Here is a 57671-nt window from a genome sequence, read left to right as displayed (position 1 = left end):
AGGATCATGATTGCTATAATTGACCACCAAATCCCACTTTCGACTATCTTCATACCCAGATGATAAGCCCGTTCTTGTTCGCGGGTATGTAGCCAGGTTTTCGGGATGCGATCGAGGATAAAATCTTGAGTTTGTTCTTTTTCCAGGCGTTTGGCGAGTTCTGTTAGCCAGTGGCGGAATTGTTCGGAACTGTAGTTTTTTCCGGCATCACTATTATGATGGCGATCGCGTAAGCTAGAAATTTGATGGCGCAGATAGGCTTTTAATAAATACTCTTGTTGATCATCAATGGTGTTTAAATGTTTCCAAGATGAGATTAAGATATTTTCATAAGCTAGGGTCATCATTGTTAAAAATAATGGCTTTTGGGCGATTTTTAATAACTGTGGTTCTTCTTCGATGTCATGCCACAGTTCCCGACTTCTAGCATTCATTAAATAGTTGTGTATCTGTCGATTAGTCAAGGGACGTAATAATATTGCACCATTTAGTTGCAACCTTGCCTGACAGGGATGATAGGATTTGACGGTGCTAGATACTACTAAATGTAGGGGGGAGAGATGACTGTCTAAAAAATCATTAATATATTGAATACAGGATTCCCGATGATGTTCTTCGACCTCATCGAAACCATCCAATAAGGGGAGGATCTGGAGTTGTTCCATCCAGTAGCGTCCTGATTCGGGAGCGATCGCATATTTGAGGTGCATTTGCTCTACCATCCAATCGGAGATAGACTGTTGCTCAACTCGCCAAGATGATAAATTGAGCCAAATCGGCATAGGTTCATGTTCATCAGATAAGGCTCTCTCTACTAAGACCTTAGCCAGTCCTACCAGGGTGGTAGTTTTCCCGGAACCAGTCCCCCCCAAAATCAACAGGCGGCCGTCAATGCGATCGAAAACTTCAATAATTCCGGCATTAGCTGCTAATTTCACACTAGGGCGGCTGCCTATTTTCACTTCCACATCCCAAGCGCGCCTCATGCGTAGGGGGGGTTTTTCCTGGGCTAACTTGGTGAGAACATGGCGATGGGGAGACTGTAGCCGATATTGTCTCACCTCCTGTTTAACTTGGGTGAGTAATTGATGGCGTTTGGGAACTTGTACCCGAGTACCAGTTAATCTAGGCATTGAATAGAGTCAGGATTTGCGATCGGTACAGGAAATAATGGTTATGTTAAAAATACACTGAACTATGACTTTAGAGATAATTATCATGTTAAGTTTTAGGTTAGAGTCCTGAAGGATTGGGGAAGAGGGGGTAAGTTTTGATATATTTGGAATTGGGAACTCTGCAATTTTTGAAGATGATTTTTGTCTACCAGCGAGGTCTGTCCCATGTCCTTCAAACCCAAGCAATTGATAGTTGCCAGTGTAGCCGGACTGGTGACAGCAGTTATAGTAGCAGCGATCGCTATTCAGTGGCGATCTTCACAGGAAACTCCCGCCGCCTCACCTCAAGGAACAGTTACTGAGTCCCCGGTTCCCAGTGCGCCCAGTCAAGCACCTGGGGTTATAGAGTCGCCACCAATTGTGGTGAGACCGCCGACAACTGGCTGCGAGATTACTATGGCAATTGTCCAAGACCCTGACCCTCCTTTAAATGTACGGCGCGCGCCTCAAGTTCAGGAAGGTAACATTGTTGGTCAACTACCCAATAATACTTTTATTTCGGTAGTAAATGAGCAAGACGGTTGGCTAGAAATTAGCGATCCGGTTCCGGGGTGGGTTGCTAAAAACCGAACCCATAGCAGTTGTCCGAATGTCCGCCAACCGATTGAATTTTTACCTGGTGGTAATTCAGCTATTATCCAAGGTGAAATTATTGGCGGTGGTAGCCATAGCTATACCTTGGAAGCTGAAGCAGGTCAAACCCTGACAGTTACGGCGGAAAACTCGATTTTTCCCTATATTATCACTCCAGATGGTCAACTTTTAGGGGATGATGTTAATGCTAATGATGACCTAATGGAATGGACGGGAATGATTCCGGAATCGGGAACCTATACTTTCGAGCTTGACTCGAATTTCCGAGGTTTTACCTATGAGTTTTTGGTGAGACTAGAATGAGGTAAATGCTTTAATTTTTGCACAACACCAACATATCCTGATAACTAGCGGAACGACTCCGACGACACCACATCCCATAATCTTGGCGTTGTACTGATAGACCAGAATCCTTAATCCAATCCATTACTAATGCTTCAGGATGTGCGATCGCATCTTCAGGATTATCAGGATCATCGATAAAACTTTCGCCGACAACATAGGCAAAATTCCGGGAACTGCGACCGGATTTAATCAAGGATTCGGTTTCATCATTTAATAGAAAAAACGTGCATAAACACCTACCACCAGGCTTTAACACTCGCGCTATCTGTTGTAAATAATTCCGACTGGCGGCTGCATATAAATGGGTAAAAACGGAAGTTAACAGCACAAAATTAAATTGGTTATTAGGGTAGGGAAACACAAAATTGTCGGCGGGAGTTTTGCCAGTGGGATTATAGCGATCGCTGTATAAATCCGCACATTCAAAATGAAAATTAGGACGGGTAGCACTAATCACTTGCTGACACCAATCAATCCAATGGGGAACAATATCAAACCCGTGATAAGAGGCTTGAGAGTTGAGATAATAAGCCAAACCATAAGCGATGCGACCGACCCCGCAACCCGCATCAAGAACCGCCTCTGCTGGTTGTAAATTGGCTTTATTAACAAAGTGTCCTAAAAAGTCCGCCGCCACAAACTTAAAACTACCACCGACCCCAACCCGATCGCTTTTTTCGGGAACCGGAAGCGAAGGTTCCAAGAACCCAAATAAAACATCACCTTCTCCCGATGCAAATATAGGAGTTAGCCTTACCAAACTATTGAATAAACCTGTTTGTTGAATCCAACTTAGGGGGATATAAATTAAAAATCTAGCCTGGTCAGCGTGATCTAAACTAGGAAATAACTGTTGGACATCCTGACTAATTAACCCTTTCTCTACCCGAAACTCAGGAACATCTAAGCCACCAATATTAATACGAAAATCCAGGACGAGACCACCTCCCCAGGAAGCAGACCAACCTTTAAGGCGTACCAGATCACCTTCTAAGGTAACTTGACCAAGACAGCCAAGGGTTTCGAGGCTTTTAGTTGCAGTCATAACCAGATGAACACTATAGAATAATGGTCTATCCTACAGCAGAATAGACCAATTATCGCATTTTCTCAGAAATCGAAAGTATAAACTTAATGGGGTGCTAAACTCTGATGGTATCTATAGGATTTATCTGGGGATTTCGATGTCTTCACTTTCATTATCTTCAGTTATTTCGGGGGTTATGGGTAGTTCTGGGAGCCGAGTATTTAAGGTGGTTGATACCAATATATATCCCAAATAAGCGGGGAGAATAATGGCGATTAAAAAGGCGAAACCTGTTAGTAAACCCATCAAGTTAAAACTAGACCCATAGGAAGACCGATAGGGGTCAATCAAGGCTACCTGATCTGACTGGGATGGTTGGTAATTGCTAGGACGACGAAAGCGAATGCGGCGATCGTCTAGTTTTTCCACCATTACCCAACCAGCGATCGCCTCTTCCTGACAAAGTTTTTCAAAGGTTTTAGGGTGCCGAAATAAATCTGTTTGAGCGCGAACAATTTTATATTCCCAGTCTTGGTGATTAGGGGAAGATATCTGAGATTGAGAAGATGCAGATGATGCAATAGTGGTGGTATTAGGGTTATCGGAATCATAATGAGTCAAGATTTCTTCCTCCTCTTCATATTCTTGTTGTTGTTCATCCTGCAATTGACATAGCCAGCTTCCAGCGAGGACAGCTTCCACACCGAGGCTGCTGACCATCAAGCCTAAAATAACCACCTCATTCATCAGGCTTTACTCCCTGTAGCCTGGAATTGAAAAGCCTCTGGTAAATTTCCAGACCAGCCATTAGACAAATAACCCTCAATTAGGTAATCTGAACCGATCGCTCGCAGGCTTACTGCTTCTAGGGATAAGGCTTCAGTCATTTGACTAAAGCCTAAATTACCGACCGGAGAGGGTGCAGCCTGTCCACCAATAATTTTAGGAGCAATAAACGCCAAAATCTTGTGAACGCACCCCTGAGTTATGGCTTCAGAGGCTAGACGACCCCCACATTCCCATAGCACGGACAAAAATTGACGCTCATAGAAATATGACATAACTTTAGCGGGTGTCAATGGTGCAAATTCCACCACCTCTACCCCCTTTTTCCGCAAGTGTTCTTGGAAATCGGGACGGGAACCAACTTCTGTAAAAACTATGGTAGCAGCCTCGGAAGTGTCCCACAGTCGCGCTGATGATGGTAAATCTAAACTACGACTCATGACTACCCGCAACGGGTTGGGTTCCCCTTGACCGTGGGTGGTTAAGTGAGGATTATCTCGCCTGACCGTATTTCCCCCCACAATTACCGCATCACAGGCGACCCGTAGACGGTGGACTTCCTGGCGAGCGATCGCACCTGTTACCCAAGCACTATGACCTGTATCTGTGGCTATTTTCCCATCCAGGGTCATGGCGTATTTCAATATACCAAAGGTTTGTTTATAAATAATCCGATGAACAAATGCTTCGTTTAATTTTAAACAGGCTGATTCTTCTACTCCCACAATTACTTCTATTCCGGCTTGGCGCAGTTTAGCAATTCCCTGTCCACCTACCAGAGGATTCGGATCCACCATTCCCGCCACTACTTTAGCAACTCCTGCTTTAATTAACGCTTCGCTACAGGGGGGAGTTCTTCCGTAATGGTTACACGGTTCTAGGTTCACATATACTGTCGCTCCCCTGGCTAATTCTCCCGCAGACCGCAAGGCGAAAATTTCTGCATGGGGTTGTCCTGGTCCGGGGTGAAATCCCTCCCCGATAATTTGGTCATCACGGACAATCACACAACCTACTAGGGGATTTGGTGCCGTTTTTCCTAGCCCTTCCTTTGCCAGATTTAGACAATTACGCATCATCTGGCGGTCAAATTCTGAGACAGATTGAGCATTTGGTAAATTCATCAGCCGACAATTTTTGTTAAAGGGGTTGACAGGGGCTCAGGATTAATGATAGTATATTTGTATTGGGTTTAATAATGGAGCATTGCATAAAATAAAAATTGTGCAACCATCCCATTATAATAAAAGTGTAGCGCAAGTGCCGCGAAAAAGCAACCCCCCTCCCCCCAAAAATTTTTTTTGCAACAAAACTTAATTTTTTTTTACAAAAGTTAACATTAGGCGAGCCAGAAGGGGGCAAGAAGATTGTATACAAAAAAGCTGCCCCCCAATGTTAAATCAGTTAAATGTTAGCGAAAGTCCCATGTAAACCATAGGGGATATGGTGTTGAAGGTGTAAGGTAGCGATCGCATTTTTTTCAAGGTTTTTCGCATCCAAAATAACGACATCAGAGCGATGTTGTTGTGCATTATAAACGAGAGTCAATAACCAGCCATCATCTTCGGAGGTAGCATGAGGACGGGGAACAAAGACAGGTTCTCCGGTAAAGCCGTGTGGTGCAGCAGTCCAAAGTTGACGCAAACCGGTTTCCAGGTCAAACTTAATAATCGCCTGAAGGGGTGCATTTCCCTGGCTATTATGGGCGGCGGCGGAGTAGAGATATCGGTAAGGGCGACCGACAGAATTAGGGTGAGTAGTAGGAAACTCACAACAGCGAGATTCTATTAATTGACGCTGAACCTGTCCGGTAGTGAGGTCAAGGGTAAACCGCCAGAGTTGACCAGGTTCTAAGGCATTAAAATCAGTATCGCGAAAATTAGCTTGTGGGTCAACCCCTGGTAAAGATTGGTAACATATAGAATCAACGCCAATCTGATTTTCCTGTTCAAAAGCATTAGCATGATGGAAAACAAAGCCAGATTGAGCGTGAAAATGTCGGATATTTTGTCGTTGTGCGGGGTCACGAGGAATAACAATGATGCGGGTAGGTTGATTAGTTTGAAAATGCACACATTGTCCTGCGCCACAGAGTCCAAACAGATAAGGAAGGGGATTAAATTTTACAGGATTTTGGAAGAAAATACAGTAGTTAGGGGTGATGGCAAAATCATGGATAAAGGCAAATCCGGGGACTGTATGGGCGTATTTTTGTAGGAGGCTACCATGGCTGTCGAGTTCATAAATACGGATAGTGGTTGATAGTCCTGGTTTAATGGAAAAATTAACTAAACTTGGGGAACCGCCATTAAACTTAGAACTGGGGTCAATGCGGGGGTGGGCGGCGAAAGATTCTCCGGGTTCGAGGATACCGTTAAGGTTATCTAGCCCAATAGTTTCTAAGGTTTGATGGTTGAGATGATAGGGTAGGTCTGCTTCCCATAAGGCGAGTAATTTACCACCCCAATAAATGACTTGAGTATTGGCAATATTTTTAATCCGCAGGTCAAAGGCGTTGTGGAGAAAACCGCCAGGCTTTTGGGTTCCAAATACACCGCGATAAAGAATAGTTTTGGCTTGTTGTTCGTCTATATAGCCTTGGGTGCGGACATAGCGATTTTGATAGTGTGCTTGTCCGTCCTGAAAACGGATAGCGGAAATCATGCCATCTCCATCAAAGGGGTGATGAATGGGTAAGCCACCGATATCTAATAAACCGGGACCGTTACGGAATAGGGTTCCTTGGAGGTCTGGGGGGATTTCTCCATCAATATTGGTGATGGTATAGTTATATTCATTTGGTTGAGACAAATAGCCTTTTTGCCATTCTTTGGGGTTATATGATAGTTGATTTTGGGAGGGTTCAGATATGGTGTTTTGCATGATTCAATGATTAATTTTAAGGTGATTAACTGAGAAATTATGGTTAATTGATATCAGACATCAGTTAGTAGATATATTTAGTATATATCAAGATGTGTGATAGGTCAAGATAGGTTGAGAATAGCAGGCATAAATTCCGCCGATTAGGTGAGGGGGAGGGAGTCGGAAAGGGGTATTGATTACCGATTATCAATTATTAATTAATCGGTGGTGACTAATTCGGGGACTAATTCTGCGGTTGATTCTAAGGTGGGTGAATGGATGTTATGGGTGTTAGTTTCGGCGGTGGTAGATGGTAGCCAGCGAATTAGGGGTAATGGTAAAAGGGTAGTTAAGTTAGTGATAATGACTAACAACCATAATTGATCGAAGTTAGTCTCGGTGACTCCTAATAAGTGGGTGAGAAGTGCGCCAGACTCGTGGGAGAGGAGTCGGGAGAGGTTAGAGATGGACATTAATAGGGCGAAAAGAGTGGCTTCTACACCGGGGGGACATAGGCGGGCGGCGAGGACTAAAACAGGCATATAGGCGATTTCTCCGGCTACGGTGAGGATGAGACTATCTCCGAGGCTAAACCAGTGGTCGTCTATTCCTAGGGCGCGGTTGGTGTGGGTAACTAGGAGTAACATGGTCATACCGAGGGCGGCGGAGAGAAGGGTTGAGACTAGGAAGATTTTACGGAAGGGGACAGATTTAAAGAAGCGCTGAAATAACCAAATACCGAGGAGGGCGGCGATACTGGTAACTAGGCGGACTCGTCCTAAAAACTCTGGTTGAAATCCTAATTCGTTGGTGGTGAAGTAGAAAAAGGCTGAGTCGGCGGTGGGGGTAGCTTGCCACAAGAAGATAAAGGCGGTGGGTAGCCAGATGGATTTTTGGGTGATGGCCGATCGCAGTTGTTGGACTTGGTGTTTGACGGTTTGCCAATTGGAGATGCTAGTAATTTTATCTTCAGCGATCGCCCATGCGACAACCATCACCAATAGGGGAAAGGTAGCGGTAATGAGGAAAACTGTTTCGGAGGTAAAGATTTCCAGGAGATAGCCGCTGAGGTAGGCGGTAATTAGCCCCCCCAGGGCTGAGGAAGCCCAACATAGGGATTGAAGGGAACCGATATTGCTGATAGACTCGTTTCGCGCCCTTTCTACAACTAAGGAGTCTACAATGACATCGCTGATAGCTACAGATAGGGAATTAAGGGCGATCGCAATTGTCGCGGTAATGGGATGATGAACGAAGGTAGCTAGGTAAACCCAGGAGAAAGTCCCCATTAACCCGGATAGGATTAAATAGGGTCGGCGGCGATATCCAAAAATTGGCAACCCGTCGGACATAAAGCCGAATAGGGGTTTAATCACCCAGGGAATAGAGACTATTCCGAATAGGGCGGCGGTTTCGGCGGGACTCATACCCAAATCATCTTTGAGGAAGAAGCTAACGGCGAGACGGGAGAGGCCCAGAATACCTTGCACAAAGTATACGGTCAGAATAGCGACCAATTCTGGGTTAGGTTCATTGCCAAATAGTATATGCTTCTTGAGCCATGCCTTGGTATTGCCAAAGCCAACTGGGGATAATTGCATTTTGTAAACAAAAGTTAAGAAATTTCAATATTGATATCATAGCGAGTTCAATCAAAAACGACACGATCATGCGATCGCTTAAAGTCTATTGCAGACCAAATCTACAGATTGACGCGATATAAATCACTATGGAAACGGCATTTGACCAATGGTGGCATCTAATCTTAGGGGCGCTGTCCCTGAACCGAGATGCTTTTGTAGAAATTAATATCCTACCCCTAGGTAGAGGACTAGCCCTAACAATAGTGTTGGTGGCGGGAGTCTCCCAGGCGATAGGTCAATCGATTGTTTTATTTATTAACCGAGTCCGACCCTTCCGATTTGTGCTGAGTTTAGGAATGGCCGCGATTTTGTTTGTGTTCACGTTTTGGTTTTGGGCGGCGAGTATTTGGCTAGTCCACAATGCGATATTTAATAGCGGACTGAACCTACAAGCAACGATTACGACGCTAGGATTAAGCTACGCGCCGCAAATTTTACGATTCATAGTGGGTCTTCCCTATTTTGGCATTCCCATTGGTGTATTTCTGTCGATTTGGTCATTACTAGCGGAAGTAACGGCGATTAAAGCAGTAACCAATCTTGACACCTGGGCTACTTTTTCGTCGGTAGGGTTAGGCTGGGTACTATTGCAGATTTTACAACGAACGATCGGCAGTCCGTTAATGATTCTGGGTCAAAAGTTAACTAACCTAGTGGCGGGAACCGAGGTAGTAACCGATCGCCAAAAACTCACACAAATGGTGATATCAGGTAATATCGAAAGCATCGATGATGTGGGTAATGAAGTAATACTGGATGCTGCGACCCGCCACAGTCCAGAAACCATCAAACGCAACCGGGCGATCCAATTGATCGCATTAGGATTAACGGGGTTTTTCGTGTTTGTGTTAATTTCCTCCCAGTCCCCAGGTTGGTTTAGTCGTTGGTACAATGCGTTAGAACAAACTTTGCAATTAGCGATCGACCTGACGACTATTGGCTTGATCGCGCTATTCTTTTCGATATTCCTAACTCCCCTAGAAGCCCTAAGTTGGTGGGCGGGATGGTATGGTGATCGCACCCTGAAATATACAGGAACCCCGGTCAAAGAAATCGAGAACCCCAACAGTATTTCCCGTTATGTAATGTACCTAGACGGTATCAATCAAGGTTCCCATGAATACCTCCCCCAAGTTGAAAATATGTTGGATAAGGTAGCTGAGTCCTTACCTGATGATATTCTCATCGTCAAAGGAATCATGCCTTATAGTGTCACCAATAAACCCCTAACCTCAGACCGTCCCCTATCGTTTATTTGGCAAATCATTGAATCAATATCCCTAAAAAATCCGGCTAACCCGATCGCTTTTATTATCAATTTCCGCAATGTGGTTTCTGTAGCGATCGCCGCCGACCCCCGTTATGGTCCGATTCAAAACCAAGGATTAGCCCAAGTCATTTATAATAGTCTAATTAGCTTTGGCTATCCCCTCGGTAGTGGTAAACCGATTACCCTGATTGGTTACAGTGGGGGTGGTCAGATGTCTATGGGTGCCGTTAGCTTCCTGAAATACAATATTAATGCCCCCATTGAGGTGATTTCTTTAGCGGGGGTAATTAGTGGGAATACCGGGGCTATGGCGATTCAAAGACTCTATCACCTAGTGGGGGAAAAAGATCCTGTGGAAAAACTCGGTCCGATTATGTTTTCAGGACGCTGGCCGATTTCCGTTCTTTCTAATTGGAATTGTGCCAAAAGACGGGGCAGAATTATCTTGATTTCTTTGGGTCCAGTAGGTCATAATGGCGATGATGGACCCATGGGGGATGCGCTGTTACCGGACGGACGGACGCACCTGGAACAGACCGTGCAAATTATTACAGGTATTCTCTGTCAAAATTGGGAACTCACGGGATTAGACCCGCAGAAGTTTATCACCATTAGCGAATATGAACGCTACAAGCAGGGGTTATTTAATCAAGTAGGTTATTATCCGCTTCAACAAAGGTTAAATACCGATTTATATCACCCCAATTATACTTGGATAGGTCGGTTAATTTTACCAAGTAAAGATGAACGGGAAACCCTGAAAGGCGTGCGGCTGGAAATTTATCATGCTGACCCGGAAAATCAACATCGCATCGGACAGGTAGTAATTTTGCGCTGGAGTGATGAACAGTGGGTGCAAAACTACTCGAAATTGTTAAAAATGGATGTGAATTTATCTGAACAAGCGCGCCTTAGTCAACGACAGGGAAAGGTTCATCCTCACCGACTTGATGGTTGGGAAAATGTGGATCCTTTGGAGTCTTTGGCGGGAGCGAGACCTGATGATGATATGATTGTGGCACTTCGTGAACCGGTGGTAATTAAGGATACTGGGGAGGGTGTTCCGGTGGTGTATATTCAACGGGAACCGATGCAAATTTCGGGGCGGTTTTATGGGGTGGTAAGGTTTGTTAAAAACTTGGGCAATGACCTGTTTCAAGTTCGGCATTTTAACCGGTCTACAGGGGATTTTGATGGGGATGAGGAGATAGTTTATATGCCGACGGTAATCCCTAATCGTAATGGGGTTTATTCTTTTAATAATCAGGGGGTGGAAGAGTCTCCGGTTAACAGGGGAGGATGGTATATTTATGGGGCGAGAAATAACCAAGGTCGGTTTACGGTACAGGCGATCGCACCTAGGGAAATGTTCCGCCTCTCCCCTCAACGGGTGATTCACGGTCTGACACCATGCTTGGATTACTTGAGGCGTGATTATTTGAGTAATTTAAAGGCGGAAAAGGGGAAGATTAAAAATGTGTTATTATCTCCGCACAATGAGGGTGAAGATGATCATATGGCGATTTCTCAATGGCGAGAAGGCGATCGCGCTTTGATGATGCACCTGTTTGGCGGTATTGGCGGAAATAAAGCCGAATTAGCATCAATGAAAATCTATTTTGGGCATTTTGCTTTCGGGGTAGCTACGGTGAAACGAGACCCTTTAACGGGGGAGTTACGTTTTGCGATCGAGTACCGACAAATTTATACTAATAATACTGATGGTATTATTTCTGGGGCGAATGCTTGGGAACATTATGGAGGCGATCGTCAATGGGGATGGTTGGGTGTGCGACCATTATGCGAAACTCTAATTAAGTTTAGCCCCCTCACCGAAGATTATGATTTTGATGGCATCAAATTCTCCCCCCTAAATGCCGTTATTCAGGAATTAGATATTATGGCTGCGCGTTATCGTGTCGGAGACGGAACCGGAACTACTTTTGTGAGTCCCGTTAATTCCTGTTGTCAGGACTCTAGCCAAGCCTTATATTCCTCTTTGCGGCAAATTTTAGCCGAGTTAGAATTAAATCCCCTAATCATTAAATGGATGCGAGAACACCCTAATCATGAGCAAACTCTCCGTTTCCAACAGTTAGGCGATTTACTGAATACCCTCGAACATTATTTAACCCCCATGGGAAAGGTACGCCCAGACTGGCGATTTAATGCCCCCAAATTAGGTGATTTGACTGTCGAAAACCCCCGCGACACTCTGATTAAGGCTTTGTCTAGTTGGCGAACTCTTCTACCTCGTTGGGTTCACGACCAAATCGCCATGATTTTTCTGCAATTAGGGGCGGATTTATGGATACTCAGGACTAATCAAGTAGGTGGTTTTGACCCCGACATTGAACCAGTCGCACCTACAGATTTTCGATTAGGAGTCCCTCACATTAAACCAGCCAAAAAGAACTGGTCTTAGCTAGTTGATTCGGTCTCTCTTTCAGGTGATTTTACCGGGAGAGACTGAACCCCTCCCTAAACCATTATATATGTCGGCACGGTTTCCCATTCTTTTATAATAAGTCAAGTTCCGGTATTTGTCAATAGAAAAACCTGGGATTTTTTGAGCCTATTTAAGTAGGTTGGGTGGAGGAACGGAACCCAACACCACCATCTCACCCCATTTGAGTAGGTTGGGTGGAGGAGGGGAACCCAACACCACCATCTCACCGCTGTTGGGTTTCACCCAACCTACTATTCAGAGCGATCGCCTATTTGAGTAGGTTGGGGGTCCGAACGCCACCCCACACCACCATCTCACCCCTGTTGGGTTTCACCCAACCTACTATTCAGAGCGATCGCCTATTTGAGTAGGTTGGGGGGTCCGAACGCCACCCCACACCACCATCTCACCCCTGTTGGGTTTCACCCAACCTACTATTCAGAGCTATAGGCTCAAAAAACCATTATATATGTCGGCACGGTTTCCCATTCTTTTATAATAAGTCAAGTGCCGGGATTTGTCAAGGGAAAAATCGGGATTTTGTTAGTTTTTTTAGGATTGCCTAATCTGCTGATGGGTAGCGGGTTTTAGAGAGTGTGGGGAAATGGTGCGATCGCTTTTTTTCAGCCCTAATGGTAGCCGGTTATATAGCCTATTTAAGTAGGTTGGGTGGAGGAACGGAACCCAACACCACCATCTCACCCCTGATTGGTAGCGGGTTTTAGAGAGTGTGAGGTAATAGTGCGATCGCTTTTTTTAAGAATGATGGTGGCCGGTTATATAGCCTATTTAAGTAGGTTGGGTGGAGGAACGGAACCCAACACCACCATCTCACCGCTGTTGGGTTTCACCCAACCTACCCAGAGCTATAAGCTCAAAAAACCATTATATATGTCGGCACGGTTTCCCATGATTTAATAATAAGTCAAGCTCCCATATTTGTCAAGGGAAAAATCGGGATTTTGTTAGTTTTTTGAGGATTGCCTAATCTGCTGATTGGTAGCGGGTTTTAGAGAGGGAGTAGAGAAGGGGTTGGTTGATAGGGGATTAATTGATGACGTGGGGTGGTTTTTCCACGGTCTCCCCATCCCCATATATGTCGGCTGGTAGAGGCTCAAAATTAAAAGCGATCGCATTTCTTAACTTCAGACCGATAACCCGGGGGATTTACCGGGAATTCTCCTTGACAAATATTCACAATTTTCCAGCCATCCAACCCCCCAGAGTAAGTTATAATCGAAGCCATCAATATCCGTTTCAAGACTTCACATTTTCTGAATATTTAGTTGATAGAGTTACTCAGAGCCTATCCAATTATCTGCAACTAATTTCCAGGTAATACCTATGAACAGTCAACCGCTCAGTTACAGTCAGCGCACAGAACCTGCCACCAGGGAGGCGGTTAAGCCCAAACTACTGGTAATTATCGATAGCGCCCTAGAGGATTACTCTCTGTTAGTAGCAGGAGTGATTCCCAGCGCCCAGGTGCTATTGTTAGATAGCCAGGGGGATGGAGTGCAACAAATTAGCGATATTCTAGCAACAGAAACCGAAATTGAACAACTGCATCTACTCTGCCACGGTTCTCCGGGATGTCTATATTTAGGCAATAGTATCCTCAACCTAGCTACCCTAGGAAAGTATACTCCTGAGTTAAAAAAATGGCGAAACGCCTTGGGTGTTGGTAGCCAAGTGATTCTCTACGGATGCCAAGTAGCCGCCCAAAAAGTAGGGCAAAAATTCGTCAACACCCTGCACCAAGTTCTGGGTAGTAACTTAGCAGCTACCGATAACTTAACCGGAAATAAGCAACGGGGTGGCAGTTGGAATTTAGGTGTCAATATTGGGAGGATATCTGCATCTCCAGTATTGTCTACAGAGGTAATGGCTACCTATGGTGGGGTACTCCATTACAATTTGGCTTGGGCAGCACAAAGTATTGGGGGAAGTGATTGGGGCAGGCATGGTATCGCCGTAGATGATACTGGGAATGTCTATACTACAGGTCGTTTTGATGATGGCAGCATAGATATCAACGGGGACGGCACTGCTGACCTGGTTTCGGCGGGAGGGACGGATGCCTATATTGCCAAATTCAACCGTGATGGTACTTTGGTTTGGGCACAAAGTATTGGGGGAAGAAGTTGGGACTCTGGCAATGGTATCGCCGTAGATGATGCTGGGAATGTCTATGCTACAGGTGATTTTTCTGGCCGCATAGATATCAACGGGGACGGCACTGCTGACCTGGTTTCGGCGGGATGGGAGGATGCCTATATTGCCAAATTCAACCGTGATGGTGCTTTGGTTTGGGCACAAAGTATTGGGGGAAGTGATTATTCGGACTCTGGCAATGGTATCGCCGTAGATGATACTGGGAATGTCTACGCTACAGGTGGTTTCTCTGGCAGCATAGATATCAACGGGGACGGCACTGCTGACCTGGTTTCGGCGGGATATGGGGAGGCCTATATTGCCAAATTCAACCGTGATGGTACTTTGGTTTGGGCACAAAGTATTGGGGGAAGTGATTATTCCAGCTATGGCAATGGTATCGCCGTAGATGATGCTGGGAATGTCTACGCTACAGGTAGTTTTTATGGCAGCATAGATATCAACGGGGACGGCACTGCTGACCTGGTTTCGGCGAGAGGGACGGATGCCTATATTGCCAAATTCAACCGTGATGGTGCTTTGGTTTGGGCACAAAGTATTGAGGGAAGTGATTGGGGCAGGCGTGGTATCACCGTAGATGATGCTGGGAATGTCTATGCTACAGGTGGTTTTTCTGGCAGCATAGATATCAACGGGGACGGCACTGCTGACCTGGTTTCGGCGGAATATGGGGAGGATGCCTATATTGCCAAATTCAACCGTGATGGTACTTTGGTTTGGGCACAAAGTATTGGGGGAAGTGATTTTGACTCTGGCAATGGTATCGCCGTAGATGATGCTGGGAATGTCTACGCTACAGGTGATTTTTATGGCAGCATAGATATCAACGGGGACGGCACTGCTGACCTGGTTTCGGCGGAATATGGGGAGGCTGTATATGAGAGGGCTGCCTATATTGCCAAATTCAACCGTGATGGTACTTTGGTTTGGGCACAAAATATTGTGGGAAGAAGTTGGGGCTATGGCGATGGTATCGCCGTAGATGATGCTGGGAATGTCTATGCTACAGGTTTTTTTTCTGACCGCATAGATATCAACGGGGACGGCACTGCTGACCTGGTTTCGGCGGGAAGTAATTCTTATATCATTAAATTTGAGACCGCTGCGCCTGACTCAGTTGTTCCGATTCGAGGCACTCCTGGCAATGATACTTTAACCGGAACCCGCGATGCCGATTTGCTATTGGGATTAGACGGTAACGACACCATTAAGGGACTAGGTGGAGACGACACCCTGATGGGTGGTTTTGGTCATGATTACTTAGATGGAGGTCCGGGAAATGACAGCCTTCTTGGTGGTCCCGGTCGGGATACTTTAATCGGTGGTGCTGGTAACGACACCCTCAACGGTGGTCCCGGTCAAGATATTCTCACTGGTGGTCCTGGTGCTGATATCTTTGTGTTCCAGTTTGGGGAATCGAGGGTAATGCAGGCAAAGAGGAGGGTTTATCCTGACCATATTACCGACTTTGACATCGGTACTGATAAAATTGACCTGCTGAAACAGGACGGGGAGGAAATGAATCCCCCCAGGAGATTGACCCGTGCTGCTAATAATAAGGGTCGCCGTCTACAGGCTGTGATTAATCAGGTATTTAAAGATGCCAATGGGGAGCAAGAAGGCGACCAACCATTAGGAATTAACAGTGCTGCATTGGTCAGGGCAACTAATCGTCATATTCGCGGCACTTATCTGGTGATTAATGATAATGTTCCTGGTTTTCAGCCCCGGAATGATTTAGTTATCAATATCACTGGATATACGGGGGATTTACCAGGTTTCGGAGAGATTCCGGTTCAGGATTTCTTTGTAGTGTAATCCTGGGGAATTAAGTTCCGATTGATGAGGTGGGGTTGAATGGCTATTTGACCCCACTTCTCTATAGGCTCAAAAAACCATTATATATGTCGGCACGGTTTCCCATTCTTTAATAATAAGTCAAGTTCTGGAATTTGTCAAGAGAAAAATCGGGATTTTGTTAGTTTTTTTAGGATTGCCTAATCTGCTGATGGGTAGCGGGTTTTAGAGAGTGTGGGGAAATGGTGCGATCGCTTTTTTTAAGAATGATGGTGGCCGGTTATATAGCCTATTTAAGTAGGTTGGGTGGAGGAACGGAACCCAACACCACCATCTCACCGCTGTTGGGTTTCACCCAACCTACTCAGAGCTATAGGCTCAAAAAACCATTATATATGTCGGCACAGTTTCCCATTCTTTAATAGTAAGTCAAGTTTCCGCATTTGTCAAGGGAAAAATAGGGATTTTTAGAGTTTTTTTAGGATTGCCTAAGCTGCTGATGAGTGGGGGGTTTTAGAGAGTGTGGGGAAATGGTGCGATCGCTTTTTTTAAGAATGATGGTGGCCGGTTATATAGCCTATTTAAGTAGGTTGGGTGGAGGAACGGAACCCAACGCCACCATCTCACCCCTGTTGGGTTTCACTGCGTTTCACCCAACCTACCCAGAGCCATTTAACCCCACTTCTCTATAGGCTCAAAAAACCATTATATATGTCGGCACGGTTTCCCATGATTTAATAATAAGTCAAGTTTCCGCATTTGTCAAGGGGAAAAATCGGGATTTTGTTAGTTTTTTTAGGATTGCCTAATCTGCTGATTGGTAGCGGGTTTTAGAGAGTGTGGGGAAATGGTGCGATCGCTTTTTTTAAGAATGATGGTGGCCGGTTATATAGCCTATTTAAGTAGGTTGGGTGGAGGAACGGAACCCAACGCCACCATCTCACCCCTGTTGGGTTTCACTGCGTTTCACCCAACCTACCCAGAGCCATTTAACCCCACTTATCTATAGGCTCAAAAAACCATTATATATGTCGGCACGGTTTCCCATGATTTAATAATAAGTCAAGTTTCCGCATTTGTCAAGGGGAAAAATCGGGATTTTGTTAGTTTTTTTAGGATTGCCTAATCTGCTGATTGGTAGCGGGTTTTAGAGAGTGTGGGGAAATGGTGCGATCGCATTTTTTGACAATTCGGGTTTGACATCATATTGGGAACTCAGTATCGTTTTAGTAAGCCATGTCAATACCAATTCAGGTATGAAATTTCCATTGCTCAATTCGAGAGAGATGCCCCAATGAACAATGATGCTAACGAAATCTTCGATATTTTTGAATCATCAGATTCTCTAAATCCCCTACCAGCACTGGGATTCATTGATAATGTATCCGTCGAACCACTGACAGCAGCATTAACTCAAGTTAACCAGCAATTAACAGAGTTTGTCGCCTCCGCTAATTTCGAGGCGGATTTACAAACGGCTTTCGGTGAATATACGGATGTGGAATTAGGTGCAACCATCATTGAGGCTTTGAGTCAAGGTGAAACACCAGAGATGATGGTGCTTGCGACTACATCCATGAATGGTGCAGATGGCGCTTTTGATTCCGTGACGGGTAAGGTGTATTTATCGGATGCGATAATTCACAGTGAGAAACTGGTGGATGTAATAACCGAGGAATTCGGGCATTATCTGGATTCTCAGTTAAACGAAATCGACTCTCCTGGAGATGAGGGAGAGTTATTTATGCGCCTAGTGAATGGGGAAGCCTTGACAGAAGCAGATATCACTGGGTTAAGGAATCAGAATGATTGGGGAATCATCTGGGTAGAGGGAGAACCAGTAGCAGTACAGATGTCAGGGTCGCCAGAGTTCGCCTGGACGCGCCTGTTGGGAACCCGTGAGGATGAGCGGGCTTATGCCCTGACCACGGGTAGTGATGGCTCGATTTATGTGGCGGGCTATACTGAAGGCAACCTAGATGGACAAACCAATAGTGGTGAAGAAGATGCCTTTATCACCAAGTTCCAGCCCAATGGCACTCAAGCCTGGACGCGCCTGCTGGGAACCCGTGGGCTTGACGAGGCTAATGCCCTGACCACGGGTAGTGATGGCTCGATTTATGTGGCGGGCTATACTGAAGGCAACCTAGATGGACAAACCAATAGTGGTGAAGAAGATGCCTTTATCACCAAGTTCCAGCCCAATGGCACTCAAGCCTGGACGCGCCTGCTGGGAACCCGTGGGCTTGACGAGGCTAATGCCCTGACCACGGGTAGTGATGGCTCGATTTATGTAGCGGGCACGACTGAAGGCAACCTAGATGGACAAACCAATAGTGGTGAAGAAGATGCCTTTATCACCAAGTTCCAGCCTGATGGCACTAAAGCCTGGACGCGCCTGTTGGGGACTCGTGAGGATGACGAGGCTTATGCCCTGACCACGGGTAGTGATGGGTCGATTTATGTAGCGGGCTATACTGAAGGCAACCTAGATGGACAAACTAATAGTGGTGGGCGGGATGCCTTTATCACCAAGTTCCAGCCCAATGGCACTCAAGCCTGGACGCGCCTGTTAGGAACCAGTGCTTCGGACGAGGCTTTTGCCCTGACCACCGGTAGTGATGGCTCGATTTATGTGGCGGGCGAGACTTTTGGCAACCTAGATGGACAAACCAATAGTGGCTTTACTGATGCGTTTATCACCAAGTTCCAGCCTGATGGCACTAAAGACTGGACGCGCCTGTTGGGAAGTGGTGAGAGGGACGAGGCTAATGCCCTGACCACCGGTAGTGATGGCTCGATTTATGTGGCGGGCTATACTGGGGGCGGCCTAGATGGACAAACCAGTATTGGTCGCTTAGATGCCTTTATCACCAAGTACCAGCCCAATGGCAGTAAAGACTGGACGCGCCTGTTCGGCTCCACTAGGGATGACATGGCTCGTGCCCTGACCACAGGTAGTGATGGGTCAATTTATATGGCGGGCGAGACTTTTGGCAACGTAGATGGACAAACCAATAGTGGCGACTGGGATGCCTTTATCACCAAGTTGACAATAGATGGTGCTGAAACACCAGAACCCACACCAGAACCAGAACCAATTAGGGGTACTCGTGGCAATGATTTATTACGAGGAACCCCTGGTCATGACACCATCTATGGATTAGCAGGTAATGATACTTTAATCGGTGGTGCTGGTAACGACACCCTCAACGGTGGTCCCGGTCGGGATACTTTAATCGGTGGTGCTGGTAACGACACCCTCAACGGTGGTGCGGCTCGGGATATTCTCACTGGTGGTCGTGGTGCTGATATCTTTGTGTTCCAGTTTGGGGAATCGAGGGTAGCGGCTCCTGACCATATTACCGACTTGGAAATCGGTACTGATAAAATTGACTTGCTGAACCGACGCGGACGGGATATCGGGGCTCCTGAGAATTTGACCCGCGCTCGAAATAGCAATGCTCCTAACCTGCGAAGGCTGGTTAATCAGGTATTTCGTAATGCTGATGGCGGACAAGCCGGACGACAACCATTAGAACCTAATAGTGCTGCATTAGTGAGGGCAACTAATCGTCATATTCGCGGCACTTATCTGGTGATTAATGATAATGTTGGTGGTTTTCAGCCCCGGAATGATTTAGTTATCAATATCACTGGATATACGGGGGATTTACCAGGTTTCGGAGAGATTCCGGTTGAGGATTTCTTTGTAGTGTAATCCTGGGGAATTAAGTTCCGATTGATGAGGTGGGGTTGAATGGCTATTTGACCCCACTTCTCTATAGGCTCAAAAAACCATTATATATGTCGGCACGGTTTCCCATTCTTTAATAATAAGTCAAGTTCTGGAATTTGTCAAGAGAAAATCTGATCAAGTCGAGAACTGTTTTATATCAGGGGATTAGCAGCATATCAGTGGGAAGCGATCGCCTTTTTGACCCGATTCGGAGTTGACATAATATTTGAGGTAGAATAAAATTGGTATTGCGGGGAGAACTAGGCAAATATAGCAATCTTATTGCATTCGTCATATTTAGTCACATTTCACCATTGCCACCGGGGTAATTGATGAATTGCCCCTACCATAAACGATTATGGCCTTATGTACCTAGGGAGTAAGCCACCATGGAAAATACTAGTGAAATATTGGGTCTGACAGTACCAGATCCACCGGACTATCTGAATCCCTTACCCTCACTGGGATTCATAGGTGATGTATCCGTAAAACCACTGACAGCAGCATTAGAAATCGAGGCGGCATTGACTCAGGTTAACCAACAATTAACAGAGTTTGTCGCCTCAGCTAATTTTGAGGCAGATTTACAAACGGCTTTCGGTGAATATACGGATGTGGAATTAGGTGCAACTATCATCGAGGCTTTAGCTAAGAGTAGCCAACTCCCAGATATGATAGTAGTGTCATCAGACCTAATGAATGGTGTTAATGGCGGTTTTGACTCTCTGACGGGTACGGTATATTTATCGGATGCGATAATTCACAGTGATCAACTGGTAAATGTGATCACGGAGGAATTCGGGCATTATATAGACTCCCAATTAAATGAAATTGACTCTCCTGGGGATGAGGGAGAGTTATTCATGCGGTTAGTGAATGGGGAGGTATTGAGTGAAGTTGATCTAACTTATTTGAGGAATAAAGATGACCGAGTAATGATTTTGGGTGGGTTGGTTGAGGTAGAAGCCAATGAAGATATTGTCATTGATAATCCTGCCAACTTTTTCCCGGAAATGTCTATAGCAGATACCGAAATACTGGAAGGCGATCGCGGTCGCAGTTTTGCGGAATTTCCGGTAACTCTCAACAGTCCCAGTGACCAGATGATCGCAGTAAATTTTACTACGGCTGATGTCACGGCTACAGTGGCTGACGGAGATTATCAGCTAACTAACGGACGGTTAATTTTTCCGCGAGGCGAAACGGAAAGGATGATCAGAGTTCCGGTGATTGGGGATACCAAAATCGAACCAGATGAAACCTTTAGGGTAATTCTGAGTGACCCACAAAATGTGACTTTAGCTAATGCAGTGGCTACGGGTACAATTATTAATGACGATATCGCACAAATTTCGATTTCTGACACCGAAATAATGGAAGGCGATCGCGGTCGCAGTTTTGCGGAATTTAAGGTAACTCTCGACAGTCCTAGTAACCAAATTGTGAGAGTTAATTTTACTACGGCTGATGGCACGGCTACCGTCGCTGACGAAGACTATGAGCCGACTAGCGGACAGCTAGTTTTTCCGAGGGGTCAAACGGAAAGGGTGATCAGAGTTCCGGTGATTGGGGATACCAAACTCGAACCGGATGAAACCTTTAAGGTAATTCTCAGTGAACCGGAAAATGCCGAGTTGGGTCGGGATGAAGCAATCGGCACTATTCTTAATGATGATGTGCCAGAAATGTCTATAGCAGATACCGAAATACTGGAAGGCGATCGCGGTCGCAGTTTTGCGGAATTTAAGGTAACTCTCAACAGTCCCAGTGACCAGATGATCGCAGTTAATTTTACTACGGCTGATGGCACGGCTACCGTGGCTGACCGAGACTATCATCCAACTAACGGACGGTTAATTTTTCCGAGGGGTCAAACGGAAAGGGTGATCAGAGTTCCGGTGTTTGGGGATACCAAAATCGAACCAGATGAAACCTTTAGGGTAATTCTGAGTGACCCACAAAATGTGACTTTAGCTAATGCAGTGGCTACGGGTACAATTATTAATGACGATATCGCACAAATTTCGATTTCTGACACCGAAATAATGGAAGGCGATCGCGGTCGCAGTTTTGCGGAATTTAAGGTAACTCTCGACAGTCCTAGTAACCAAATGGTGAGAGTTAATTTTACTACGGCTGATGGCACGGCTACCGTCGCTGACGAAGACTATGAGCCGACTAGCGGACAGCTAGTTTTTCCGAGGGGTCAAACGGAAAGGGTGATCAGAGTTCCGGTGATTGGGGATACCAAAGTCGAACCGGATGAAACCTTTAAGGTAATTCTCAGTGAACCGGAAAATGCGGAGTTGGGTCGGGATGAAGCGATCGGCACTATTCTTGATGATGATGATGATGATATTATAGTGCCAGAAATGTCTATAGCAGATACCCAAATACTGGAAGGCGATCGCGGTCGCAGTTTTGCGGAATTTAAGGTAACTCTCAACCGTCCTAGTGACCAAATCGTGAGAGTTAATTTTACTACCGGTGATGGCACTGCTACGGTGGCTGACAGTGACTATGAGAGAACTAGGGGAGAGCTAGTTTTTCGGAGGGGTCAAACGGAAAGGGTGATCAGAGTTCCGGTGATTGGAGATACTAAAGTCGAACCGGATGAAACCTTTAGGGTAATCCTGAGTAACCCACAAAATGTGACTTTAGCTAATCGACAGGCTACGGGTACTATTATTAATGACGATATCGCACAAATTTCGATTTCTGACACCCAAATACTGGAAGGCGATCGCGGTCGCAGCTTTGCGGAATTTAAGGTAACTCTTGACCGTCCGAGTAACCAAATGGTGAGAGTTAATTTTACTACGGCTGATGACACGGCTACGGTGGCTGACGAAGACTATGAGCCGACTAGCGGACAGCTAGTTTTTCCGAGGGGTCAAACGGAAAGGGTGATCAGAGTTCCGGTGATTGGGGATACCAAAGTCGAACCGGATGAAACCTTTAAGGTAATTCTCAGTGAACCGGAAAATGCGGAGTTGGGTCGGGATGAAGCGATCGGCACTATTCTTAATGATGATGTGCCAGAAATCTCTATAGCAGATACCGAAATACTGGAAGGCGATCGCGGTCGCAGCTTTGCCGAATTTAAGGTAACTCTCAACAGTCCGAGTAACCAAATCGTGAGGGTGGATTATAATACGGCTGATGGCACGGCTACGGTGGCTGACCGTGACTATCAGCGAACTACGGGACGGTTAGTTTTTCCGCGAGGGGAAACGGAAAGGGTGATCAGAGTTCCGGTGTTTGGAGATACCAAAGTCGAACCGGATGAAACCTTTAGGGTAATTCTGAGTGAACCACAAAATGCCGAGTTGGGTCGGGGTCAAGCTACGGGTACTATTCTTAATGATGATGTACCAGAAATATCTATAGCAGATACCCAAATACTGGAAGGCGATCGCGGTCGCAGTTTTGCGGAATTTAAGGTAACTCTCAACAGTCCGAGTAACCAAATCGTGAGAGTTAATTATGCTACGGCTGATGACACGGCTACCGTCGCTGATGGAGACTATGAGCCAACTAGCGGAGAGCTAGTTTTTGCGAGGGGTCAAACGGAAAGGGTGATCAGAGTTCCGGTGATTGGAGATACGGAAGTCGAACCGGATGAAACCTTTAAAGTAATTCTCAGTGAACCGGAAAATGCCGATTTGGGTCGGGATGAAGCTACGGGTACTATTCTTAATGATGATGGACTCGTTAGTGCCAATATCTCCATTGCAGACACCCAAATACTGGAAGGCGATCGCGGTCGCAGTTTTGCGGAATTTAAGGTAACTCTCGACCGTCCGAGTAACCAAATCGTGAGAGTTAATTATACTACCAAGGATGGCACGGCTAAGGTGGCTGACAGTGACTATGAACCAACTAGCGGAGAGCTAATTTTCCCGCGAGGCGAAACGGAAAGGGTGATCAGAGTTCCGGTGATTGGAGATACCAAAATCGAACCGGATCAAACCTTTAAGGTAATTCTCAGTGACCCACAAAATGCCGAGTTGGAACGGGGTGAAGCTACGGGTACTATTCTTGATGACGATGACCCAGAACTGGGTAATAGTTTGGGTAACCCCTTTGTGCTTGGCAACCTTACTGGTGAAATCGTTAGGACGAACCGAATCGGCTTTATTGAATCAGAAAAGCGTGATGTCAATGATTATTACAGCTTCAGACTGAATCGTACCGGTACTGTCACAATCAACCTTGATGACCTAGTGGCAAATGCTAACCTGCAATTGTTGGGTAGCCTGGGTGAGTTGATAGACCAATCTAATAATCCAGATACTCAGGCAGAAACTATTACCCAACGAGACCTTGAACCCGGAATTTACCATGTGCGGGTACATCCCCATGTTAGCGCTCGGACGAAGTACAGATTGAGTATTGAGTTGATTTAGTTAAATAATGTGGGTTGGGGTGATTTTTTAACCCCACCTACTCACCACCACCCCTTCCCAGAAATGGGGGTGGGGGCTTAAACCCCTTATATATATGTCGGCACGGTTTCCCATTCTCTAATCATAAGTCAAGTCATAGAATTTGTCAAGAGAAAAATCCCAGATTTTTAGAGTTTTTTTAGGATTGCCTAAACTGTTGATTGCCGGGGATTAGCAGGAGAGTAGTAGGAAGCGATCGCCTTTGGGAAGGGATGCGGACTTGACGTTCCATTTTGGGGAAAATATAATAGAAATTAGAGGAATATGTAAGCCTCTGATATTGAGTGTGTAATAGCATCTCAATTTTGTTAACCATGCTAACCCAAAAATGATTTGGTATAAAAGGCGAGTTGATAGGCAGGTATAATAATTAAGTAATAGCGCCCACAAATATTACGGCTAGATAGCTTTAGCCAGGAACTAATTGGGTGTTGAGTCCGCCCCAGGTAAGGGATAGGATTGAAGACAGATGCAGCATCAACTGAGTTGAGGCAGTGAACAACCGTCTGGTTTTGAGCAGCAGATAGGTGTTACTGATAGCTTTCGTAATGTGATCGGGTTGGTATACAAGGTTGATGAGGGAATCATTGCTCATCAATCATTTACAACTATCACAAGGAGTGACAATAACATGGCTATTAGATATCCTTCTCCTCAAGACCAATATATGCTGGAATTGATCAACCGTGGTCGGCGATCGCCTCAAGGTGAAGCTAATCTATATCTGGATGGATATCTCAATAAAGGAATTGCTGCGGGAACAATTACCACTGAACCAAAACAACCTTTAGCATTCAACCTAAACCTGAATGCAGCGGCGGAAACCCACAGCCAGTCTATGCTGGATGATAACTATTTCTCTCATGATGGTATTGATGGTACAACATTTCGTGAGCGTATGGAGATCGCTGGTTATCCCTTTTCTGGGCGATCGATGAGTGGTGAAAATATTTCTTGGTCAGGAAGCACTGGAGATATTGACTTTACTGAGAGAGTTCAGGGGAACTATGAAAGACTTTTTCAGTCAACTACAGGTCATCGTCAGAACTTAATGAACGCTGATTTCCGGGAGGTTGGACTGGCTTCCCTACAAGGAGATTTTACCTCGACCGGGCGGACTTATAATTCGGTAATGACTACCCAGAATTTTGCTTATTCCAGTGACAGGGGACCCTTTATTCTGGGTGTGGCTTATAGTGATACTGTGACTGAGGATAACTTCTATACAGTTGGTGAAGGTATTGGTGGACTAACGGTTAGAGCAGTTAATACCAACGATAATAGTCAGGTATTCACCACTACAACCTGGGATTCGGGGGGTTATAGCTTAGAAGTTCATCCAAATACCTCCTATACAGTAACTTTTTCCGGTGATTGGAATGGAGACGGTAAAACAGATACAGCCAATTATCGAGTTGTGGTGGATTCGGAAAACGTCCAACAAGATTGGATAGTTGGGTCTCCCGCAGAACCGGAACCACCCGCAGAACCGGAACCACCCATACCTGTAGTCGAACCACCAGAATCGGAACCGACACCACCGGAAATACCCGTACCACCAACGGAACCACCCGAACCAGAACCAATTAGGGGTACTCGTGGCAATGATTTATTACGAGGAACCCCTGGTCATGACACCATCTATGGATTAGCAGGTAATGATACTTTAATCGGTGGAAAAGGTAACGATTATTTAGATGGAGGTCCGGGAAACGATCGCCTCCTTGGTGGTGCGGGTCACGATACTTTAATCGGTGGAAAAGGTAACGATTATTTAGATGGAGGTCCAGGAAATGACAGCCTCCTTGGTGGTCCCGGTCGGGATACTTTAATCGGTGGTGCTGGTAACGACACCCTCAACGGTGGTCCCGGTCAAGATATTCTCACTGGTGGTCGTGGTGCTGATATCTTTGTGTTCCAGTTTGGGGAATCGAGGGTAGCGGCTCCTGACCATATTACCGACTTGGAAATCGGTACTGATAAAATTGACTTGCTGAACCGACGCGGACGGGATATCGGGGCTCCTGAGAATTTGACCCGCGCTGGAAATAGCAATGCTCCTAACCTGCGAAGGCTGGTTAATCAGGTATTTCGTAATGCTGATGGCGGACAAGCCGGACGACAACGATTACAACCTAATAGTGCTGCATTAGTCAGGGCGACTCATGCCGATATTCGCGGCACTTATCTGGTGATTAATGATAATGTTGGTGGTTTTCAGCCCCGGAATGATTTAGTTATCAATATCACTGGATATACGGGGGATTTACCAGGTTTCGGAGAGATTCCGGTTGAGGATTTCTTTGTAGTGTAATCCTGGGGAATTAAGTTCCGATTGATGAGGTGGGGTTGAATGGCTATTTAACCCCACTTCTCTATAGGCTCAAAAAACCATTATATATGTCGGCACGGTTTCCCATTCTTTAATAATAAGTCAAGTGCCGGGATTTGTCAAGGGGAAAAATCGGGATTTTTAGAGTTTTTTTAGGATTGCCTAATCTGCTGATTGGTAGCGGGTTTTAGAGAGTGTGGGGAAATGGTGCGATCGCTTTTTTTAAGAATGATGGTGGCCGGTTATATAGCCTATTTAAGTAGGTTGGGTGGAGGAACGGAACCCAACGCCACCATCTCACCGCTGTTGGGTTTCACCCAACCTACTCAGAGCTATAGGCTCAAAAAAACATTATATATGTCGGCACGGTTTCCCATTCTTTAATAATAAGTCAAGTCGCGGGATTTGTCAAGGGAAAAATCGGGATTTTTAGAGTTTTTTTAGGATTGCCTAATCTGCTGATTGGTAGCGGGTTTTAGAGAGTGTGGGGAAATGGTGCGATCGCTTTTTTTCCGCCCTGATGGTAGCCGGTTATATAGCCTATTTAAGTAGGTTGGGTGGAGGAACGGAACCCAACGCCACCATCTCACCGCTGTTGGGTTTCACCCAACCTACCCAGAGCTATAGGCTCAAAAAACCATTATATATGTCGGCACGGTTTCCCATTATTGAACAATAAGTCAAGCCCTGGGATTTGTCAAGGGGAAAAATCGGGATTTTTAGAGTTTTTTTAGGATTGCCTAATCTGCTGATTGGTAGCGGGTTTTAGAGAGTGTGGGGAAATGGTGCGATCGCTTTTTTTCCGCCCTGATGGTGGCCGGTTATATAGCCTATTTAAGTAGGTTGGGTGGAGGAACGGAACCCAACGCCACCATCTCACCGCTGTTGGGTTTCACCCAACCTACTCAGAGCTATAGGCTCAAAAAAACATTATATATGTCGGCACGGTTTCCCATTCTTTAATAATAAGTCAAGTCGCGGGATTTGTCAAGGGAAAAATCGGGATTTTTAGAGTTTTTTTAGGATTGCCTAATCTGCTGATTGGTAGCGGGTTTTAGAGAGTGTGGGGAAATGGTGCGATCGCTTTTTTTCCGCCCTGATGGTAGCCGGTTATATAGCCTATTTAAGTAGGTTGGGTGGAGGAACGGAACCCAACACCACCATCTCACCGCTGTTGGGTTTCACCCAACCTACTCAGAGCTATAGGCTCAAAAAAACATTATATATGTCGGCACGGTTTCCCATTATCTAATAATAAGTCAAGTCGCGGGATTTGTCAAGGGGAAAAATCGGGATTTTTAGAGTTTTTTTAGGATTGCCTAATCTGCTAATTGGTAGCGGGTTTTAGAGAGTGTGGGGAAATGGTGCGATCGCTTTTTTTCCGCCCTGATGGTAGCCGGTTATATAGCCTATTTAAGTAGGTTGGGTGGAGGAACGGAACCCAACGCCACCATCTCACCGCTGTTGGGTTTCACCCAACCTACTACCCAGATCTATAGGCTCAAAAAACTATTATATATGTCGGCACGGTTTTCAATTATTTAATAATAAGTCAAGCTCCCATATTTGTCAAGGCAAAAATTGGGATTTTTAGAGTTTTTTTGGTATTGCCTAAGCTGCTGATGAGTGGGGGGTTTTAGAGAGTGTGAGGTAATAGTGCGATCGCTTTTTTTAAGAATGATGGTGGCCGGTTATATAGCCTATTTAAGTAGGTTGGGTGGAGGAACGGAACCCAACGCCACCATCTCACCGCTGTTGGGTTTCACCCAACCTACTCAGAGCTATAGGCTCAAAAAAACATTATATATGTCGGCACGGTTTCCCATTCTTTAATAATAAGTCAAGTCGCGGGATTTGTCAAGGGAAAAATCGGGATTTTGTTAGTTTTTTTAGGATTGCCTAATCTGCTGATTGGTAGCGGGTTTTAGAGAGTGTGGGGAAATGGTGCGATCGCTTTTTTTAAGAATGATGGTGGCCGGTTATATAGCCTATTTAAGTAGGTTGGGTGGAGGAACGGAACCCAACACCACCATCTCACCGCTGTTGGGTTTCACCCAACCTACTCAGAGCTATAGGCTCAAAAAACCATTATATATGTCGGCACGGTTTCCCATTGTTTAATGATAAGTCAAGTTCCGGGATTTGTCAAGGCAAAAATCGGGATTTTTTTAGTTTTTTTAGGATTGCCTAATCTGCTGATTGGTAGCGGGTTTTAGAGAGTGTGGGGAAATGGTGCGATCGCTTTTTTTAAGAATGATGGTGGCCGGTTATATAGCCTATTTAAGTAGGTTGGGTGGAGGAACGGAACCCAACGCCACCATCTCACCGCTGTTGGGTTTCACCCAACCTACTCAGAGCTATAGGCTCAAAAAACCATTATATATGTCGGCACGGTTTCCCATTGTTTAATGATAAGTCAAGTTCCGGGATTTGTCAAGGCAAAAATCGGGATTTTTTTAGTTTTTTTAGGATTGCCTAATCTGCTGATTGGTAGCGGGTTTTAGAGAGTGTGGGGAAATGGTGTGATCGCTTTTTTTAAGAATGATGGTGGCCGGTTATATAGCCTATTTAAGTAGGTTGGGTGGAGGAACGGAACCCAACGCCACCATCTCACCGCTGTTGGGTTTCACCCAACCTACTCAGAGCTATAGGCTCAAAAAAACATTATATATGTCGGCACGGTTTCCCATTCTTTAATAATAAGTCAAGCCCTCGTATTTGTCAAGGCAAAAATCGGGATTTTTTTAGTTTTTTTAGGATTGCCTAATCTGCTGATTGGTAGCTGGTTTTAGAGAGTGTGGGGAAATGGTGCGATCGCTTTTTTTAAGCCCTGATGGTGGCCAGTTATATTTACAGCCAAGTACAATTGTCGTTAGCCATGTAAATACCAATCCAGGTATGAAATCTTTATGGCTCCATTGGAGGGGGATACCCTAATGAACAATACTAGCGAAATATCCGATATTTTTGAATCATCAGATTCTCAGAATTTCATGCCCTCACAGGGATTCAGTGGGGTAGAAGGTGAACCAGTAGCAGTACAGATGTCCGCGCCGCCAGAGTTCGCCTGGACGCGCCTGTTGGGAACCAGTGCTTGGGACCAGGCATTAGCCCTGACCACCGGTAGTGATGGCTCGATTTATGTAGCCGGCTATACTGATGGCGACCTAGACGGACAAACCAATAGTGGTGCCGCTGATGCCTTTATCACCAGGTTCCAGCCTGATGGCACTAAAGCCTGGACGCGCCTGTTGGGAAGCGGTGAGTATGACGTGGCATCAGCCCTGACCACTGGCCTTGATGGCTCGATTTATGTAGCCGGCTATACTGATGGCGACCTAAATGGACAAACCAATAGTGGCGAATGGGATGCCTTTATCAGCAGGTTCCAGCCTGATGGCACTAAAGCCTGGACGCGCCTGTTGGGAACCAGTGCTTGGGACCAGGCATTAGCCCTGACCACCGGTAGTGATGGCTCGATTTATGTAGCCGGCTATACTGATGGCGACCTAGACGGACAAACCAATAGTGGTGAGGGGGATGCCTTTATCAGCAGGTTCCAGCCTGATGGCACTAAAGCCTGGACGCGCCTGTTGGGAACCAGTAATTTTGACGTGGCTAATGCCCTGACCACCGGTAGTGATGGCTCGATTTATGTAGCCGGCTATACTGATGGCGACCTAGACGGACAAATCAATAGTGGTGACGCTGATGCCTTTATCAGTAGGTTCCAGCCTGATGGCACTCAAGACTGGACGCGCCTGTTGGGAACCTGGGGACCTGACTATGCATCAGCCCTGACCACGGGTAGTGATGGCTCGATTTATGTGGCGGGCGAGACTATGGGCAACTTAGATGGGCAAACCCGTAGTGGTTTTTATGCTGAGTTTGATGCCTTTATCAGCAGGTTCCAGCCTGATGGTACTCAAGACTGGACTCGCCTGTTGGGAAGCGGTGAGTATGAGGGGGCATCAGCCCTGACCACCGGTAGTGATGGGTCTATTTATGTGGCGGGCTGGACTGGGGGCAACCTAGACGGACAAATCAATAGTGGTATGGCTGATGGCTTTATCAGTAGGTTCCAGCCTGATGGCACTAAAGACTGGACGCGCCTGTTGGGAAGCGGTGAGGCTGACGTGCCTCGTGCCCTGACCACCGGTAGTGATGGGTCTATTTATGTGGCGGGCGAGACTACGGGCGACCTAGATGGACAAACCAATAGTGGTGGCGGTGATGCCTTTATTAGCAGGTTGATAGTAGATGGTGCTGACACACCGGAGAGACCAGAAATTCATCAAGTCATTAATTGGGATAGTTTCCCGCCTCAAATTACGGGAGTTTTGCCAACCGAGAATCAAGGCTCTATTACTCAACCTTTACCCAATCAATGGTTTGGGACTGACCATCATGATGTAATTATCGGGACGGCTTCTGATGAAACTTTGCTGGGTTTTCAAGGTGATGATTGGCTCCAGGTTTCCCAGGGAAATAATACTCTGTTTGGCGGTCAGGGTAATGATATCTTAGTTGCTGGTGAGGGGGATGATATCCTATTGGGAAATAAGGATGATGATATCCTATTTGGAGGCGACGGGAATGATTCCCTTTATGGTGGTCAGGGGAATGATACGTTGGTAGCAGGTAATGGGAATCAGATTTTGTTTGGAGACCAGGGTAATGATATCCTATTTGGAGGCACTCAAGGTGTTGATACTCTGGTGGGAGGCGAGGGAAATGATACTTTGGTAATGCTTCCGGGAGAAGGTTACAGCATAGTAACTGACTTTCAGGTAAATCAGGATATGGTGGTTTTGCTCGGTAGCCCTGATGACTATGAAATTGGGTCACTACCCAGCGGTTTTCATAGTGGTACAGCTATTTATGTAGCCGGTTCTGACCAACTGGTGGGTGTCCTGGAAGGGGTTACTAATGTCAGTTTAGAAGATGGTAATATCTTCGGTTGGGGGTAGGTGATGGTTGGGCGGCTTTCCGTTTAGCTACTTGTCTATGAGATGGGCTGAAAGTGCGATCGCTTTTTTCGATTTACTGCCTAATTAGAACCTTGACCCGTTTATAGGCATATATATGTCGCCACGGATTTCCATTCTTTAATAATAAGTCAAGTTTCGGGATTTGTCAAGGGGTAAAACTGGGATTTTGGGAGTTTTTTTAAGGATGGCTGAAATGGGTGATTTGGCGGCGGTTGGGTGAGGGGTTAGAGAAGGGGTTGATTGATGGGGTTGGGTTGCACCTAACCTACTTTCATCAGATGACGGTGTTGGGTTGCACCCAACCTACTTTCATCAGATGACGGTGTTGGGTTGCACCTAACCTACTTTCATCAGATGACGGTGTTGGGTTACCCAACCTACTTTCATCAGATGACGGTGTTGGGTTACCCAACCTACTTTCATGAGATGACGGTGTTGGGTTACCCAACCTACTTTCATCAGATGACGGTGTTGGGTTGCACCCAACCTACTTTCATGATTTGATGGTGTTGGGTTGCACCCAACCTACTTTCATGATTTGATGGCGCTAATTGCTGATATTTAAGTGAGTATGAAAATTATCACCCTAGAAACAGTTAGTCTGATTTCTGTTGATGCTATTGTCGGCACAATAACCGATTATTTGTTGTCCATAAATCAACGGTGCGATCGCCTTCTGATTATCTGTGAAGATGTCACCCGTTCCACACCTATTGACCTCTTTTTTCCCCAATTATTAGCCTTTATTAACAGAAGTTTATCCCCAGAAATTACCGTAATCTTTGCCTTGGGAACTCATCGACCGATGACTGAGACCGAAATGCTCAATAAATTGGGAATATCCCCCAGAGAAGCTGAACAGATAAACCTGTTAAATCATAATGCCTTTGATGATAGTCATTTAGTCGAAATTGGCGTGATTGATGGGGTCACTGTCAAGTTAAACAGGGTGATGATGAATCAGGATGTCGTCATGTGTTTGGGGAGTGTATTTCCTCATCGAGTTGTGGGATTTTCTGGGGGGACAAAATATCTGTGTCCGGGAATTGCTAATCAAGCCATAATTGATTACACTCACTGGAAAAGTAACCTCTTCCCTACTGAAGAAATTATGGCAAAAGTGGATAACCCAATTAGGGATATATTAGCTCAAGTGGGAGAGTTAGCTACTCAAGCCTTTCCGGCTACTTTCGTTTCCGTTAACTTTGTTACCCTTCCCACTGGTATTGTCGATGTGTTTGTGGGTGATTTACAATCTTCCTATCGTCAGGCGGCCGCACTTAGTGCTAAATTGTTTTTAAAAACTGTTGAACCCTGCGATAAATTGCTGGCTATTGTGGATGACAAAAGTGCAGATTTTTGGCAGGCTGCTAAAGCCGTTTATAACTGTGCAGATATGGTCAGAGATGGGGGAACTTTGGTGGTGAGAGGGAAGTTGGCTGAGGGGATTTCTGCCACCCACGGGGATATTATTAATCAATTCGGTTATGCTATTCCTGAACAGGTGAAAACCTGGGTTGATTCGGGAGAGTTAAATAATCCCCTAGTGGCTAGTCATTTAATTAGGGTTGGGCAGCATTTACAGAGAATTAAGGTGTTTTTGGCATCGGAATATATTGATGAGAAAATGTGCGATCGCATTAATTTAGGCTATCGCGACCCCGCCAGTTTAGATCCCTCGGAATTTGATGCTATTGTTTACCATGCTACCGATTTAATTTTAAGGCGCAAATAGCCATAACCACATCGGGATTGTCATTAATAAACCCACGGAACCTAAAGCTACAGTAGCTACGGATAAATCCTTGTCAAGACCGTAGGCGATCGCATAAATTACCGTAGCAATAGAAGGCGGCATAGCCATTTGGAGAACAATAGCTAATCTCGGTAAACCTGTCACTCCCAAAAACATCAAACCTGTTCCTACTACTAACGGAACTACAATCATTTTAATAGCCAGACAAATTAACGCTTGGCTTAATTTTTGCAGTTTCCCTAATTGACTAAGTTGAATCCCAATCATAATAATCGCTAACGTGACAATAGACCAAGCCGAAGTTCTTAAACCATTTTCTGCCAGGTCTGGGAGGGGAACATGGCGGAAAAAAAACCCAAACCCAAAACTCCATAAAGCCGGATTTCCGAAAATAATTTGTAGTGGACTTTTCCGACGTTGTGCTAGGGGATTATTCCCATAATTAGCCGAAATCATATAGCCGATGCCGTGGAGTCCGGGACTGGTGGCGAGGGTATTATAAAGGACTGCCCATAAAAAGTATTCAGGACCAATTAAAGACAAGACTACAGGAAAGCCTAAATAAGAGGTATTTCCTACCATCATAGCTAGTAAAAAACTGCCTTGGGTTGGTCGAGTCCAGGCGGTGTCTGGGATGGGTTTATCTGCTTTTAAATGGCGGGGATCAATCAGGCCAGAAGCTATAGCTTTAATGCGTTCATCACTGATTTCTAATTCCATCCAAAAACGCGCAAAAACTGCCCCAATAAACATGGCAAGCCATCCAGCTATAGGCGAAATCCAAATATATCCAGAGATATCAACTCCCCGCATAAAGGCAATGATGCCGAGGGGAACACCAATCCAATAGAGAAACTGGCCTAAATACTTAGATGTACTATCGGGGAGTTTTTTGCCGAGAATAAATCCTAGTAAAGCCCAGCCAATTAAATTGATGTATAATCTAACAATTGGATTTTCTAATAGGGTTAAAATCATGACAGGTTAATGTTAGAATCAGAATGGATTTGACTGGTTGACAAAGGAAATGCGAAAGGTTCTGATTACGGGTGCGGCTGGACAAATTGGCCGATCGCTTCGAGAATTGTTAGCTGGCTGTTACCAATTCCGATGTTTGGATCTTAAACCGATTTCTGGTGCTGATGATGTCATCATAGCCGATATTACTGATTTTGAAGCAGTATCCCAGGCTATGGACGGGGTTGATGGAGTAATTCATTTGGCGAGTAACCCAGACATACAACAGCCTTGGGAGGATGTCTATCGGGGGGGAATTGCGGGAACTTATAATGTCTTTGAGGCGGCGAGACGGGTGGGGATAAAGCAGTTAATTTATGCTAGTAGTAATCATGTTTCCGGGTGGCGAGAAGTTATGGGAGAGTCCCATATCACCCCGGAAATGGTCGTGAGACCTGATTCTTTATATGGGGTTGGTAAGGCTTTTGGGGAGGCGTTGGCGCAGTTGTTTGTAGACCAATATGGGATGTCGATTATTTGCTTGCGGATTGGTTCATTTTTGCCATATCCTAATAGCGATCGCAGTTTGAAAACTTGGTGTAGTCCCAGAGATTTGGCGCAATTGGTGCAAAAATCCCTAGATCATCAAGATTTGGGTTTTCAGATTTTTTATGGGGTTTCTAACAATACTAATCGGATTTGGAACATTGACAACGCCCGTCAATTGATTGATTATCAACCCCAAGATAATGCCGAATTAAATTATATCACGGATAAACCCAATGTTTAAAAAAAAGTTGCAGCGAATTTTAAATCAGTTTCAAGATGAGAATTTTTTGGGGATAATTCACTGGGTGGAGAATTGCGTCTCTAAAATTTTGTCCGTGGCTTTAATTTTGGTAATCATCGTTTCTCTGGTGGATTTAATTAGAGTGTTATTGTCGGATTTATTTACCTCCAAGCCAACCGGGTTTTTTGATGCAACTTTAATTGAGATTTTTGGGCTATTCTTGAATATTTTAATTGCTTTGGAGTTGCTGGAAAATATAACAGCTTATTTAAAAAAGCATATTGTTCAAGTTGAGTTAGTGGTGGTGACAGCTTTAATTGCTGTATCCCGAAAGATTATCATTTTTGACACCAATAAATATCAAAAAATCGATGTGATCGCTTTGGCGGGTGCGAGTTTAGCTTTGGCTGCTAGTTATTGGTTAATTCGGACTATGAATGAAGATATTGCCATCAAAAATAAAAGGTTTAACAAGTCTCGCAAATCTCGCCCTGATGATGAAGAAGACCAAGAACATGAGTAACATCAATTTTATCGGAATTAGACAGGAAGTTAACATTATGTAACTATCCATGTTTATATAGCTTAATATTTCGGCAGACAACTTAACTAAATGATGGGCAATAATCCCCAGCAGCTATGGTATCCAGTCAACTGATCAAATCTTGAGAATCTTAATAGATTCCGTGGTAAAATTGGATATAGTTATGATTTAACTTGACACAATAGTTGTGGGTAGTATTTTACCATGCAAACACGCCAAGAATTTATTAAATATGGTCTTCTGTTCTTCTTATCATTAGGGGTAGTTACCTGTAACGCATCCCCATCGTCTGTGGGTTCTGGTGCTGGGTATAGGCCATTTAGGGTTTGGTGGCAACAGGGTTTTTATCCAGAAGAAACTCAAGAGATTCAGAGATTAGTCCAAGAGTGGGAAAATGAGACCGGAAATCGGGTAGAATTGACCTTCTACAGTGACGCAGATATGCTGAGAGAAACTAATAATGCGATCGCATCAGTTAATCCTCCTGACCTGTTATTTAGCACTGGGAAAGTAGAAACCTTAATCCCTAGTTTAGCGTGGGATAATCAACTGGTTGATCTATCGGATATAATCACTCCCCTGGGAAACATTTACGATCCGCAGGCCCTGGAATCCGTAGCATACAAGAATTCCCACACCCGACAAACTGGGAAATATGCCGCCCCCCTCAGCCAGCAAACTATTCATATTCACTACTGGAAACCCCTAGTTGAACAAGCCGGATTTAGTAGCGATCGCATTCCTCAAGACTGGGAGGGATTTTGGCAATTTTGGAAAGACATTCAAGACGAATTACGTTCCCAGGGTCAGCAAAATATCTACGCCTTTGGTTTCCCCATGTCTCCCGCCGCCAGTGATACCTACTTCACCTTTGAGCAATTTTTAGCCGCCCACAGTGTAGAATTAATCAGCCCCACAGGACAACTGCAAGTTAGGGAACCCCGGGTGCGTCAAGGTCTGATTAACGCCTTGACCGAATACACCAACCTTTATAAAGATGGCTATGTTCCCCCTAGTGCCATCGACTGGGGAAATCCTGATAATAACGTCTCTTTCCTGAGTCGAAATTCAATTTTAACCGCTAACCCATCCCTATCAATTCCCGGTTCCCAGCGTCAGGATACCCAGACCTATTTTCAAGATTTAGTCACCATCGACTGGCCGAACAAACTAAATGGCGATCGCCTTAATTCCGTTTCCAGTGTCAAAATGGTTGTTATATTTAAAGAGTCCCCCAATCAGGAACAAGCCAAAAGTCTACTATCCTATCTAATTCAACCAGAGAACTTAGGTTCCTATCTCCAGGGTGCTCAAGGACGCTATTTTCCGGTAATGCCAAAACTATTAGAAGATCCATTTTGGACAAATCCCGAAGATCCGCATATTTCAGCGTCTGTTCAGCAATATCAGCAAGCTAGGCCATTCCCACAATCATTTAATCCGGCTTATTCTCAAGTGCTATCGGATAATATTTGGGGTCAGGTTATCCGTGCTATTGTAGCTGATGGTATCTCACCAGAACAGGCAGCGGATCGGGCGATCGCTCAAATTGAGGGAATTTTCTCCAATTGGGAGCAATAATAGTTTATGGCCCACCATAGGAACCCGAATCAGGTTATAGCCAGAGTCTCCATGAGGTAAACAAATGAAACTCCTCAATCAAAGCCTACTGTCAAAATTGGTGGGTTACTTTTTTCTACTTTCCAGTGTCACCGTTGGGCTGGTTAGCTTTACTGTGAACATCCGCGCGCGGGAGTCCCTGCAACAATCAGTTTTTGAACGATTGCAAGTCGCCACCTCCCTTAAAGCCCATCAGGTCAACAAATGGGCAGAAAATCAACGCCGAGAAACCCTAGCTACAGCTAGTAACTTAACCGTCAGGACTCAAGCCGCAATTCTGGTAGACCCCAACGCCACACAAGCCCAAAAAGCCCAAGCCCAAGAGATCATCAACCAAGAATTAACTCACCTCCTCGCCCTCAAACCCGAAATTGATCGCATTTCCCTACTGACTACCGCCGGAATTATCATCTATTCTACCGACCCCACCATTATCGGAAACTATCAACCTCTAGGTAATACCACTACCTATTTTGAAAGCATGGAGTCAGGCGATCGAGTCCGTCCTAATTTTTACACCTCCACCAAAACTGGGCGACCCATGATCACCCTAGCCGCCCCCGTTTTTCGTCCTACCTCTTCCACTAGCGCCACCCTCGATATACCAGAGTTAGACGATATCCTTGCTATTCAAACCCTGTTGGCTAACGGAGGGTTTTATAATGGTTCCATTGATAATATATGGGGTCTGCAAACCCAAACAGCGATCGAAAACGCTCAAAATGCCTATGGACTCCCAGTAACTGGACAACCCGATCGCCCTACCCTAGAACAATTGGTGCAATCAGCCAACAATATTAATTTACCCCCAGAAAATCAACGTATAGCCGTCATTGCACTAGATTTGAACCTGAATAGCATCGATGAAATTATCCGAAAAAGGGCGGGTTTGGGAAACAGTGGCGAAACTTATTTAGTCGGTCGTTTAGAAAGCCAAAGCGCTTTGATTTCTAGTCACCAAATCGGAGAAGAAAAACTGATCCAAGCTGTTAGCAGTCCCGGAATTGATGCAGCTTTGCGGGGAGAAACCGGAGAGGGTATTTATCGCAATTATGATGGTATTCCCGTGATTGGGGTATATACCTGGTTAGAGGAGCAAAATTTGGCTTTGATTGCCGAAATGGAACAACAAGAAGCCTTTGCTCCCGCTAATCGCCTCGCTAAAGATATCTTATTGCTAGGGTTGACTTCTATCAGTTTACTGTTGATTGCTGTCTATCTGTTAACTCGCAAAATTACCCAGCCTATTCTAGCCATTACTGAGACAGCTTTAAAGGTTTCCGATGGAAATTTCGATTATCAAGCACCAGTTTTAACTCAAGATGAAATTGGAATTTTGGCTAAGACTTTTAATCAGATGATTAATGATATTAAAGATTTTAATCAACAGTTATCTGAGTCTAATCAACATTTAGAAGAACGGGTCAATATGGCTACCGCAGAACTTCAGGAAACTTTGGCTAATCTGACTTCAATTATTGACCACATTGCTGATGGATTGTTAGTCACTGATACGGAAGGTAAAATTACTCGCACTAATCCCGCTTTGGCTAATTTGTTTGATTTGGGAGATGTGGATATACGCGGTAAATTGTGCAGCGAAGCCTTTGATGGGGATGTGATGGATTTGCTTTTGCAGTCTAAGGCTAAACCTCTGGATGCTTTCGGGGGAGAGGTGAAATTAGAAGGCGATCGCATTGGTCAAGCCGTCGCTAAGGGTGTACTTAAACAGGTATCTTCCCCATCAGGTTCAGAAGAATTAATATATATTGGTTCAGTGGTATTATTTAGGGATATTACAGCCGAAAAAGAAATAGATCGGATGAAAACTGATTTTATCTCCACCGTATCCCACGAATTAAGAACACCTTTAACCTCTGTTTTGGGGTTTGCTAAATTGATTCAGAAAAAACTCGATGATGTGATTTTTCCCTTCATTAAAACTGATGATAAGAAAATCAATAGAGCCGTTAATCAAGTCGCTAGTAATGTAGATATTATTGTTTCAGAAGGCATCAGATTAACTAATCTAATTAATGATGTGCTTGATATTGCCAAAATGGAAGCGGGTAAGACCGAATGGAATATAGAACCTTTAGCTATCAAAACCGTAGTAGAACGCGCTATATCTGCCACTACTTCTCTATTTAATAATAGACCCATTAAATTAATTGTAAATATGCCCGAAAATCTCCCCGATATTATGGGAGATAATGATAAATTAATGCAGGTTTTTATTAACTTAATTTCTAATGCTGTCAAATTCACCGAAAATGGTAATGTAACCTTAGAATTAAGGGCGGTTAATTCCGTGATTAAGGTTTCCGTAAAAGACACGGGTTGTGGGATTGATATTGCTGATAGAGAACAGGTTTTCGAGAAGTTTAAACAGGTAGGTAATACCCTAACTAATAAACCGCAAGGAACTGGTTTAGGCTTGCCAATTTGTAAAGAAATTATCCAGCATCATGGCGGGTCTATTTGGGTAGAAAGTCAGGTGGGAGTGGGTAGTACCTTCTATTTTACCTTGCCTTTACCTGATGACCAAGATATCCAAAACGCTGTTAAAACTCTTGATTTACAATCTTTAATTAATCACCTAACTAATGAAAAAAATCAGGATAATAAGTCCGTAGAAGAGCAGAAAAAAACCATCTTAATCGTAGATGATGACCCAAGTATTAGAGAGTTATTGCGTCAAGAATTAGATGCGGAAGGCTATAATGTCCGCTTGGCGAAAGATGGTCGAGAAGCCATTAGTCAAATTAAACAAAATCCACCAGATTTAGTAATTCTTGATATTATTATGCCGGAGATTAATGGTTTTGATGTGGCGGCTATTTTAAAACATGACCCGGAAACTCAGCATATTCCTATTTTGGTTGTCTCCGCTGATGACTCAGTTAGTCGTGGCTATCAGGTAGGGGTTGATAAATACCTAACTAAGCCAGTGGCTCAAGAAACTTTATTACAAGAAGTTAAATCTTTGTTTGCTCGTGGAGAGTCTCCTAAACGGGTGTTAATTGTCGATCGCGATATTTCTACCCTTGAGATTTTAAATGAAGTCCTAAAAACTCAAGGTTATCTTGTATCTCAGACCCAAGGGGAGGAAGAGTTTTTGCCTCAAATTCGAGCCATGAAACCAGATTTAGTTATTGCTAATGCGGAATTTTCCAAAAAGTATAATTTAGTCCGTAGCTTTAAGTTTGAAAAAGAACTAGCTAATATCTTTCTATTTTTGTTAGAAGACTCCCGTAGCAGCCATGAAGATTAAACTTAAACAAATTTTACGTTTTCCTGATATTGCCTCAATTATCGATGAAATTGTTAAGTTGAATAATGGCTCAATTTCGATTTTTGATCATGAGGGAAATTGTCTGTTAGGGGACTTTCAAGAAATAGATAGTGAAACTTATCCGATTTTACTTCATAATCAATCTATTGGTTGGGTGGAAGGCGATCGACAAGCCGCCACAGTCGCTTCTCTCCTCACTTATTTAGTTAATCGAGAATGGGAACGAAAAACTTTGGCTCATGAAACCTTGGAAAGGTACAAGGAAATTAATCTACTTTACCGAATTTCTGAAAAATTGAGTGCGGTTTTGGATCAGAAATCTTTGTCTTTACTGCTTTTAGAAGAAGCTATGCAAGCCATTCGAGCTACTGGCGGTTTTGTGATGAATTGTCACGAGGATCATCAACATAATCACCAGTGCGAAATGATTGTAGTATCTGGGGAGGACTCCCCACTTAGTTACCTCTTAGCTGAGAAAATTGGCGATGCTATTTTTGATTTTACTCAGCCGGAAATTATTAATAATATTGCTTATGATTTTCGCTTTGCTTTCATGGCTTCCCAAATATCGGCTCTGTTATTTTCGCCTCTCAAACATCAAAACCGGATTATTGGGTTTATTGTGTTATTTAGCACTCAAGCTGTCTCCTATAATGCTAGTGATTTAAAGTTATTGACAGCGATCGCATCTCAGGCGGCCAATGCTATTGAAAATATCCGATTTCATGAATATCGATTGCAGGAAGAACGGATTAAAAGCAATTTGGAAAGATATATGTCACCTCAGTTAGTCGAGGCTTTGATTAACTCCAAAGATGAAAATTTGCTGAAAAACTGCCGCAAAAATTTAGTGATTTTATTTTCTGATATCCGCGATTTTACCACCAAGTGCGAAGAATTGCCACCGGAAAAAATTGTCGAATATTTGAATATTTATTTTGAAGAGATGGTTAATGTCATTTTTGAACATGGGGGGACTGTCAATAAGTTTGTCGGAGATATGATAGTTTGTATGTTTGGCGCTCCCGCTAGTCTGGCTAATTGTGAACGACGAGCCATAGAAGCCGCCATTGGAATGCAAAATCGCTTACAACAAATCTCTAATGATTGGATTAGAGACAATTTTCATACCGGAATTGGTATTAGTTCCGGCGAAGTGGTCGTCGGGAATATTGGCTCCCCCCATCATGTTGATTATACTGCGATCGGAGATCAGGTTAATGTGGCCTCTCGATTACAATCTTTGGCCAAGGGTAGACAAATACTGGTAGGACGTAGTATATATGATGCAACACAAAATGATTTCTCTTTTAAAGAGGTGGGTATTGTTAAGCTCAAAGGAAAAAAAAATAAGATAGAAGTCTTTGAAGTGTTATATTGATGAGTTTAGGGACAAGCTGATGTCACCAAGTATTTTAATTGTAGATGATGAACCTCATATCAGGCTCTTGCTTCAACAAACTTTGGAAGAACTAGAAGATGAGGGTGTAGAATTATTAATTGCTGATAATGGTGAGGCGGCGTTAGCCATTATCAAAGAACAAAAGCCGGATTTAATTTTTCTGGATGTGATGATGCCGAAAATGAATGGTTTTGATGTCTGTAACGCCGTCAAAAATGAACTGGGATTATCTGATGTTTTTGTGATTATGCTCACTGCTAAAGGTCAGGAATTTGATAAACAACAGGGTGAAAAGGTGGGAGCAAATTTGTATATGACTAAGCCTTTTGACCCTGATGAAGTCCTAGAAAAGTCCATGGAAATCCTAGGGATGTGTTAACCGCTAATCAGGCGGACTTTAGTACCTAACCCCAAACTTAAAAAATTTGATTCTGACTGACTCTTAACTACCTAAGTTGAGAGTTTGTTTAATTTGATCAATGCAATTATCAGGATTCACAATGGTTAAGCCACGTAGTGTAGTCAGGTCCTTTGTTTGTTGTGCATCTGCTTGTAATAATACCATCATCGACGATTCTTTCGGTAATTCTAGGGAATTTCTATGCTCCTCATAGGTACTAATAGTCTGGTTATAATTTTTACCTGATTTGCATTCAACCCAGAGAACTTGTTGGTTAACCCAAAATAGAAAATCTAACTCAAATACATTTCCATTGGCAAATTCTAGCTTGGGATTAATTAAGTATTGATAGCTCAGATTATACTCATTAAATAAATTGGTGATTTTTCGGTAAATAAACTTCTCAAACCAAATACCATTAAAGAAATTTATGATTTGTCCTTGGGGGTCAACTTGACCGGAAATGGTTCTACTATTTTTATTATAGTGATAGGTTGACAGAAAGCTGAGACGACTTAGCCTATTACATAATTGTGTCGATTGCGATATCTCTGGTTGACTGCTATTTGATAAGTTGAGATGAAAAGGACTTCTGCTACAAATACTTTGGACGATCGCTTGATGTAATTTGCTTAAATTTTGGTAGTTATTACCAATGATATCAGCTAGTTGATTTAGCACATCATCTGAAGCACTCGGTTGATTACTACTGTTAACTTTAATCTCCAGTTTTTCTAGCCAGTTAATTAATTCGGTCGGTTCTTGGTTGGTTTTTACGGGTTCAGGTGAAGGAATCTTAGGTTCTAATACCTGTAACACCCTTTCTAATTGGGATGAAATTTTAGACAGACGGTTAATTTCAGTTTTGACAGATTCGTGTAACTGCTCCAAGTCTTGTTTCAGAGGGAGTAAGTCGGAAGAATTACCGTTTATTTCTGGTGTGCTAAGAGTCGGTGGGGAGTTGAATTTTAACGGGATTACATTGTCAGTCTTCTTCTGCTCAACTTCGACTCGATAAACTAATTTCCAACGACCTTCATTCGTCTTATAGATTTTTATATAGTTAATAGACTGTAAGTTAAACTTGCTGGCTTCCACATACTTATAAACAGCATCCCCTACGGTTTTTCCTCCCAGTTGGGAAGATTCTAAAAATAACTTAATATCTCCTTGAACACAGTCGAACTTTACCCGAATACCTTTCGATTCTAGTTTGTTTTTAATTAATGTAGCGATCGCATTAATATCTCCTTGTTTGGCTAGGTCTAAAACCGAGAAAGCCGTACTCATCCTAAGAGTCCTCGTTAATTGGGCTGTTAGCAACAACTGTCTACTGTTGCCAGTAAATTCATTTTAAGCCGCATACCATAAACTAGACAATGTGGAAATTACGGAAAATTCCCTGGTCCAATCTGGTTATACGGTTCAACTCATCCGTAAAAATACTGATTGGTATTGCTACAGTATTGACAATCAATGATTAGTCATTCCTGCCAAAACTTAAATATTATTAAAGGTTTGAATCTCCAGAATATCATCTTTTTTAAGCTAAAATAATCAATAGGAGTCAGAAATTCTCCCAATTGGCAAAGATAAATGGCAACCAGGATCAAAAATTATGGCTTCCGAAAACCAAGTCAAACAATATCTAGCCTACTGGTTTCAGTTAGGCAAAAAAGTTGTCCTGAATAACGGCAACCAAACTCAACTACCATTACCCACGATTACAGGCGATCGCTATAGCCAAGAATTCGAGAAGTGCTGGGAACAAATTTTAAGTCCAGAGTCTGGCGACTGCTACCTAGAGGGAACCAATGAGACCATAGCAGAACTGCTGACACCAGAATGGGAAATCATGGACTGCGCTAGGTGTGCAATACCTATTCCGGTCCGCATTCACGGTATGCCAACACCCTGCTGTCCCTGTTTTGACTTAAAAGATTGGCCAAACTCCGAATCACCTCCTCCCAGGGTTCCCGTCAACAGCCGTAGTCATTTACTTAATCTATGTCATAGATTGATGCGAGAGTCAATTCAACACGGTTAGAACTTTAGCTGAAAATTTGTTAAGATAGTTTACAATCACAATCAGACCCTAACCAAGATTTACATGACAGCTAAACCAGTGTTGCCTACATTGTCCGAGGCTGACTCCAATTCACTAACGCCGAAAGCACTCGAAACCGAGGCCATTGATGTGAACTTCTCGGAAACCATAGATACACCAGCCAACTCGGAGGATGTCTTATTGCGTTATGACCCCGAAGCGATCGCCAATCATTATCGTTCGCGGATTTTTGAGGTTTGGGGTCGGCTATTGTCAATTATCTGGAAACTAGGATTTTGGTATTGGGGAATTTGGAGCGATCGCCGATTTGCTAGAGGCGATCGTAATCAGCGAAAACGAGCCATTCAACTGCGAAACCTGCTGACGGAACTCGGTCCAGCCTTCATCAAAATCGGACAAGCCTTATCAACCCGTCCTGATTTAGTAGCGCCACTATATCTTGAGGAATTAACCAAACTCCAGGACCAATTACCCCCCTTCCCCAACGAAGTAGCCTATCGGTTTATTGAAGAGGAATTAGGCGATCGACCAGAAAACATCTATGCTGAACTTAGCCGCGACCCCCTCGCCGCCGCGTCCCTGGGACAAGTTTATAAAGGCAAACTGAAAACAGGTGAAACTGTAGCCGTTAAGGTTCAACGTCCTGACCTGTGCGAAAGAATAGGACTAGATATTTATATTCTCCGAACTTTGGCAATTTGGGCGAATAATAACTTGAAATTTATTCGCAGCGACTTAGTAGCGATTATGGATGAGTTGGGGAGTCGCATTTATGAAGAAATGGACTACAACCAAGAAGGTCATAATGCGGAACGCTTCCAAGAACTCTACGGACATTTAAAAGATATTTATGTACCCCGTATCTATTGGGAATATACCGGACGGCGGGTGTTAACAATGGAGTGGGTAACGGGAACGAAGCTCACGAATTTAGAAGAAATTGCGGCTCAGGGAATTGATGCTCGTTATTTAATTGAAGTGGGGGTGCAATGTTCCCTCCGTCAACTCCTAGAACATGGCTTTTTTCATGCTGACCCTCACCCCGGAAACTTGCTGGCTAGTCCAGATGGCAAGTTAGTTTATCTCGATTTCGGGATGATGAGCGAGGTTAAACCCTATCAGCGTTATGGTCTACTAGAAGCGGTGGTGCATCTAGTTAATCGGGATTTTGAAGGTTTAGCCAACGACTATGTAAAGCTAGAGTTTTTGAGTCCTGACACTGACCTAACCCCGATTATCCCAGCGTTAGGGGAAGTTTTTAATAATGCTTTGGGTGCTAGTGTAGCCGAGTTGAATTTTAAAAGCATTACCGATGAACTTTCGGCTTTGATGTATGAGTACCCGTTTAAGGTTCCGGCTTATTATGCGTTAATTATCCGATCGCTGGTAACTTTAGAGGGAATTGCGATTAATGTAGACCCCAATTTTAAAGTTCTCAGCAAAGCCTATCCTTATGTAGCCAAACGCTTGTTAAGTGACCCATCGCCAGAGTTGCGAACTTCTCTGCGCCTACTACTATTTAAAGATGGTTCCTTCCGGTGGAATCGTTTGGAAAATTTGCTGAAAAATGCTAAAAATAGCGATGATTATGATATCAATAAGGTTCTGGATCAGACTTTAGATTTCCTGTTCTCGGAAAGAGGAGAGTTTATCCGAGAAAATCTGGCGCGGGAACTGGTTAATAATATTGATTTGGCTTCCCAAAGTGCGATCGCTAAAGCACAAAGGACTATTGCTCAATGGATGGGGGTTAAGACTAAAACACCGGTCAAGCCAGTATCAGAAACTGATAGCAAAAATCTTGATCATGTTCAGCGGATTATTGCTATTCTTCAGGAAACTAAAGGTTTCGACCCCATGCTATTAGTCCAGCGGGTTCCCAACTTATTAGGAAAACCGGAAGTCCGAGATTTGAGTCAGCAGGTCGCGGGAGATTTAGCCCAAAGAGCGATCGCTCGTCTCCTTCGAGAGGTGTTAGCCTCGGATGAATCTAACCCCGCATCCCAAAACGGACATTCGGCTAAACCGGCTGAGGTTAAACCTTTCCCACAATTATCTCTCCCCGCCGCCTTTCGGTTTGATAATTAATGATTAATTGACCCGCCCTATTATCACAGGTAATTACAATGACGACTAACTAACCAAATTAATGTCGTGTTTTATATCTGCAATCCAATTAAAAATCGAGTCATCAGGATTGCAGTTATAGACCTCTGAATATAAGTCGCGGATTAACTGCTGTACAAGGGTTTGGGGTAACTTGTCATGATGTTTTTCGCCGATAATCATTAACATCATTTCGGTGGTTTTAGTGCCATCTAAGACAGGCAAAATGTAGATAATATCCTGAAAGATTTTAGCGCCTAACCTTCGATAAAAGGCAACGCGGCGCTGTTTTAACTGGCGATTGTCGCCAAAATAGGGATGTTCCACCTCTAGGATAAGTGATTTGTCATCCTGTTGAACCACATTGATAATATACTCTAAAAACCGAGAACCGATTTTAATGTTTCTTAAATGGGGAACGGTGGCTAAATATCCTAACAAAACAAATTCGGAATTTGGGAGAGGATGGACAATGGACATCAGGGCGAATTCCTGCTGATAATATCCCCCCCATAGTTGAATCTTGCCCAACTTGAGAGACCGGGATATGATGGGAATGGGGATGATTTCCTGGGGTAAAAAACTCTGTTGATAGAGTGCGATCGCCTTGGCAAAATCAGGATTTTCGAGGGTAATTTGTTGGAACTCGACCTCGGACATACTAATCAATTAACTCCCAGTTGATATCCTACTTAATCGAAGAAACCCCTTGAAACAGTAAAATGAGACCCCCGACCAAAATAGCGATCGCCAAAAAGCCGATAATCCCATCAAGTAGGGCCGTATCTTCCATAATCTACCTTCCTAGCCTTTCACAGGTCCCCATGTTAGCACGATTACGGAAAAAGCCACTAACCATATATGCTACCCTAATGGGTAAACCCCTATAATACCTGATTGGCAATCTTAACCAGCCTCAATGGTTCACATTAAGCGCGTGGAACTTACCAACTTTAAATCCTTCGGTGGCACTACATCAATTCCCCTGCTACCGGGGTTTACTGTGGTGTCTGGACCGAATGGTTCTGGGAAATCCAACATTCTTGATGCTCTATTATTCGCGCTAGGTCTGTCTTCCTCGAAAGGAATGCGCGCGGAAAGATTACCTGATTTGGTGAATAATTCCCAAAGCCGGAAAACGACGGTAGAAACTCGGGTTACGGTTACCTTTGACCTATCAGACCTAACATTTGCAGAACTAGAAGAGGAACCGACGGAACTGGAAGGGGAGGGAGAAACGGGAGCAAGGGGACTGGTAGCTGAGGGGGAATGGAGTGTGACCCGGAAATTGCGGGTGACGAAACAGGGAACTTATACCTCCACCTACTACATTAATGGGGAACCCTGTACGCAAACAGAACTACACGAACAACTAAACCGTCTGCGGATCTACCCAGAAGGTTATAACGTGGTGCTTCAGGGAGACGTGACGGGTATTATCACGATGAAACCCAGGGAAAGGCGGGAAATTATCGACGAACTGGCGGGAGTGGCACAATTCGATCGCAAAATTGTTCTAGCGCGGGAAAAACTGGATACAGTGAAGGAACGGGAGGAACGTAGCCGCATAGTTGAACAGGAACTTATTAGCCAACGCGATCGCCTGGCTAAGGACCGCGCCAAAGCGGAAAAGTATCAAAAACTCAAGGCTGAATTACACGAAAAAAGCCTTTGGTACGCGGTACTAAACTACCAAACCCTACAACAACAACTCTGGCGACTGCGAGAACAAATCGAAGCAGGCGATCGCAGTCATAGTGAATTGACGGAACAATTCCAGTTGCAGCAAAGCCAAATTAAACAAGCAACCACTACCCTGGAAGCATTAAACGCTCTAGTAAAAGCCATGGGGGAAGAGGAACTGCTGCAACTCCAGTCAACCCTGGCTACCCAGGAAGCGGAATTGGCTTCTCGCCAGCAGAGGCGGCGGGAATTGGAAACGGCGGCGCAAAAGGCGAGTGAGCAGCTCCGACAAACTCAAGCGGCTATTGAAGAACATAGCCAAACCCTGGCTAATTTGCAAGCCCAAAAAAAGACGGAAACCGAGTTAGAACAACAACGGGAAAGCGATCGCCATGTGGCAGAAACTAGCCTTAACCAAACCCGTAGGGAAGCGGACCAAATAGCCAACCAAGCGGAAAGTTGGATGGTACAACAGACGGACCTACACCGCCAAATAGAAGCCTTGCAAAAAAGCCTGAACCCCCAAAAGACAGAACAAGCGAGACTGCGGGAGAGGGCGGAACAGTTGGCGCGCCAAACCCAGGAAAGGGAACAGGCGCTAGAATCTTTACAAGGGGAATTAACTACCCACCAGCAAACCCTGCAAAGGGCAACCAGTGGGGTTAGCAGCGCCGCCGCTCAGGTAGAGTCTCTCTCGCGGATAGTTACGGCGGTAGAAGAAGATCTGTCTGTCCAACAAGACACCCTTAACCGCTTATTAGAAGAACAGCGGGAACGTCAACGCAAGCTAGACCGCCTAGAAGCTGAACAACAAGCCCGATCGGAGGCGGCGGGGACCTATGCGACTATGGCGATTCAAAAAGCGGGGTTAACTGGGGTCTGTGGTTTGGTCTGTCAGTTGGGAAGGGTAGAACCTCAATACCAACTAGCCCTAGAAATTGCGGCGGGAGGTAGATTAGGACATTTAGTGGTAGAAGATGATACGGTGGCCGCGGAAGCGATCGCCCTGTTGAAACGACAAAAAGCCGGACGGGCTACGTTTCTCCCCCTCAACAAAATCAGACCATCATCAGAGAGAATGGAAACTTATACTCGGCTCTCCCTGGATGGCTTAGTAGACCTGGCGGTAAATTTAATTGAATACGATCGCCGTTATCATCACATTTTCGTATATGTCTTTGGCACAACCTTAGTATTTAAGTCCCTAAATCAAGCCCGGCGCTATCTGGGACAATATCGGATGGTGACATTAGATGGGGAATTGTTAGAATCTAGTGGAGCCATGACAGGGGGTAGTAGCACATCCCGTTCTAGCCTGCACTTTGGTAGTGTAGATGATCAAGTTAGTGCCACCGCCCGTGCGATCGCCTCTCTCAAAGAAAGATTAGCGGAAATAGAACGTATCCTCACCCGTTGCCATCAAGCTATTACAGAAGGCACACAAACTGTTAAACAACGTTCTGCGGAATTAATCGAGGCTAAACAAAATCTGCGAGAGGCTACCCAAATTGTGGCTCAAGTCGAGTCCCAAATTGTGGCTATCACCACGACTATAGAACAAACACGATCGCAACTAAACACCGCCCAGCAAGAATTATCCACCGCCAGGGAACGTCTAGCAGCACTAGATAGCACCATTCCCGCCGCAGAACAACAACTACAAAGCGATCGGGAAACCCTAGCCCAATTGGAAAGAACCAACAGCCACACGGAATGGCAACAGATACAAGTTCGCCTCCGCCAACAAGAAGCGCACCTACAAGCCCAAGAAACCGCTCTGCGAGAGGTTCAACAGCGGTTAGGGTACATTGAGACCACTACAGCCGCCCTGGGCGAAAAATTAGCAGCCGACCATCTCCGCGCCGCCGACTTCCAGCAGCAGCAACAGTCCCTTAACCAACAAATCACGGACACCCAAAACCGCATCACCACCATCAATAACCAAATTAGCCAAACCCGCGCAGCCATCTCCCAGGTTGAGCAACGTTTGGGGACAACAAAACAAGAACGCGATCGCTCTGAAGCACAACTGCGCGAAATGCACACCGCCCAGTCGCAGTTGGAATGGCAGATCCAGAAACTTGAGGAAACCCAACAGGGACGGCGTGAACAACTCAACATTAAACAGCAACAGCTAGAAACCCAAAAAGCTGAACTTCCCGACCCACTACCCACCATTCCCGAAAAACTGGATCTAGCTACCCTCCAACGAGAGATTAAATCCCTCACCAAAGCCATGGAAGATCTCGAACCCGTGAATATGTTAGCCTTGGAAGAGTACGAACGTACCACTACCCGCCTAGAGGAGTTAAGCCAAAAATTGGCTACCCTAGAAGCTGAGAGGACAGAACTACTATTACGCATTGAAAACTTTACCACCCTCCGCCGTCGCGCTTTTCAGGAAGCCTTTGATGCAGTTAACCAAAACTTCCAAACCATTTTTGCCGAATTGTCGGAGGGAGATGGATATTTACAAATTGATGACCCAGAAGACCCCTTTAATAGCGGTCTAAATTTAGTGGCTCACCCCAAGGGTAAGCCTGTACAGCGACTAACTTCTATGTCGGGAGGGGAGAAGTCCCTAACGGCGCTAAGTTTTATTTTTGCCCTCCAGCGTTACCGACCCTCCCCATTTTATGCCTTCGATGAGGTGGATATGTTCTTGGACGGAGCGAATGTGGAACGATTAGCTAAAATGATTAAAGGACAAGCAGAACAAGCCCAGTTTATTGTGGTTAGTCTGCGTCGCCCCATGATGGAAGCCTCCCAGCGGACGATTGGAGTTACACAAGCTAGGGGGGCTTATACTCAGGTTCTGGGTATCAAATTATCGTAAGTGTTTTTAGAGGTAAGGCGATCGTACCGGGTCGGTTGGGTGAAACCCAACACCAACATCTCTCATTTAGTAGGTTGGGTGAAACCCAACACCAACATCTCTCATTTAGTAGGTTGGGTGAAACCCAACACCAACATCTCTCATTTAGTAGGTTGGGGGTCGGTACGAAACCCAACACCAACATCTCTCATTTAGTAGGTTGGGTGAAACCCAACACCAACATCTCTCATTTAGTAGGTTGGGGGTCGGTACGAAACCCAACACCAACATCTCTCAGTTATGTTGGGTTTCACCCAACCTACCCAGCTCGAATTTATCGAAAGTGAGTAGGGCGATCGCATTTCGCCGGCGAGCTTATTTAGTAGGTTGGGTGGAGGTACGGAACCCAACAACAACATCTCTCAGTTATGTTGGGTTTCACCCAACCTACCCAGCTCGAATTTATCGAAAGTGAGTAGGGCGATCGCATTTCGCCGGCGAGCTTATTTAGTAGGTTGGGTGGAGGTACGGAACCCAACACCAATATCTCTCAGTGGGGAGGTAAGGCGATCGCCTATTTAGTAGGTTGGGGGTCGGTACGGAACCCAACAACAACATCTCTCAGTTATGTTGGGTTTCACCCAACCTACCCAGCTCGAATTTATCGAAAGTGAGTAGGGCGATCGCATTTCGCCGGCGAGTTTTTGGGAGGTAAGGCAATATTTGGGAAATTGACAGTCTCGCACAACTCCTGATAATATAAAAACACCGCAAAACAAACGAATTTACTGAGGAGTTCTTAAATTGTTAGATAGCTATTCTCTTCCTCACGAAATACGTCAACTTTGCAAAGATGGAAGCTTTACATCTCCCACTCCTGGTTTGGCATTAGGTTTTGTTCAAGCTAACTTAGTTGTATTGCCGTACTCTTTAGCATTTGAGTTTTTACTTTTCTGCCAACGGAACCCGAAACCATGTCCTGTTCTCGATGTAACAGATGTTGGCAGTCCAGAACCTAAAATAATTAGTCCAGGAGCAGATATCAGGACTGATCTTCCACGCTACAGAGTTTTTCGCTATGGTGAGTTAGTTGAAGAAACGACTGATATAACACCATTTTGGCGAAACGATTTAGTCGCATTTTTAATTGGTTGTTCGTTTTCTTTTGAAAATGCTATGTTGAATATTGGATTGCCAGTTCGACATATAGAGGAACAAAAGAATGTTCCTATGTACAAAACAGATATTGAGTGTATGCCAACCGGGGCGTTTTCTAGTCCCTTAGTTGTTTCTATGCGCCCTCTTCGCTTTAACCATGTTGTTCGTGCGGTGGAAGTAACTAGCCAATATTACAAAGCACATGGTTCTCCTATCCATATTGGCAATCCGGAAACCATAGGTATCAAGAATTTGGCAAAACCTGATTATGGGGATGCGGTTAAACTTTACGATGACGAAATACCTGTGTTTTGGGCTTGTGGAGTGACAACACAGACTGCAATTCTTAGAGCCAAGCCTGAATTAGCAATTACGCATTCTCCAGGGCATATGTTTGTTAGTGATTTAAGAGATGATCTCCTTATGTTTTGAAGCCTATTTAGTAGGTTGGGTGGAGGTACGGAACCCAACAACAACATCTCTCAGTTATGTTGGGTTTCACCCAACCTACCCAGCTCGAATTTATCGAAAGTGAGTAGGGCGATCGCATTTCCGGCGCGGAGCCTATTTAGTAGGTTGGGTGGAGGAGGGGAATCCAACAACAACATCTCTCAGTGATGTTGGGTTTCACCCAACCTACCCAGGTCGGTACGGAACCCAACAACAACATCTCTCAGTGGGGAGGTAAGGCGATCGCCTATTTAGTAGGTTGGGTGGAGGTACGGAACCCAACAACAACATCTCTCAGTGGGGAGGTAAGGCGATCGCCTATTTAGTAGGTTGGGTGGAGTACGGGAACCCAACACCAACATCTCTCAGTGGGGAGGTAAGGCGATCGCCTATTTAGTCGGTTGGGTGGAGTACGGGAACCCAACACCAACATCTCTCAGTGGGGAGGTAAGGCGATCGCCTATTTAGTCGGTTGGGTGGAGTACGGGAACCCAACACCAACATCTCTCAGTGGGGAGGTAAGGCGATCGCATTTCCTAAAAGGTGATTTAATGTATTTTACTTTACAATAAGTCACAAAAATTTTCACTATACTTGACAATTGCAAATTCATTAACCATACTGGACATATCTCTAAACAATTGAGGACTCAATATTATTCTCTTCTGTCTTATGACTGAAGTCTGAGGAGACTTAGATATCGCTAAACCCGAAAACTTTATCATCAGGTAGATTGAAGATAATAGACAGCAATTGAGGTGATGTTATGTGGGTTTTTAATGCGATTTTAATTTTAGTTTGAATAGTCGTTTTTATGGCAAGAACCCCTGTGTTATCACGTTTCTTATGTTTGGTATTTGCTATTTTAGTAAATATTTTTGTGTTATGGACGGCCGCTGGTTTTTTTGCAATGTTGGGTGCTTGTGCGGGTCTATTTTTATATTTGGTGTTTGAGGCGGCCGGAGCCTCTGATGCAGCGCTAGGATTAACCATAATAACAATATGTTATGGAATAGGCGGATTGGTGGGATTCATTTTATGGTTTCCTGAATTTTATAAAAATCTTTCCTGCGCTTTCCTCGAATTCCTCGAAAGTGAGTAGGGCGATCGCATTTCCGGCGGCGAGTTTTTGGGAGGTAAGGCGATCGCATTTCCGGCGGCGAATTTTTGAGAGGTGAGGCGATCGCCTATTTAGTCGGTTGGGTGGAGTACGGGAACCCAACACCAACATCTCTCAGTGGGGAGGTAAGGCGATCGCCTATTTAGTCGGTTGGGTGGAGTACGGGAACCCAACACCAACATCTCTCAGTGGGGAGGTAAGGCGATCGCCTATTTAGTCGGTTGGGTGGAGTACGGGAACCCAACACCAACATCTCTCAGTGGGGAGGTAAGGCGATCGCCTATTTAGTAGGTTGGGTGGAGGAACGGAACCCAACACCAATATCTCTCAGTTATGTTGGGTTTCACCCAACCTACCCAGGAGGTAAGGCGATCGCCTATTTAGTAGGTTGGGTGGAGGTACGGAACCCAACAACAACATCTCTCAGTTATGTTGGGTTTCACCCAACCTACCCAGGAGGTAAGGCGATCGCCTATTTAGTAGGTTGGGTGGAGGTACGGAACCCAACAACAACATCTCTCAGTTATGTTGGGTTTCACCCAACCTACCCAGGAGGTAAGGCGATCGCCTATTTAGTAGGTTGGGTGGAGGTACGGAACCCAACAACAACATCTCTCAGTTATGTTGGGTTTCACCCTATCAGTGATGTTGGGTTTCACCCAACCTACCCAGTAGTTGGGTGAAACCCAACCTACATGGCTTATATGTCGGGAGGGGAGAAGTCCCTAACAGCCCTCCAGCCTTACCGACCCTCCCCATTTTATGCCTTCGATGAGGTCGATATGTTCTTCGACGGGGCAAATGTGGAACTATTAGCTAAAATGATTAAAGGAGAAGCAGAACAAGCCCAGTTTATTGTGGTTAGTCTGCGTCGCCCAATGATGGAAGCCTCCCAGCAGACCTGGGGTCACACAAGCTAGGGGGGCTTATACTCAGGTTCTGGGTATCAAACTGTAGTAAGTTGACCCGGTAACATATATTTACGTTTGGAATTAAATTTAGCCAAGTATGACATCTGAACATATCCGCCAACGTTCCGATCTTCTCGGCACTCAAGTGATTACCCGCGATCGCGGTAAGCGACTAGGAGTCGTTAGCCAGTTGTGGGTTGATGTGGACCGACGAGAAATTGTAGCCCTGGGGTTGCGAGACAATTTTCTGGCTGTGGCTGGACTCCCTAAATACATCTATCTCAACAGGATCTGTGAGATCGGCGACGTGATCTTGGTGGATAACGACCAGGTTCTTGAAGATGATGTTGATATAGAAGGTTACAGCGATTTGATCAACAGTGAGGTAATTACAGAAACCGGAGAACCCCTCGGACGAGTGCGGGGCTTCCGCTTCGATACCCGTGATGGTAAGCTCGAATCCATTATTATTGCCTCTCTGGGTTTTCCACAAATTCCAGATCAGGTTATTAGTACCTATGAACTTTCCATAGATGCGATCGTTAGTAGTGGTCCGAACCGCTTAATTGTCTTTGAAGGCTCGGAAGATCAACTTCAACAGTTGACGGTCGGTGTTCTGGAACGTCTCGGACTGGGTGAAGCACCCTGGAACCGCGAAGAAGAAGGAATGTATTATCCCCCCACGGTTAAACCTGCTAACCAATTGGGTACTGGTGTTCCTCAAGCACCACCACAACAACAATATCGCACCCCCGCCCCGGTTGAGGAAGCCTGGGAAGAAGAAGAAACCTGGCAAGAGGCGATCGCCCCTCCCCCCGTTAGACAGCCTGAACCAGTTTATGATGATTATGAAGATGATAACTGGGGAGATGCTGAACGGGATGATTATGATGATGCGGAATATGTGCCGATAGAAGCGCCCCGCCAAGAACGTCTCTATGCCCGAGAATATGAGTATGAATATGAGGATGATGTGGAGTCTGATGCTTGGGCTGATGATGAAACCCCTAAACCTTATAAAGCCCCCCGTGTCAATATTCCTGACAAAAAGAAAATGCCGGAATATGAGGAAGAACCCGGCGGCTACTAACTAACCTACTCCCACGCTAAATATTCCGATCATGTCATGGCGTGGGATTCCCATTTGGGGGTTGACAAATTTCGTAAAATGTGATATGCAGTTAGCCCCAGAGTCGGATTTTTTTAGGCAGACAGGGGCGATCGAAAAATGTTAAGCTGGCAAATGTTTAGTATTTGACTGCATAGTTATTTATGGCTTCAATTCAATTTTCACGGGGAGTTGACGAAGAAGTAATCCCAGATGTGCGACTGACTCGTTCCCGAGATGGTAGCCAAGGAACGGCTACATTTCGTTTCCAAAATCCCAAGGCTTTGGCTGATGATGCGACTGAGGAAATTACTGGGATGTATTTGATTGACGAGGAAGGGGAAATTACCACTCGTGAAGTTAAGGGAAAATTCATTAATGGTAAAGCTACTGATATTGAGGCGACTTACTTAATGAGAAGCCCTGAAGAGTGGGATAGGTTTATGCGATTTATGAGTCGCTATGCTGAAGAAAACGGTTTAGAATTCAATAAGTCCTAACATATCCGGTAGTTATGGAAACTCCCACCGTCATGACTATAGCTTGGCGGCGGGGTTTTCCTCCCTATCCTCCCAACTGTGATTGGTTAAAATTCTGTCAGTATACTATGGGCGGACTCCACATATAATTCTTAGATAGCTGATGATGATTTTACGGAAACTATGATCGAAATTCGCCGCCATTCTCCTAACCCTTCCATTGATGTCCTTAACCTCAGTTACCAAATAGCGACACCAGAAGCTAAACCACGCCATATATTAGAAGAAATAGTCTGGCAAAAAGAAAAGGAAGTTAGCCAAAAACGCGATCGCTTATCATTACTAGAATTAAGAAAACGGGTCATGGACTTCCCCCCCTGTCGGGATTTTCTGGGGGCGCTAAAAACGTCGGCTACCCGTCCCGCCGTTATCGCAGAAGTGAAAAAAGCCTCCCCTAGTAAAGGCATAATTAGAGAAGATTTTGACTGTGTGGCGATCGCTAAAAGTTACTCACTTGGCGGCGCAAGCTGTATCTCCGTTTTAACTGACGAAAAATTCTTTCAGGGTAGCTTTGAAAACCTCGCGAAAGTCCGCGCCGCCGTAGATCTGCCCCTACTGTGCAAGGATTTCATGATCTACCCCTATCAATTCTATCTAGCACGACTACATGGGGCTGATGCAGTTTTGCTAATTGCAGCAATTTTGTCTGACCAGGATCTGCAATATTTTCTCAAAATTGCTAAGATGCTCACCATGACTGCCCTGGTAGAAGTTCATACCCTCGCGGAACTCGATCGCGTTTTGGCACTTGATGGAGTTAACCTGATTGGCATAAATAACCGCAACCTCTCGGATTTTACCGTAGACCTCAACACCACAACCACCCTATTAGAAAAACGGCGATCGCAAATCAACTCCAGTAATATCCTGGTGGTCAGTGAGTCCGGTTTGCATCAAAGCACCGACCTAGATATTGTACTCCAAGCTGGCGCGGAAGCCGTCTTAATCGGGGAATCCCTGGTTAAACAACCAGATCCTCAAATCGCCCTGCAACAAATGTTAGCTAGAGCTTAAAAGCCAGTAGAATATTTAGTTCCCCCTAACCTAGTACAAATACGGATAGATACCGCAATGGATGATAAGTTAATGTTGATGATTCCGGGACCAACCCCAGTACCCGAAAAAGCATTACTCGCCCTGGCTAAACACCCCATAGGACACCGCAGCGGTGATTTTAGTCAAATTATGGCGGAGGTACAAGAAAACCTCAAATGGCTACACCAAACCCAAAATGATGTCTTAATCCTTACCGCCAGCGGGACTGGTGCAATGGAAGCGGGAATTATTAATTTCCTCAAACGTGGCGATCGCGT

39 protein-coding genes and 1 pseudogene (2 of these 40 cut by a window edge) are annotated in these 57671 nt (G+C 44.7%); 27 read left to right on the top strand and 13 right to left on the bottom strand.

Annotated elements, in window-relative coordinates; all coding sequences use genetic code 11:
• On the bottom strand, positions 1 to 1133 hold the 5' portion of the coding sequence (locus NLZ44_RS10350; protein WP_493752709.1) for an NACHT domain-containing protein. 262 nt of this gene lie to the left of the window's left edge; only the first 1133 of its 1395 coding nucleotides appear in the window; it begins with the start codon at positions 1131 to 1133; the stop codon falls past the left edge of the window.
• A gap of 207 nt (positions 1134 to 1340) precedes the next feature.
• Between NLZ44_RS10350 and NLZ44_RS10345 the strand changes: the two genes are divergently transcribed.
• Entirely contained in the window at positions 1341 to 2072 is a 732-nt protein-coding gene (locus tag NLZ44_RS10345; protein WP_111893386.1) for an SH3 domain-containing protein, read from the top strand.
• A gap of 10 nt (positions 2073 to 2082) precedes the next feature.
• On the opposite strand, the gene NLZ44_RS10340 is transcribed toward NLZ44_RS10345, so the two are convergent.
• The 5 genes from NLZ44_RS10340 to NLZ44_RS10320 form a co-directional block, all read right to left on the bottom strand.
• Complete coding sequence (locus tag NLZ44_RS10340; protein WP_493752708.1) at positions 2083 to 3159, bottom strand: class I SAM-dependent methyltransferase; 1077 nt, start codon at positions 3157 to 3159, stop codon at positions 2083 to 2085.
• 123 nt (positions 3160 to 3282) lie between these two features.
• Complete coding sequence (locus NLZ44_RS10335) at positions 3283 to 3888, bottom strand: hypothetical protein (RefSeq protein WP_493752707.1); 606 nt, start codon at positions 3886 to 3888, stop codon at positions 3283 to 3285.
• On the bottom strand, positions 3888 to 5051 hold the full coding sequence (gene ribD, locus NLZ44_RS10330; RefSeq protein ID WP_493752706.1) for a bifunctional diaminohydroxyphosphoribosylaminopyrimidine deaminase/5-amino-6-(5-phosphoribosylamino)uracil reductase RibD: 1164 nt from the start codon (positions 5049 to 5051) through the stop codon (positions 3888 to 3890). The genes NLZ44_RS10335 and ribD overlap by 1 nt, the downstream gene beginning before the upstream one ends.
• A 280-nt stretch (positions 5052 to 5331) precedes the next feature.
• Entirely contained in the window at positions 5332 to 6810 is a 1479-nt protein-coding gene (locus NLZ44_RS10325; protein ID WP_493752705.1) for a carotenoid oxygenase family protein, read from the bottom strand.
• A 200-nt stretch (positions 6811 to 7010) separates the two neighbouring features.
• Complete coding sequence (locus NLZ44_RS10320; RefSeq protein ID WP_493752704.1) at positions 7011 to 8393, bottom strand: folate/biopterin family MFS transporter; 1383 nt, start codon at positions 8391 to 8393, stop codon at positions 7011 to 7013.
• Between the two features lie 128 nt (positions 8394 to 8521).
• On the opposite strand from NLZ44_RS10320, the gene NLZ44_RS10315 reads away from it, so the two are divergent.
• Positions 8522 to 12130 (top strand): Yip1 family protein, encoded by a 3609-nt coding sequence (locus NLZ44_RS10315; protein WP_493752703.1) that lies wholly within the window; start codon positions 8522 to 8524, stop codon positions 12128 to 12130.
• Between the two features lie 218 nt (positions 12131 to 12348).
• Complete coding sequence (locus tag NLZ44_RS10310; RefSeq protein WP_493752702.1) at positions 12349 to 12525, top strand: hypothetical protein; 177 nt, start codon at positions 12349 to 12351, stop codon at positions 12523 to 12525.
• Positions 12526 to 13274: 749 nt separating this feature from the next.
• Here the strand turns inward: NLZ44_RS10310 and NLZ44_RS10305 are convergent.
• Positions 13275 to 13400: a hypothetical protein gene (locus NLZ44_RS10305; RefSeq protein WP_315664639.1), complete on the bottom strand. Its 126-nt coding sequence runs from the start codon at positions 13398 to 13400 to the stop codon at positions 13275 to 13277.
• 98 nt (positions 13401 to 13498) lie between these two features.
• Here NLZ44_RS10305 and NLZ44_RS10300 point away from each other — a divergent pair, with 98 nt between their 5' ends.
• The 3 genes from NLZ44_RS10300 (at position 13499) to NLZ44_RS10290 (ending at position 24274) form a co-directional block, all read left to right on the top strand.
• The gene (locus NLZ44_RS10300; RefSeq protein WP_493752701.1) at positions 13499 to 16147 is read left to right on the top strand and encodes a DUF4347 domain-containing protein; all 2649 of its coding nucleotides are present in this window, start codon (positions 13499 to 13501) and stop codon (positions 16145 to 16147) included.
• 1273 nt (positions 16148 to 17420) lie between these two features.
• Complete coding sequence (locus NLZ44_RS10295; RefSeq protein WP_493752700.1) at positions 17421 to 19847, top strand: SBBP repeat-containing protein; 2427 nt, start codon at positions 17421 to 17423, stop codon at positions 19845 to 19847.
• A gap of 407 nt (positions 19848 to 20254) precedes the next feature.
• Complete coding sequence (locus NLZ44_RS10290; RefSeq protein ID WP_493752699.1) at positions 20255 to 24274, top strand: Calx-beta domain-containing protein; 4020 nt, start codon at positions 20255 to 20257, stop codon at positions 24272 to 24274.
• 178 nt (positions 24275 to 24452) lie between these two features.
• Here NLZ44_RS10290 and NLZ44_RS10285 read toward each other — a convergent pair whose 3' ends face one another.
• Positions 24453 to 24629, bottom strand: coding sequence for a hypothetical protein (locus tag NLZ44_RS10285; protein WP_493752698.1), 177 nt, complete (start codon positions 24627 to 24629; stop codon positions 24453 to 24455).
• A 315-nt stretch (positions 24630 to 24944) separates the two neighbouring features.
• On the opposite strand from NLZ44_RS10285, the gene NLZ44_RS10280 reads away from it, so the two are divergent.
• The 3 genes from NLZ44_RS10280 (at position 24945) to NLZ44_RS10270 (ending at position 33371) form a co-directional block, all read left to right on the top strand.
• Positions 24945 to 26627 carry a bluetail domain-containing putative surface protein gene (locus tag NLZ44_RS10280; protein WP_493752697.1) on the top strand — a complete coding sequence of 561 codons (1683 nt, stop codon included), beginning with the start codon at positions 24945 to 24947 and terminating at the stop codon, positions 26625 to 26627.
• A gap of 2954 nt (positions 26628 to 29581) precedes the next feature.
• On the top strand, positions 29582 to 31615 hold the full coding sequence (locus NLZ44_RS10275; protein ID WP_493752696.1) for an SBBP repeat-containing protein: 2034 nt from the start codon (positions 29582 to 29584) through the stop codon (positions 31613 to 31615).
• Between the two features lie 592 nt (positions 31616 to 32207).
• Positions 32208 to 33371, top strand: coding sequence for a lactate racemase domain-containing protein (locus NLZ44_RS10270; protein WP_493752981.1), 1164 nt, complete (start codon positions 32208 to 32210; stop codon positions 33369 to 33371).
• Here the strand turns inward: NLZ44_RS10270 and NLZ44_RS10265 are convergent.
• The gene (locus tag NLZ44_RS10265) at positions 33357 to 34370 is read right to left on the bottom strand and encodes an AEC family transporter (protein ID WP_493752695.1); all 1014 of its coding nucleotides are present in this window, start codon (positions 34368 to 34370) and stop codon (positions 33357 to 33359) included. The two genes, NLZ44_RS10270 and NLZ44_RS10265, sit on opposite strands and share 15 nt — an antisense overlap.
• A 49-nt stretch (positions 34371 to 34419) precedes the next feature.
• Here NLZ44_RS10265 and NLZ44_RS10260 point away from each other — a divergent pair, with 49 nt between their 5' ends.
• The 6 genes from NLZ44_RS10260 (at position 34420) to NLZ44_RS10235 (ending at position 42379) form a co-directional block, all read left to right on the top strand.
• Entirely contained in the window at positions 34420 to 35139 is a 720-nt protein-coding gene (locus NLZ44_RS10260) for an NAD-dependent epimerase/dehydratase family protein (protein WP_493752694.1), read from the top strand.
• Positions 35132 to 35662: a phosphate-starvation-inducible PsiE family protein gene (locus NLZ44_RS10255; protein ID WP_493752693.1), complete on the top strand. Its 531-nt coding sequence runs from the start codon at positions 35132 to 35134 to the stop codon at positions 35660 to 35662. Before NLZ44_RS10260 ends, NLZ44_RS10255 begins: the two co-directional genes overlap by 8 nt.
• Positions 35663 to 35887: 225 nt before the next feature.
• Positions 35888 to 37264, top strand: a complete 1377-nt coding sequence (locus NLZ44_RS10250) for an ABC transporter substrate-binding protein (protein WP_493752692.1) — start codon at positions 35888 to 35890, stop codon at positions 37262 to 37264.
• Positions 37265 to 37328: 64 nt separating this feature from the next.
• Positions 37329 to 40577: a response regulator gene (locus tag NLZ44_RS10245; RefSeq protein WP_493752691.1), complete on the top strand. Its 3249-nt coding sequence runs from the start codon at positions 37329 to 37331 to the stop codon at positions 40575 to 40577.
• Entirely contained in the window at positions 40567 to 41979 is a 1413-nt protein-coding gene (locus NLZ44_RS10240; protein WP_493752690.1) for an adenylate/guanylate cyclase domain-containing protein, read from the top strand. The genes NLZ44_RS10245 and NLZ44_RS10240 overlap by 11 nt, the downstream gene beginning before the upstream one ends.
• A 19-nt stretch (positions 41980 to 41998) precedes the next feature.
• Positions 41999 to 42379 carry a response regulator transcription factor gene (locus NLZ44_RS10235; RefSeq protein WP_006621258.1) on the top strand — a complete coding sequence of 127 codons (381 nt, stop codon included), beginning with the start codon at positions 41999 to 42001 and terminating at the stop codon, positions 42377 to 42379.
• A gap of 63 nt (positions 42380 to 42442) precedes the next feature.
• Here the strand turns inward: NLZ44_RS10235 and NLZ44_RS10230 are convergent, their stop codons facing one another.
• Complete coding sequence (locus tag NLZ44_RS10230; RefSeq protein ID WP_493752689.1) at positions 42443 to 43690, bottom strand: hypothetical protein; 1248 nt, start codon at positions 43688 to 43690, stop codon at positions 42443 to 42445.
• A gap of 328 nt (positions 43691 to 44018) precedes the next feature.
• Here NLZ44_RS10230 and NLZ44_RS10225 point away from each other — a divergent pair, with 328 nt between their 5' ends.
• Both NLZ44_RS10225 and NLZ44_RS10220 read left to right on the top strand, forming a co-directional pair.
• Positions 44019 to 44447 carry a hypothetical protein gene (locus NLZ44_RS10225; RefSeq protein WP_111892140.1) on the top strand — a complete coding sequence of 143 codons (429 nt, stop codon included), beginning with the start codon at positions 44019 to 44021 and terminating at the stop codon, positions 44445 to 44447.
• A 63-nt stretch (positions 44448 to 44510) separates the two neighbouring features.
• Positions 44511 to 46556 (top strand): ABC1 kinase family protein, encoded by a 2046-nt coding sequence (locus NLZ44_RS10220; RefSeq protein WP_493752688.1) that lies wholly within the window; start codon positions 44511 to 44513, stop codon positions 46554 to 46556.
• A gap of 45 nt (positions 46557 to 46601) precedes the next feature.
• Here NLZ44_RS10220 and NLZ44_RS10215 read toward each other — a convergent pair whose 3' ends face one another.
• On the bottom strand, positions 46602 to 47234 hold the full coding sequence (locus NLZ44_RS10215) for a GNAT family N-acetyltransferase (protein WP_111894409.1): 633 nt from the start codon (positions 47232 to 47234) through the stop codon (positions 46602 to 46604).
• A 259-nt stretch (positions 47235 to 47493) separates the two neighbouring features.
• Between NLZ44_RS10215 and smc the strand changes: the two genes are divergently transcribed.
• From smc to NLZ44_RS10195, 4 genes are all read left to right on the top strand, one after another.
• On the top strand, positions 47494 to 51093 hold the full coding sequence (smc, locus tag NLZ44_RS10210) for a chromosome segregation protein SMC (RefSeq protein ID WP_493752687.1): 3600 nt from the start codon (positions 47494 to 47496) through the stop codon (positions 51091 to 51093).
• 783 nt (positions 51094 to 51876) lie between these two features.
• On the top strand, positions 51877 to 52662 hold the full coding sequence (locus NLZ44_RS10205; RefSeq protein ID WP_493752686.1) for a putative hydro-lyase: 786 nt from the start codon (positions 51877 to 51879) through the stop codon (positions 52660 to 52662).
• A 185-nt stretch (positions 52663 to 52847) separates the two neighbouring features.
• A complete protein-coding gene (locus tag NLZ44_RS10200) occupies positions 52848 to 53006 on the top strand; it encodes a hypothetical protein (protein WP_493752685.1) in 159 nt (52 codons plus the stop codon).
• Positions 53007 to 53081: 75 nt separating this feature from the next.
• A complete protein-coding gene (locus NLZ44_RS10195; protein WP_158536369.1) occupies positions 53082 to 53252 on the top strand; it encodes a hypothetical protein in 171 nt (56 codons plus the stop codon).
• A gap of 121 nt (positions 53253 to 53373) precedes the next feature.
• On the opposite strand, the gene NLZ44_RS10190 is transcribed toward NLZ44_RS10195, so the two are convergent.
• The gene (locus NLZ44_RS10190; RefSeq protein ID WP_048894935.1) at positions 53374 to 53673 is read right to left on the bottom strand and encodes a hypothetical protein; all 300 of its coding nucleotides are present in this window, start codon (positions 53671 to 53673) and stop codon (positions 53374 to 53376) included.
• A gap of 43 nt (positions 53674 to 53716) precedes the next feature.
• A complete protein-coding gene (locus tag NLZ44_RS10185) occupies positions 53717 to 53905 on the bottom strand; it encodes a hypothetical protein (protein WP_493752684.1) in 189 nt (62 codons plus the stop codon).
• A gap of 116 nt (positions 53906 to 54021) precedes the next feature.
• Here NLZ44_RS10185 and NLZ44_RS10180 point away from each other — a divergent pair, with 116 nt between their 5' ends.
• The 6 genes and pseudogenes from NLZ44_RS10180 to NLZ44_RS10155 all read left to right on the top strand — a co-directional run.
• Positions 54022 to 54483, top strand: a complete 462-nt coding sequence (locus tag NLZ44_RS10180; RefSeq protein ID WP_493752683.1) for a hypothetical protein — start codon at positions 54022 to 54024, stop codon at positions 54481 to 54483.
• 21 nt (positions 54484 to 54504) lie between these two features.
• A pseudogene (locus NLZ44_RS10175) lies at positions 54505 to 54757 on the top strand (chromosome segregation protein SMC); the annotation flags it as partial.
• A gap of 51 nt (positions 54758 to 54808) precedes the next feature.
• Positions 54809 to 55801, top strand: a complete 993-nt coding sequence (locus tag NLZ44_RS10170) for a PRC-barrel domain-containing protein (RefSeq protein ID WP_111893230.1) — start codon at positions 54809 to 54811, stop codon at positions 55799 to 55801.
• A 182-nt stretch (positions 55802 to 55983) separates the two neighbouring features.
• A complete protein-coding gene (gene psb28, locus NLZ44_RS10165) occupies positions 55984 to 56319 on the top strand; it encodes a photosystem II reaction center protein Psb28 (protein ID WP_493752682.1) in 336 nt (111 codons plus the stop codon).
• 162 nt (positions 56320 to 56481) lie between these two features.
• A complete protein-coding gene (gene trpC, locus NLZ44_RS10160) occupies positions 56482 to 57372 on the top strand; it encodes an indole-3-glycerol phosphate synthase TrpC (protein ID WP_493752681.1) in 891 nt (296 codons plus the stop codon).
• A gap of 57 nt (positions 57373 to 57429) precedes the next feature.
• Positions 57430 to 57671, top strand: the start of a protein-coding gene (locus NLZ44_RS10155; protein WP_006621244.1) for a pyridoxal-phosphate-dependent aminotransferase family protein. The gene runs 856 nt beyond the window's last position; the window shows 242 of its 1098 coding nt (coding positions 1-242); it begins with the start codon at positions 57430 to 57432; its stop codon lies off the right edge, out of view.

It is taken from the genome of Arthrospira sp. PCC 9901 (assembly GCF_059013425.1).
Note: the sequence above shows the minus strand (reverse complement) of the source record. Positions and strands in the feature narration are given on the sequence as shown.

Excerpts from the sequence above, each read along its gene's own strand:
- NLZ44_RS10345 (WP_111893386.1), top strand. The coding sequence starts at position 1,341 with ATGTCCTTCAAACCCAAGCAATTGATAGTTGCCAGTGTAGCCGGACTG.
- NLZ44_RS10340 (WP_493752708.1), bottom strand. The coding sequence starts at position 3,159 with ATGACTGCAACTAAAAGCCTCGAAACCCTTGGCTGTCTTGGTCAAGTT.
- NLZ44_RS10335 (WP_493752707.1), bottom strand. The coding sequence starts at position 3,888 with ATGAATGAGGTGGTTATTTTAGGCTTGATGGTCAGCAGCCTCGGTGTG.
- ribD (WP_493752706.1), bottom strand. The coding sequence starts at position 5,051 with ATGAATTTACCAAATGCTCAATCTGTCTCAGAATTTGACCGCCAGATG.
- NLZ44_RS10325 (WP_493752705.1), bottom strand. The coding sequence starts at position 6,810 with ATGCAAAACACCATATCTGAACCCTCCCAAAATCAACTATCATATAAC.
- NLZ44_RS10320 (WP_493752704.1), bottom strand. The coding sequence starts at position 8,393 with ATGCAATTATCCCCAGTTGGCTTTGGCAATACCAAGGCATGGCTCAAG.
- NLZ44_RS10315 (WP_493752703.1), top strand. The coding sequence starts at position 8,522 with ATGGAAACGGCATTTGACCAATGGTGGCATCTAATCTTAGGGGCGCTG.
- NLZ44_RS10305 (WP_315664639.1), bottom strand. The coding sequence starts at position 13,400 with ATGGCTTCGATTATAACTTACTCTGGGGGGTTGGATGGCTGGAAAATT.
- NLZ44_RS10300 (WP_493752701.1), top strand. The coding sequence starts at position 13,499 with ATGAACAGTCAACCGCTCAGTTACAGTCAGCGCACAGAACCTGCCACC.
- NLZ44_RS10295 (WP_493752700.1), top strand. The coding sequence starts at position 17,421 with ATGAACAATGATGCTAACGAAATCTTCGATATTTTTGAATCATCAGAT.
- NLZ44_RS10290 (WP_493752699.1), top strand. The coding sequence starts at position 20,255 with ATGGAAAATACTAGTGAAATATTGGGTCTGACAGTACCAGATCCACCG.
- NLZ44_RS10285 (WP_493752698.1), bottom strand. The coding sequence starts at position 24,629 with ATGGTTAACAAAATTGAGATGCTATTACACACTCAATATCAGAGGCTT.
- NLZ44_RS10280 (WP_493752697.1), top strand. The coding sequence starts at position 24,945 with ATGGCTATTAGATATCCTTCTCCTCAAGACCAATATATGCTGGAATTG.
- NLZ44_RS10275 (WP_493752696.1), top strand. The coding sequence starts at position 29,582 with ATGAACAATACTAGCGAAATATCCGATATTTTTGAATCATCAGATTCT.
- NLZ44_RS10270 (WP_493752981.1), top strand. The coding sequence starts at position 32,208 with ATGAAAATTATCACCCTAGAAACAGTTAGTCTGATTTCTGTTGATGCT.
- NLZ44_RS10265 (WP_493752695.1), bottom strand. The coding sequence starts at position 34,370 with ATGATTTTAACCCTATTAGAAAATCCAATTGTTAGATTATACATCAAT.
- NLZ44_RS10260 (WP_493752694.1), top strand. The coding sequence starts at position 34,420 with ATGCGAAAGGTTCTGATTACGGGTGCGGCTGGACAAATTGGCCGATCG.
- NLZ44_RS10255 (WP_493752693.1), top strand. The coding sequence starts at position 35,132 with ATGTTTAAAAAAAAGTTGCAGCGAATTTTAAATCAGTTTCAAGATGAG.
- NLZ44_RS10250 (WP_493752692.1), top strand. The coding sequence starts at position 35,888 with ATGCAAACACGCCAAGAATTTATTAAATATGGTCTTCTGTTCTTCTTA.
- NLZ44_RS10245 (WP_493752691.1), top strand. The coding sequence starts at position 37,329 with ATGAAACTCCTCAATCAAAGCCTACTGTCAAAATTGGTGGGTTACTTT.
- NLZ44_RS10240 (WP_493752690.1), top strand. The coding sequence starts at position 40,567 with ATGAAGATTAAACTTAAACAAATTTTACGTTTTCCTGATATTGCCTCA.
- NLZ44_RS10235 (WP_006621258.1), top strand. The coding sequence starts at position 41,999 with ATGTCACCAAGTATTTTAATTGTAGATGATGAACCTCATATCAGGCTC.
- NLZ44_RS10230 (WP_493752689.1), bottom strand. The coding sequence starts at position 43,690 with ATGAGTACGGCTTTCTCGGTTTTAGACCTAGCCAAACAAGGAGATATT.
- NLZ44_RS10225 (WP_111892140.1), top strand. The coding sequence starts at position 44,019 with ATGGCTTCCGAAAACCAAGTCAAACAATATCTAGCCTACTGGTTTCAG.
- NLZ44_RS10220 (WP_493752688.1), top strand. The coding sequence starts at position 44,511 with ATGACAGCTAAACCAGTGTTGCCTACATTGTCCGAGGCTGACTCCAAT.
- NLZ44_RS10215 (WP_111894409.1), bottom strand. The coding sequence starts at position 47,234 with ATGTCCGAGGTCGAGTTCCAACAAATTACCCTCGAAAATCCTGATTTT.
- smc (WP_493752687.1), top strand. The coding sequence starts at position 47,494 with ATGGTTCACATTAAGCGCGTGGAACTTACCAACTTTAAATCCTTCGGT.
- NLZ44_RS10200 (WP_493752685.1), top strand. The coding sequence starts at position 52,848 with ATGTTGGGTTTCACCCAACCTACCCAGGTCGGTACGGAACCCAACAAC.
- NLZ44_RS10190 (WP_048894935.1), bottom strand. The coding sequence starts at position 53,673 with ATGGTTAATCCTAGCGCTGCATCAGAGGCTCCGGCCGCCTCAAACACC.
- NLZ44_RS10170 (WP_111893230.1), top strand. The coding sequence starts at position 54,809 with ATGACATCTGAACATATCCGCCAACGTTCCGATCTTCTCGGCACTCAA.
- psb28 (WP_493752682.1), top strand. The coding sequence starts at position 55,984 with ATGGCTTCAATTCAATTTTCACGGGGAGTTGACGAAGAAGTAATCCCA.
- trpC (WP_493752681.1), top strand. The coding sequence starts at position 56,482 with ATGATCGAAATTCGCCGCCATTCTCCTAACCCTTCCATTGATGTCCTT.